At 72.0% G+C, this 57,366-nt stretch carries 47 protein-coding genes (2 of these 47 running past the window's edge); 24 read left to right on the top strand and 23 right to left on the bottom strand.

The window, feature by feature from the left end; genetic code table 11:
- Positions 1-729, top strand: the 3' end of a protein-coding gene (locus QC283_RS30015; protein WP_279564869.1) for a helix-turn-helix domain-containing protein. 801 nt of this gene lie to the left of the window's left edge; the window shows 729 of its 1,530 coding nt (coding positions 802-1,530); its start codon lies off the left edge, out of view; the stop codon is at positions 727-729.
- Between the two features lie 203 nt (positions 730-932).
- Here QC283_RS30015 and QC283_RS30010 read toward each other — a convergent pair whose 3' ends face one another.
- Positions 933-1,451, bottom strand: a complete 519-nt coding sequence (locus QC283_RS30010; RefSeq protein ID WP_279564868.1) for a transglycosylase SLT domain-containing protein — start codon at positions 1,449-1,451, stop codon at positions 933-935.
- A 1,195-nt stretch (positions 1,452-2,646) separates the two neighbouring features.
- Between QC283_RS30010 and QC283_RS30005 the strand changes: the two genes are divergently transcribed.
- Both QC283_RS30005 and QC283_RS30000 read left to right on the top strand, forming a co-directional pair.
- The gene (locus tag QC283_RS30005) at positions 2,647-3,474 is read left to right on the top strand and encodes an alpha/beta fold hydrolase (protein ID WP_279564867.1); all 828 of its coding nucleotides are present in this window, start codon (positions 2,647-2,649) and stop codon (positions 3,472-3,474) included.
- A 27-nt stretch (positions 3,475-3,501) separates the two neighbouring features.
- On the top strand, positions 3,502-3,687 hold the full coding sequence (locus QC283_RS30000) for a DUF6510 family protein (RefSeq protein ID WP_279564866.1): 186 nt from the start codon (positions 3,502-3,504) through the stop codon (positions 3,685-3,687).
- A gap of 143 nt (positions 3,688-3,830) precedes the next feature.
- On the opposite strand, the gene QC283_RS29995 is transcribed toward QC283_RS30000, so the two are convergent.
- Together QC283_RS29995 and QC283_RS29990 are read right to left on the bottom strand one after the other, a co-directional pair.
- The gene (locus QC283_RS29995; RefSeq protein ID WP_279564865.1) at positions 3,831-4,418 is read right to left on the bottom strand and encodes a gas vesicle protein; all 588 of its coding nucleotides are present in this window, start codon (positions 4,416-4,418) and stop codon (positions 3,831-3,833) included.
- Between the two features lie 43 nt (positions 4,419-4,461).
- A complete protein-coding gene (locus tag QC283_RS29990; protein ID WP_279564864.1) occupies positions 4,462-4,899 on the bottom strand; it encodes a gas vesicle protein in 438 nt (145 codons plus the stop codon).
- Between the two features lie 265 nt (positions 4,900-5,164).
- Here QC283_RS29990 and QC283_RS29985 point away from each other — a divergent pair, with 265 nt between their 5' ends.
- From QC283_RS29985 to QC283_RS29975, 3 genes are all read left to right on the top strand, one after another.
- Entirely contained in the window at positions 5,165-5,866 is a 702-nt protein-coding gene (locus tag QC283_RS29985; RefSeq protein ID WP_279564863.1) for a GNAT family N-acetyltransferase, read from the top strand.
- A 157-nt stretch (positions 5,867-6,023) separates the two neighbouring features.
- Complete coding sequence (locus QC283_RS29980; RefSeq protein ID WP_279564862.1) at positions 6,024-6,812, top strand: OBAP family protein; 789 nt, start codon at positions 6,024-6,026, stop codon at positions 6,810-6,812.
- Between the two features lie 185 nt (positions 6,813-6,997).
- Entirely contained in the window at positions 6,998-8,020 is a 1,023-nt protein-coding gene (locus QC283_RS29975; protein ID WP_279564861.1) for a LacI family DNA-binding transcriptional regulator, read from the top strand.
- Between the two features lie 125 nt (positions 8,021-8,145).
- On the opposite strand, the gene QC283_RS29970 is transcribed toward QC283_RS29975, so the two are convergent.
- Both QC283_RS29970 and pdxR read right to left on the bottom strand, forming a co-directional pair.
- On the bottom strand, positions 8,146-10,920 hold the full coding sequence (locus QC283_RS29970) for a glycosyl hydrolase (RefSeq protein ID WP_279564860.1): 2,775 nt from the start codon (positions 10,918-10,920) through the stop codon (positions 8,146-8,148).
- 276 nt (positions 10,921-11,196) lie between these two features.
- The gene (gene pdxR, locus QC283_RS29965; RefSeq protein ID WP_279564859.1) at positions 11,197-12,690 is read right to left on the bottom strand and encodes a MocR-like pyridoxine biosynthesis transcription factor PdxR; all 1,494 of its coding nucleotides are present in this window, start codon (positions 12,688-12,690) and stop codon (positions 11,197-11,199) included.
- A 40-nt stretch (positions 12,691-12,730) separates the two neighbouring features.
- Between pdxR and QC283_RS29960 the strand changes: the two genes are divergently transcribed.
- Positions 12,731-13,630: a methyltransferase domain-containing protein gene (locus tag QC283_RS29960; protein ID WP_279564858.1), complete on the top strand. Its 900-nt coding sequence runs from the start codon at positions 12,731-12,733 to the stop codon at positions 13,628-13,630.
- Positions 13,631-13,701: 71 nt separating this feature from the next.
- Here QC283_RS29960 and QC283_RS29955 read toward each other — a convergent pair whose 3' ends face one another.
- A complete protein-coding gene (locus QC283_RS29955) occupies positions 13,702-15,381 on the bottom strand; it encodes a long-chain-fatty-acid--CoA ligase (RefSeq protein ID WP_279564857.1) in 1,680 nt (559 codons plus the stop codon).
- Between the two features lie 137 nt (positions 15,382-15,518).
- Here QC283_RS29955 and hemA point away from each other — a divergent pair, with 137 nt between their 5' ends.
- Positions 15,519-16,715 (top strand): 5-aminolevulinate synthase, encoded by a 1,197-nt coding sequence (hemA, locus tag QC283_RS29950; protein ID WP_279564897.1) that lies wholly within the window; start codon positions 15,519-15,521, stop codon positions 16,713-16,715.
- Between the two features lie 80 nt (positions 16,716-16,795).
- Here hemA and QC283_RS29945 read toward each other — a convergent pair whose 3' ends face one another.
- Complete coding sequence (locus QC283_RS29945; protein WP_279564856.1) at positions 16,796-18,610, bottom strand: ABC transporter ATP-binding protein; 1,815 nt, start codon at positions 18,608-18,610, stop codon at positions 16,796-16,798.
- Between the two features lie 59 nt (positions 18,611-18,669).
- Positions 18,670-20,376: an ABC transporter ATP-binding protein gene (locus QC283_RS29940; protein WP_279564855.1), complete on the bottom strand. Its 1,707-nt coding sequence runs from the start codon at positions 20,374-20,376 to the stop codon at positions 18,670-18,672.
- 137 nt (positions 20,377-20,513) lie between these two features.
- Between QC283_RS29940 and QC283_RS29935 the strand changes: the two genes are divergently transcribed.
- The 7 genes from QC283_RS29935 to QC283_RS29905 all read left to right on the top strand — a co-directional run bounded on the left by QC283_RS29935 (position 20,514) and on the right by QC283_RS29905 (position 31,021).
- Complete coding sequence (locus QC283_RS29935) at positions 20,514-21,785, top strand: NAD-dependent epimerase/dehydratase family protein (RefSeq protein WP_443032713.1); 1,272 nt, start codon at positions 20,514-20,516, stop codon at positions 21,783-21,785.
- A gap of 5 nt (positions 21,786-21,790) precedes the next feature.
- Positions 21,791-23,764 carry an asparagine synthase (glutamine-hydrolyzing) gene (gene asnB, locus QC283_RS29930; protein WP_279564853.1) on the top strand — a complete coding sequence of 658 codons (1,974 nt, stop codon included), beginning with the start codon at positions 21,791-21,793 and terminating at the stop codon, positions 23,762-23,764.
- A 7-nt stretch (positions 23,765-23,771) separates the two neighbouring features.
- The gene (locus tag QC283_RS29925) at positions 23,772-24,980 is read left to right on the top strand and encodes a Moenomycin biosynthesis protein MoeGT1 (protein ID WP_279564852.1); all 1,209 of its coding nucleotides are present in this window, start codon (positions 23,772-23,774) and stop codon (positions 24,978-24,980) included.
- Positions 24,977-26,518, top strand: coding sequence for an asparagine synthase-related protein (locus tag QC283_RS29920; RefSeq protein WP_279564851.1), 1,542 nt, complete (start codon positions 24,977-24,979; stop codon positions 26,516-26,518). Before QC283_RS29925 ends, QC283_RS29920 begins: the two co-directional genes overlap by 4 nt.
- Before the next feature lie 123 nt (positions 26,519-26,641).
- On the top strand, positions 26,642-28,156 hold the full coding sequence (locus QC283_RS29915) for a B12-binding domain-containing radical SAM protein (RefSeq protein WP_279564850.1): 1,515 nt from the start codon (positions 26,642-26,644) through the stop codon (positions 28,154-28,156).
- Entirely contained in the window at positions 28,146-29,429 is a 1,284-nt protein-coding gene (locus QC283_RS29910) for a hypothetical protein (protein WP_279564849.1), read from the top strand. The genes QC283_RS29915 and QC283_RS29910 overlap by 11 nt, the downstream gene beginning before the upstream one ends.
- The gene (locus QC283_RS29905; protein ID WP_279564848.1) at positions 29,429-31,021 is read left to right on the top strand and encodes a carbamoyltransferase C-terminal domain-containing protein; all 1,593 of its coding nucleotides are present in this window, start codon (positions 29,429-29,431) and stop codon (positions 31,019-31,021) included. Before QC283_RS29910 ends, QC283_RS29905 begins: the two co-directional genes overlap by 1 nt.
- A gap of 55 nt (positions 31,022-31,076) precedes the next feature.
- Here QC283_RS29905 and QC283_RS29900 read toward each other — a convergent pair whose 3' ends face one another.
- The 4 genes from QC283_RS29900 to QC283_RS29885 form a co-directional block, all read right to left on the bottom strand.
- Positions 31,077-31,892 carry a Moenomycin biosynthesis protein MoeN5 gene (locus QC283_RS29900; RefSeq protein ID WP_279564847.1) on the bottom strand — a complete coding sequence of 272 codons (816 nt, stop codon included), beginning with the start codon at positions 31,890-31,892 and terminating at the stop codon, positions 31,077-31,079.
- Positions 31,889-32,734, bottom strand: a complete 846-nt coding sequence (locus QC283_RS29895) for a geranylgeranylglyceryl/heptaprenylglyceryl phosphate synthase (RefSeq protein ID WP_279564846.1) — start codon at positions 32,732-32,734, stop codon at positions 31,889-31,891. The genes QC283_RS29900 and QC283_RS29895 overlap by 4 nt, the downstream gene beginning before the upstream one ends.
- A gap of 549 nt (positions 32,735-33,283) precedes the next feature.
- A complete protein-coding gene (locus QC283_RS29890) occupies positions 33,284-33,964 on the bottom strand; it encodes a hypothetical protein (RefSeq protein ID WP_279564845.1) in 681 nt (226 codons plus the stop codon).
- On the bottom strand, positions 33,961-34,632 hold the full coding sequence (locus tag QC283_RS29885) for an ATP-binding cassette domain-containing protein (RefSeq protein ID WP_279564844.1): 672 nt from the start codon (positions 34,630-34,632) through the stop codon (positions 33,961-33,963). Before QC283_RS29885 ends, QC283_RS29890 begins: the two co-directional genes overlap by 4 nt.
- A 481-nt stretch (positions 34,633-35,113) precedes the next feature.
- On the opposite strand from QC283_RS29885, the gene QC283_RS29880 reads away from it, so the two are divergent.
- Genes QC283_RS29880 through QC283_RS29870 form a run of 3 tightly spaced genes read left to right on the top strand, consistent with a single transcriptional unit; the run spans position 35,114 to position 38,790 of the window.
- Complete coding sequence (locus QC283_RS29880; protein ID WP_279564843.1) at positions 35,114-36,322, top strand: glycosyltransferase family 2 protein; 1,209 nt, start codon at positions 35,114-35,116, stop codon at positions 36,320-36,322.
- Between the two features lie 40 nt (positions 36,323-36,362).
- Positions 36,363-37,178, top strand: coding sequence for a glycosyltransferase family 2 protein (locus QC283_RS29875; protein WP_279564842.1), 816 nt, complete (start codon positions 36,363-36,365; stop codon positions 37,176-37,178).
- A 10-nt stretch (positions 37,179-37,188) separates the two neighbouring features.
- Entirely contained in the window at positions 37,189-38,790 is a 1,602-nt protein-coding gene (locus QC283_RS29870) for a glycosyltransferase (RefSeq protein WP_279564841.1), read from the top strand.
- Between the two features lie 124 nt (positions 38,791-38,914).
- Here the strand turns inward: QC283_RS29870 and QC283_RS29865 are convergent, their stop codons facing one another.
- Together QC283_RS29865 and QC283_RS29860 are read right to left on the bottom strand one after the other, a co-directional pair.
- On the bottom strand, positions 38,915-40,036 hold the full coding sequence (locus QC283_RS29865; protein ID WP_279564840.1) for a polysaccharide biosynthesis protein: 1,122 nt from the start codon (positions 40,034-40,036) through the stop codon (positions 38,915-38,917).
- A 328-nt stretch (positions 40,037-40,364) separates the two neighbouring features.
- The gene (locus QC283_RS29860; protein WP_279564839.1) at positions 40,365-41,207 is read right to left on the bottom strand and encodes an SDR family oxidoreductase; all 843 of its coding nucleotides are present in this window, start codon (positions 41,205-41,207) and stop codon (positions 40,365-40,367) included.
- Between the two features lie 650 nt (positions 41,208-41,857).
- Here QC283_RS29860 and QC283_RS29855 point away from each other — a divergent pair.
- Positions 41,858-42,736, top strand: coding sequence for a hypothetical protein (locus tag QC283_RS29855; protein WP_279564838.1), 879 nt, complete (start codon positions 41,858-41,860; stop codon positions 42,734-42,736).
- 6 nt (positions 42,737-42,742) lie between these two features.
- Here the strand turns inward: QC283_RS29855 and QC283_RS29850 are convergent, their stop codons facing one another.
- Positions 42,743-43,186, bottom strand: a complete 444-nt coding sequence (locus QC283_RS29850; RefSeq protein WP_279564837.1) for a DUF6299 family protein — start codon at positions 43,184-43,186, stop codon at positions 42,743-42,745.
- A gap of 239 nt (positions 43,187-43,425) precedes the next feature.
- On the opposite strand from QC283_RS29850, the gene QC283_RS29845 reads away from it, so the two are divergent.
- Positions 43,426-43,650: a DUF5999 family protein gene (locus QC283_RS29845; RefSeq protein ID WP_279564836.1), complete on the top strand. Its 225-nt coding sequence runs from the start codon at positions 43,426-43,428 to the stop codon at positions 43,648-43,650.
- 53 nt (positions 43,651-43,703) lie between these two features.
- Here QC283_RS29845 and QC283_RS29840 read toward each other — a convergent pair whose 3' ends face one another.
- Genes QC283_RS29840 through QC283_RS29830 form a run of 3 tightly spaced genes read right to left on the bottom strand, consistent with a single transcriptional unit; the run spans position 43,704 to position 46,111 of the window.
- Positions 43,704-44,531, bottom strand: coding sequence for an alpha/beta fold hydrolase (locus QC283_RS29840; RefSeq protein WP_279564835.1), 828 nt, complete (start codon positions 44,529-44,531; stop codon positions 43,704-43,706).
- Positions 44,532-44,558: 27 nt separating this feature from the next.
- Positions 44,559-44,957, bottom strand: a complete 399-nt coding sequence (locus tag QC283_RS29835) for a RidA family protein (protein ID WP_279564834.1) — start codon at positions 44,955-44,957, stop codon at positions 44,559-44,561.
- Positions 44,954-46,111, bottom strand: coding sequence for an acyl-CoA dehydrogenase family protein (locus tag QC283_RS29830; RefSeq protein WP_279564833.1), 1,158 nt, complete (start codon positions 46,109-46,111; stop codon positions 44,954-44,956). Before QC283_RS29830 ends, QC283_RS29835 begins: the two co-directional genes overlap by 4 nt.
- A gap of 77 nt (positions 46,112-46,188) precedes the next feature.
- Here QC283_RS29830 and QC283_RS29825 point away from each other — a divergent pair, with 77 nt between their 5' ends.
- The 3 genes from QC283_RS29825 to QC283_RS29815 all read left to right on the top strand — a co-directional run bounded on the left by QC283_RS29825 (position 46,189) and on the right by QC283_RS29815 (position 49,874).
- Entirely contained in the window at positions 46,189-47,982 is a 1,794-nt protein-coding gene (locus tag QC283_RS29825; RefSeq protein WP_279564896.1) for an AMP-binding protein, read from the top strand.
- A 12-nt stretch (positions 47,983-47,994) separates the two neighbouring features.
- The gene (locus QC283_RS29820; protein WP_279564832.1) at positions 47,995-48,840 is read left to right on the top strand and encodes a PaaX family transcriptional regulator; all 846 of its coding nucleotides are present in this window, start codon (positions 47,995-47,997) and stop codon (positions 48,838-48,840) included.
- 83 nt (positions 48,841-48,923) lie between these two features.
- Positions 48,924-49,874, top strand: coding sequence for a sulfotransferase family protein (locus QC283_RS29815; RefSeq protein WP_279564831.1), 951 nt, complete (start codon positions 48,924-48,926; stop codon positions 49,872-49,874).
- Here QC283_RS29815 and QC283_RS29810 read toward each other — a convergent pair.
- Entirely contained in the window at positions 49,802-52,168 is a 2,367-nt protein-coding gene (locus QC283_RS29810) for a bifunctional salicylyl-CoA 5-hydroxylase/oxidoreductase (RefSeq protein WP_279564830.1), read from the bottom strand. The genes QC283_RS29815 and QC283_RS29810 overlap by 73 nt on opposite strands.
- Before the next feature lie 2 nt (positions 52,169-52,170).
- Positions 52,171-52,998: an enoyl-CoA hydratase family protein gene (locus QC283_RS29805; protein WP_279564829.1), complete on the bottom strand. Its 828-nt coding sequence runs from the start codon at positions 52,996-52,998 to the stop codon at positions 52,171-52,173.
- Positions 52,999-53,204: 206 nt separating this feature from the next.
- Here QC283_RS29805 and QC283_RS29800 point away from each other — a divergent pair, with 206 nt between their 5' ends.
- Positions 53,205-53,744, top strand: a complete 540-nt coding sequence (locus QC283_RS29800) for an ATP-binding protein (protein WP_443032710.1) — start codon at positions 53,205-53,207, stop codon at positions 53,742-53,744.
- On the opposite strand, the gene QC283_RS29795 is transcribed toward QC283_RS29800, so the two are convergent.
- The 3 genes from QC283_RS29795 to QC283_RS29785 form a co-directional block, all read right to left on the bottom strand.
- A complete protein-coding gene (locus QC283_RS29795) occupies positions 53,701-55,149 on the bottom strand; it encodes an amino acid permease (protein ID WP_279564827.1) in 1,449 nt (482 codons plus the stop codon). The genes QC283_RS29800 and QC283_RS29795 overlap by 44 nt on opposite strands.
- 110 nt (positions 55,150-55,259) lie before the next feature.
- Positions 55,260-56,267, bottom strand: coding sequence for an ornithine carbamoyltransferase (gene argF / locus QC283_RS29790; protein WP_279564826.1), 1,008 nt, complete (start codon positions 56,265-56,267; stop codon positions 55,260-55,262).
- A gap of 61 nt (positions 56,268-56,328) precedes the next feature.
- Positions 56,329-57,366 carry the 3' portion of an arginine deiminase gene (locus QC283_RS29785; protein WP_279564825.1) on the bottom strand. 186 nt of this gene lie beyond the right edge of the window, so 1,038 of the gene's 1,224 nt are visible here — the last part of the coding sequence; its start codon lies beyond the right edge, outside the window; it ends in the stop codon at positions 56,329-56,331.

The following is a 57,366-nucleotide window of genomic DNA, read 5'->3' as shown; positions in this document are numbered from 1 at the left end:
CAGGACCTCTGCTTCTTCCTGGAGGCCCTGGGCGTCCGCGTCGAAGGCATCGGCACCACCACCCTCACCGTGCACGGCATGCCGGTCATCGACGCCGACGTGGACTACTCCCCCTCCGAGGACCCGGTCGAGGCGATGAGCCTGCTGGCCGCCGCCGTGGTCACCGAGTCGGAGCTGACGGTCCGCCGGGTCCCCATCGAGTTCCTGGAGATCGAGCTGGCGGTCCTGGAGGAGATGGGCCTCGACCACGACCGCACCCCGGAGTACTTCGCGGACAACGGCCGCACCCGCCTGGTGGACCTCACCGTCCGGCCGTCGAAGCTCGAAGCGCCGATCGACAAGATCCACCCGATGCCCTTCCCGGGCCTGAACATCGACAACGTCCCCTTCTTCGCGGCCATCGCGGCCTCCGCCCAGGGCCAGACCCTCATCCACGACTGGGTCTACGACAACCGCGCCATCTACCTGACCGACCTCAACCGCCTCGGCGGCCGACTCCAGCTCCTGGACCCCCACCGCGTCCTGGTCGAGGGCCCCACCCGCTGGCGCGCCGCCGAGATGATGTGCCCGCCGGCCCTGCGCCCCGCCGTGGTGGTCCTGCTGGCGATGATGGCGGCGGAGGGCACGTCCGTGCTGCGCAACGTGTACGTCATCAACCGGGGGTACGAGGACCTGGCGGAGCGGCTGAACTCGATCGGGGCGCAGATCGAGATCTTCCGGGACATCTGACAGTTCCGAGAAGGGGTGGTGCCCATCCCCGTGCGGTTGCACCCGCAACCCCGCCCGGCCTGAGGCTCCCCGCACGGGATGCGACGCGAGCGGGGCCGGAGGACACGTGTCGTCCCTCCGGCCCCGCTGTACTGCCTGGGCCCCGCCGGCCTCCGCGCGGGACCGGTTGTCCCGGGGGCTCAGGCGGTCGGTGGGTCCGCCGGTCAGTAGGCGGAGTCGACGTTGTCCATGGAGCCGTACTTGTCGGCCGCGTAGTTGCAGGCGGCGACGATGTTGGCGACCGGGTCGGTGATGGAGTCCTTCGTGCCCTTGACGTGATAGGCGTCGAAGGTGGGCTGGATCGTCTGGAGCAGGCCCTTCGAGGGGATGCCGTTCTGGGCGTTGACGTCCCAGTCGTTCTGCGCGTTCGGGTTGCCGGACGACTCGCGCATGATGTTGCGGTGCACGCCCTCGTAGGTGCCCGGGATGTTCTTGGCGTGCATGACGTCCAGGGCGGTGCGGATCCAGCCGTCGAGGTCGTCGCCGTGCTTCTTCTCGCCGGCCTCGACCATGGCCTCGATCTTGTCGGTCTGGGCCTGCGTCTGCGCGGTGGAGGCCTTGGCCGGCTCGGCGGCGTGCGCCGGGCTGGGGACGAGGGTGAGGCTGACGGCGGCGGCGCCCGCGGCGGCGAGGGAGGCCACGGCGGACTTGCGGATGTGGGGGCGGCGCATGAGGGCGTGCATGGGTGTACCTCTCCATTCGGGAACGTGATGGGGAGGCCGACGGGGGGTCGGCGACGCGGTGTCCGCGTGGGACGCGTCTTCGCGTCATCAGGGCCGGTGTCTGGATCCCGGACGGGCTTTCCCGTCCCGGTCCGGCGCTCGGCTCCCCGGTACGCCGAACAGACTGCGGAACGTTCCGGCGCCGCGACAAGTGTGTGACCTACTACGCCGCTTCGCAGACCGGCCGCGTGAGTCGCCCGGACGGTCGGCGACCACGCAGGCGAGCGCCCGTCGGGCGTCTACTAACCCCGGCCCCGTGTGACGTGAGACCTGTGCGCGCCCTCACAGAGCCGGTCACCCGGCGGTCGCCTCTCGTCACCCTGCGGAGACAGGTGCCTCACTCGATGAAACGGCGCAGTCACCTTCCGGGGTCGTCAGGAAGGCCGGCATCCCGGTACCGGGCGAGGTGGTGCACGAGGACGCGCGTGACGAGGGAGTGTCAGTCGGTACGCGCAGATTCCGCGCCCGCCGCGGTCGGGGGACGCGCCCCAGCGGGACTGCGTGCCGAGGTCCGTGAGCAGGTCGTTCAGTACCGTTTCCGCCTCGGCCCGGACACCGCACTCGGTGAGAGCGACCGCCAGGGCCGGATCCCAGGGGACGGCGGCCGGGCCCTTCAGGGCGGACTCGGCTTGCCGTACCAGCTGACCGCAGGGTGTCGCGGGCGCGGGTGGCCGCGACCGTTGAGGACGCGGGCGGCGAGCTGGTCGATGTGCGTGATGTCGATGCGGGCCGGCAGGTCGGGTTCGAGCAGGGACGCCGCAGCCCGGTGGGCCGTTGCGTGGCTGGCACGGCACCTCCTCTACGGACCGGCAGGCGGCGTCCAGGGGGCCGGTCCGGCCGCTGCTCGCACTCGAGCGCGCCTGTCACGAGCCCCACGCGAGTTCCGCCGGGCACAGCCTGGTGGCGGGCTTCTGCCGTTCCGCCGTGCGGCCCCCGCCTGCCCGGGCCGTCGCGGCTTCAGGGCCACCGTTCCGGCCGACGGGGGTCCTCGTCCGCTGCGCGCCCCGGCGGCACGATCGTCCGGGCGAGGACGCCGAGCAGCCGCGAGGCCGGCGCCGGCGTCTCAGCCGGCCGGGTGATGCGCCGAATGGCGCCTGATGGAGGCCGGGGGGATGCTCGACCGGGGACCTTGTTCGCTGCGGTGAAAGGAGACGCCATGCCTATCTGCACGACGCGAGACGGTGTCGAGATCTTCTACAAGGACTGGGGGCGAGGCCGTCCGGTGGTGTTCATCCACGGCTGGCCGCTCAACGGTGACGCGTGGCAGGATCAGCTGAAGGCGGTCGCTGACGCCGGCTACCGCGGGATCGCGCACGACCGGCGCGGTCACGGTCGTTCGACGCCGGTGTACGACGGTTACGACTTCGACACCTTCGCCGACGACCTGAACGACCTGATCACACACCTGGACCTGCGGGACGTGACGCTCGTGGCGCACTCGATGGGCGGTGGCGAACTCGCCCGCTACATCGGCCGCCACGGCACCGGGCGAATCCGCTCCGCCGTCCTGCTGTCCGCCATCCCGCCGCTGATGCTGCAGGGCCCCGACAACCCGGAGGGCGTCCCGCAGTCCGTCTTCGACGACATCAAGGCCGGCATCCTCAAGGAACGCTCGCAGTTCTGGAAGGACACCGCGGTCGGCTTCTTCTCCGCCAACCGCGAGGGCAACAAGGTCACCCAGGGCAACAAGGACGCCTTCTGGTACATGGCGATGGCACAGACCATCGAAGGCGGTGTCGACTGCGTCGACGCCTTCGGCACGACGGACTTCCACGACGACCTCAAGAAATTCGACGTCCCCACACTCATCGTGCACGGCGACGACGACCAGGTGGTGCCGATCGACGCCACCGGCCGCAAGTCCGCCCAGCTCATCGCGGACGCCGAGCTGAAGGTCTACGAGGGCGGCTCACATGGCATCGCCATGGTTCCAGGAGACAAGGAACGCTTCCACAAGGACCTGCTGGAGTTCCTGGAGCGGTGACCCGCGTACACGCCATCCGTCACAGCCGTGGCGCTGGTGGCCGGCCTGTTCGAAGCCGGTGACGATGCCGGTCCCGTCCCCGGTCTCACCGGCCGCTGTCCCGGCTGCGCGGACATCGCCCTGCGCGCCGTCTCCCGGCCCGGCCACCTCTGGCTCCGACTCGGCACCGGCGGCGGAGCGTTCCGCTTCGCCCTGCCGCCCAGCGCGCCCTGACCGTCACTCGGTTTCCGGATGACGAACCCGCCGCCCGATATCCCGGTTGCCGAGCTGGTGCGGCGGGCGAAGACGCACTGACAAATCGAACACAACTGCCTCCGGCCTCGTCCCGCGCGAGATCGTCGTGGTCGTCAGGGGCATCACTCGTTCGCAGGGCCTCCCCCGGCGGACGGAACGCCGTGCGGGGCTCTCGACCGCACATGCGGTGCCTGTTGGCGCACCTTTTCGTGGAAGGTCTCCGGCTCGGTCGCCGACAGGACCGCGCTCCGCCCGTCGGCCAGTTCCACGCACACCCGGGTACGCTCCTCACCGCCGACGGACGTCTCCGTCCGCAAGTGCGTGGAGCGGCTGTCGGTGAGCTCCGCCGCCCACATCACTTCCCGCGGCTCGCGTCGCTGGACGAGCACCCGCCGGTCGGTGAGGAACAGGGTGCCCGGCCGCCACGCGTCGTACAGGGCCCCTCCGTCGTAGTGGCCGCCGAACATGCGGGCGACCAGGGTCTCGCCGGGGGCCAGCTCCGCCTTGGCGCTCGCGCTGCGCTCGGCCCAGGCCCGTGTGTCGGCGTCCCACTGCCGGAGCATCCCGTACTCGAGCATCGTCTCCATGCCCGCGATGGCAGCCCGGATGTTCACGCCGATCAGGGGGATGTCCGCCACCGCGATGATGAGGTCGAGGTGCAGGACGGCCCCCTTGTTGAGCACGACCTCAAGGAGATCGTCCAAGGTCACCCGGGGATCCCGGGTCGGCTTCATGGGAGCCGGTCCGGCCGTGTCAGGCATCGCGCCACCGCTCGGAGGCAGGCTCCGTATCAGCGGACCGGCGCTTCACCCCGTCCTCGGCGCCCGACCCGGCGTCCACAGCGGCCGGCATGGCCGTCGCCGACAGGGACTTGGCGCTGCGCCAGCCGCACCAAGGACACATCTCGTCGAGAAGCTGCTGCATCGCGACCCTCTTGCCGCAGTCGGGGCACGATTCGCGCTCCTCCATGGCCTCTCGCCATGCCGCGGTCTCCAGGTCCGTACCGGCTGGAAACTCGAGCCCGTAGCGGGCGGCGGTCTCGAAGGAGGCCAGCGCCGCCCGCAGCCTGATGCCCAGCAACTCGACGCCGGCGACGGACACCATGATGTCGGCGTTGAGCACCAGCCCCTTGTCCAGCAGGACCTCGACGACGTGGGCAAGACTCCCTTCGCCGCCCCGCTGTGGCTCCATCGCCCGGATAGGCCCCTCTGGGACCAGGTCGGCGAAACGAGGCCGGCAGGGGCCCCGGCCACGGCCGCCGCTGCGGATGGAAGACTGGGCGCAGGCTCGTACGACGCGACGGATTCGGGCTGTTCGGGCTGAAGGTCGCGGCACCCAGCTCTGAGCATCCGTGGCGGGGCTCGCGTGTGCGTCGAAGGTGCCGCACCCGGAGCCCTGGCGGAACCGCCTCCGGGCGGCCGGCCGTCGCGCCCACAGGGAAGGGAACACCACGAGGATGAACGACGCCGACCAGGTACTCGACGACCCTGTAGGTCAGTCGCTCGGCGGTCGACACGCGCACCTCGCGCGCCGGCTCGGCCTGGCCGCCACCTACCTCACAGACGTGGCGACCTTCTCCGCAGTGTCCACCGACCCGGACGCGAAGGACTGGGCCGACCTCGCTGAACTGCTCGGCCCCGGCGCCTTCGCCGACATGTTCAGTTGCCCGGCCCTCCCCCCGTCGGACTGGGAGCCGGTCTTCCGCCTCGAAGGCCGTCAGATGATCTGGCCCGGCGATGGCCTCCCCGACCGACCGGGCTCCGAGTCCGACGCCCGCGTGGTCGAACTGGACGCGGACAGCGTGCCCGAGATGCTCGACCTCGTCGCGCGGACCCAGCCGGGTCCCTTCTGGCCCCGCACCCGCGAACTCGGCACCTACCTGGGTGTCCGAGTGGACGGCACCCTGGTGGCGATGGCCGGAGAACGCCTGCGCCCTCCGGGATGGGCCGAGATCAGCGCCGTCTGCACCGCTCCCGACGCACGCGGGCAAGGCCACGCCGCCCGCCTCGTCGGCGCGCTCACCGCCCGCGTCCTGGCCCGGGGCGAACGCCCCTTCCTGCACGTGGCCGAGGCGAACACCGGCGCGCTCGCGCTGTACGAACGGCTCGGTTTCAAGACCCGCAGGCAGGTGACCTTCCAAGGCTTCCGCACCCCCTGACGGCCTCGGCGGCGCCCTGGTCCTGCCCGTGATCGCCTTCTGGGCTCTCCTCGTCCGCGCACGCCGAGGACCGGTCGCCGAGCAGCCGCATCGACAGCGCTTCGGAGCACCGGTGCGTGACCCGTTACGGCCACCCGGCACAGGGGACTCGCCACCCATGACACTCACACAGGGCACGCACCGCTCACGCGGCTCCGGCCGGGGACCGGCCGCGAGTATCGGCATCGGTGTCGCGGCAGGCATGACGGCCGCGGCCGGTCTCCTGTTCGGCCGCAAAGTGGCCACGATCAGCAAGGTCGGCAAGGGACATCCGCTCAAGCACCGGGCACTCGACCTGGCGGCCGGTGCCATGCAGTCGAAGTATCCACTCGACGCGATGAGCACCTACCTCAACGGCTTCCACATGTACGCCGACGACATGGGCCGGCAGGTGGAGGCGACGCACTTCTGCATCCACCTCCAGCACGACCTGCACCAGTGCGTGATCTTCGACCGCAACGCGCCCGACGCCCGTCTGGTCGGCATCGAGTACATCATCAGCGAGGAACGCTTCCGCGGCCTGCCCGAGGACGAGAAACGGCTGTGGCACAGCCACCACTACGAGGTCAAGTCCGGCATCCTCACCGCCCCCGGCATCCCGGACCTGGCCGAGCACGCCTACTTCGAGGACCTCGTGACCACGTACGGGAAGACGTTCCACACGTGGCAGTACGACCGCGACGACTTCCCGTACGGCATCCCTCAGCTCATGATGGGCTTCACCGCGGACGGGCAGGCGTCGGACGAGATGATCCAGGCCCGGGACGACGGCCTCGGCCTCTCCACCTCGGGCAAGCGCGAGAACCGGGCGGACATCCCCATGCCGGAGGTGGCACCGGGCGCCAACGCGTGGGAAAGCGGCCGGACGGTGCAGACCCGCATCGAGGAGACGGACTTCAAGCGCTGACCGCTCAGCGACACGTGGCGAACGCCTGGACGAGTCCGGTGCCTACGCGGCTCGTCTTGGAAGCGCTCTCAGCGCCGTCGCCCGCGTCTATTGTGGGGCACACGGATTCATGGCAGAACAGCAGAACAGTCGCCAGATCCGTCGCAGACGCACATGAGCAGACGCACATAAAAGGAGCGCCCACCGTGTCGGAGCAGACCGTGAGGGCTCGTCCCACGCTGGAAGCCGTCGCGGCGCGCGCCGGCGTCTCCCGTGCGACGGCCTCCCGGGTCGTCAACGGAGGCGCGGGGGTGCGGCCAGCGCTGGCCGACAAGGTGCGCCGGGCGGTCGAGGAGCTGGACTACGTTCCCAACCACGCGGCCCGCACCCTGGTCACCCGGCGTACCGGTGCGGTGGCGGTGATCATCGCGGAGCCCGAGTTCCGGGTGTTCGCCGATCCGTTCTTCAAGCAGCACGTACGGGGGATCAGCCGGGAGCTGACCGCGCACGACGCGCAGCTGGTGCTGCTGTGGGCAGAGGGCCCCGAGGACCACGAGCGGATCGCACGCTACCTGGGGGGCGGGCACGTCGACGGCGCGCTCGCCTTCTCCCTGCACGACGACCGGCTGCCGTCACTGATCGCCCGGACCGGGGTGCCGGCGGTGCTCGGGGGCCGTCCGGCGGGCAGCGAGCACCTGGGCATTCCGCTGGTGGACTGCGACAACCGCGGCGGTGCCCGGGACGCGGTGCGTCATCTGGTCGGCCTGGGCCGCGGGCACATCGCGCACATCTCCGGGCCGCGCGACCAGACCTCGGCGATGGACCGGATCCACGGTTACCGCGATGTCCTGGTCGACGCCGATCCGCTGCTGCTGTGCGAGGGCGACTTCACCGAGGAGGGCGGAGCCCGCGCGATGGGCGAGCTGCTGGACCGGTGTCCCGGGATCGACGCGGTCTTCGCAGCCAACGACACGATGGCCCTGGGCGCGCTGCGCACGCTGCGCGAGCGTGGGATGCGGGTGCCCGAGGACGTCGCGGTGGTCGGCTTCGACGACATGGCCTCCGTGGTCCGGGCCGCGGAGCCGGCGCTCACCACGGTCCGCCAGGACATCGAGGGCATGGGCCGGATCATGGTCAAGCTGCTGATGCGGCTGCTCGACGCGCCCGGCGAGGAGGTGCCCGCTTCCGTGATCACCCGGACGACGCTGGTGCGCCGGGCCTCGGCCTGACGGGCGTTCGGCACTGACGGGCCTCGGCGCTGACCTACGCTCGGTGCGAGCGGCGAGCGGCGAGCGGCGGGTGCGGGGCCGGGCCCCGCACCCGCCGCGTCGTCTGCCGGAGGCCGCCGTGTGCGTCAATCGTAGGGAATGACCACCACGGACGTGTCGCCGCCGGTGCGCAGCAGCGCGCTCCCGTTGCCGATCGCGCTCCAGACCTCCAGCCGCACCGTTCCCCCGCTGAGGTTGCCGAGGGTGCCGGTCGCGGCCTTCAGGCCGCGGGTCTGGTCGTACTCCTCCCAGCCGGTGACCGGGTCGGTGGCGAAGTACCGGTACGTCTCCGTCCGGTCGAAGGTGCCGTCGCCGGTGAGGTCGTAGCTGATACGCGCCTGCTGGCCGAGGCCGACGGCGGTGCGGGCGTCCACCGGGAGGCGGAACGTGGTGGACGCGCCGGCCTTGAGGGTGGCGTTGACGCCCTTGGCCTCGTAGACGAGGGGCTTGTTCGGGGTGCCGTCGTGGTTGCGGCCCTCGGCCGACGGGATGGTGTCGCTGACGGCCGTGCCGCCGGTGGCCGTGGTGAGGGCGCCGCCGGAGCGGAGCTGGAAGGTGTTGCCGGTGGGCGGCTCGGGGTCCGGGCCGCCGGTGTCGGTGCCGGTCCCGGTCGCGGTGGAACGCGCGGGCACGGTGAGCGTCTTGCCGTCGGAGAAGGTGACCGTACGGGCCGTGGAACCGTGGTTGTGGGCGGCGTAGGTGCGGGTGCCGTTCCTGGTGAAGACCGCGGACGTGGGCAGGTCGCCGGTGACCGAGGGGTCGGGGGCGCCGAGCGCGTCCAGGGTGGTGATCCAGTGGTAGGTGTGCGCCTTGGACTCGCCCTGCTCCGGGGTGTATCCGGCGTGGCCGGCGTCCCACTTCGCCTTCGCGCCGGCCGGGTCGGCCAGCGACTGGAACTCCCAGAGGATGTCGCGCCATTCGACGGCGGGTCCGCCGTTCTCGCGTTCCAGCTCCGCGAGGTTGCGCCGGATCGCGTCCTTGTTCCCGGCCAGGTGCGGGGAGCCGCCCGCGGTCACGGGCAGGACGTTGATGCCGTGGATCTCCTCCGGGTTGGCGGTCCACCAGGTGGAGTACGCCCCGCCGCTGCCCCACACCATGCCGACCGTGTCATGGGTGAAGGAGCCGGGGAAGACCTGCTGGTCGGCGTCGAACCAGTACTGGGCGATCGCCTCGCCCTCGGTGGCGAGCAGATAGCTGCCGAGGTCGCGCAGTTCGGTGTTGCCGGTGGCGGAGCCCCAGAGCACCAGCGCCGCGCTGAGGTTGGTGGACTCCGAGGAGGACTCCTGGTTGTTGCCGGCGGCGAAACCCTGGTGGCCGGAGGCCCAGCTGTGCCCGGCGTAGACGTCGAAGCCGCGCAGGAATGGGAAGGCGCTGTCGGTGCGGCTCGGGTTGGCGGTGTCGCGGATCAGCTCCTTGACCATGCCGCCCCAGGCGGAGTCCGCGGCCCAGGAGGCGTCGTACTGGGCGACGATCGCGGCGGCGTACACGTAGTAGCCGTAGTGGAAGTGGTGGTCGTTGAGTTCGGCGTCGCTGCCGTAGGAGGCGGGGTAGCCGGTGAGGGTCTTCCAGTCCCTGTCGTACGAGAACTCGCTCGCCCCGCCCGCGGTGAACCACTCCTGCAGGCGGCCCTTGAGCAGGCCGACGAGTTTGTCGCGGACCGCGGTCTCACCGATCTGGTCGGCGAGCGGCACCAGCTGGGCGAGCTTGCCCAGCGCCTTTCCGGTCCAGTAGGTGTCCGTGGCTCCGGAGAACGGGTCGGAGGAGTCGGCGACCTCGGACAGGTAGGTACGCAGCCGGGACGTGTCGACCGCGCTGGTCCTCGGCAGCGCGGGCAGGACCGGGGCGGCCTTCTGGCGGGTGGTGAAGGAGGCGCTCTCCCGGACCTTCATGGTGCCGCGGGGAGAGACGTAGGTGTACGGGGTGAGGGTGTCGGTGGTGTTCAGCCACTGGTGGCGGTAGAGGGCCTGGAGGGTGCCGCGTTCGGTGCCCTCCTTGGCCTCGGTGGTGAGCTTGTAGGTAGCGCCGACCGTGCCGCCGGAGGTGCTCCAGTCGACCTGGGATCCGGTGACGAAGCTGAACGCGTACGTGCGGAAGGTCGCGAGCGCGTCGGTGGAGGGCAGTACGGCGAGGGAGAAGTAGTCCTTGCCGCCGAGGCCGGCGGTGATCGTGGTGCCGGAGATGTTCCAGTCGCTGCCGGTCGGTGCGAAGAGGGCGTAGTGGTGGCCGCCGACCGTGATGCCGACGACGTTGCCCTGGTCGGAGAAGACGGTGGGCGTGGCCGCGGTGGTGATCTGGGCGTTGCCGCCGGAACCCTGCGCGTAGACGAAAGGCATGCCGTGGCCGATGGTGGTCCGCAGGGTGCGGGTGCCGTCGGACCAGTACGGGGTGACGGTCCAGTCGGACCAGGCGTCGGCCTTGGTGTCGGGCGAGTTGAGTCCGCTCAGGCCGAGGGTGAGGTCGCGCTTGTGCGCGTACTCGTACTGGCGGCCGTCGCCCACGACGGCGGGGCTGGTCGGGTAGCCGACCTCCAGACCGCCGGAGACGGCCTGGTACGTGAGCGGGTGGCCGTACATGGGCGTGGAGTACGGGTTGTCGCCGTAGCGCTGGAAGGCGAGGGAGGACCACCAGTCGTTGGTGGGCACGGGTCTGCCCTTGGCGGCCTGCGTGACCTTGGGGGTGACCGGCGCGCCGGTGTTGGTCGTGGGGCCGGTCGTGCCCGGAGGCCGGGTGTCGGAGTAACTCCCGGCTCCTACGGGGACGGTGGCGGCCGCCGCCGGACTCGCGGCCGGGCCGAGGCCCACTGCGGCCAGCGCGGCGGCCAGGATCACCGCGGCAGCCGGCCGTGATCGGGGAGTTGGCATGGGGGTGCACCTCGTGTCGTCGAGAGGGACGGGCTCGTCGGCAGCGGTCGCCACAGCCCGGGGGGGAAGGCACTGTGAGTCGCGGCGGAACCGTTGTGGGGAGAGTGGGAGAGTCCGTCTGAGAGCGCTCTCAGATGGCGGAAAAGTAAGACCTTTGAAATCGGTTGTCAATACATCGCGCAGGGCGAGGCATCCACAGGGGCAAACCGGGAATTTCGGTAGGCGCGCGAGTCCGGGTGGGTGGCGTTGCCTGCGTCGGACCGGGTATCGACCTGTTCAGGACGGGCGCCGTAGGGCGGCACCAAGGGTCGCCACACCTTCGCTGATGTCGGTGGGCGTGCTCGCCGCGTAGCCGAGGACCAGTCCGGGGCGGGACGGACGTTGACTGTGCCAGGAGAGTGGCTGCACCTTCACGCCCCGCGCGAGCGCGGCGGCGGCGAGGTCGGTGTCGGCGAACTCGGAGTCGAAGGTGATCGTCAGGTGCAGGCCCGCCGCGGCGCCGTGTACGACCGCGTCGGGAAGGTGGGTCCCGATCGCGTCGACCATGGCGTCCCGGCGACGGCGGTGGCGTGTGCGCAGGTGCCTCAACTGGCGTTCCATCTGGCCTGATTCCATGAACCGGGCCAGCACCTGCTGCGGCAGTGCCGCGTTGCCCAGGTCGGCGAACCGCTTGGCTGCGACGAGAGCGTCGCGGTACTTCGGCGGTGCGAGCACCCAGCCGATGCGCAGGGCGGGGGCGAGGAGTTTGGAAACGCTCCCGGCGTAGCAGACGTGGTCGGGCAGTACGGATCGCAGGGCGGGTACCGGAGGCCGGTCGTAGCGGTGTTCCGCGTCGTAGTCGTCCTCGATGATCAGTCCGTCGTTCTCCGTGGCCCAGCGCATCAGTTCACGACGCCGTGCCCCGCTGAGCACTGCTCCGGTCGGGAACTGGTGCGCGGGAGTCAGCAGGACGGCTGGGACTGCCGTGCGGGCCAGTACGTCGACGCGTACGCCCTGGGAGTCGACGGGGACGGCGGGCGTGTCCAGTCGTTGATTGCGCAGATGCTGGCGCGCCCCGAGTGATCCCGGGTCCTCCACGGCCACCGTGGAGATCCCGGCGTCGTGCAGTACGTGTCCGAGCAGGCTGAGTGCCTGGGCGGTGCCGGCGACGATGAGTATCTCGCCGGGGTCCACCCTGATCGCGCGGTTGCGGGCGAGCCAGTTGGCGATGGCGTGACGCAGTTCCGGTGTCCCGCGCGGGTCCGCGTATCCGAGGCCGGCCGCCGAGAGGGCCCCGAGCACGGAGCGTTCGGCACGCAGCCACGCTGCTCGGGGGAACGCGGCAAGGTCGGGCACACCGGGTGTCAGATCGATCCGGGCGGGTGCCGCTCGCATCCTGTCGAAGATGTCCGCACCGGGTGCGGCGGCGAACAGCGCACTCGGCGGCAGTGGGGAGTCGCCGGGCGCGGGTCGGGGTACTGCCGGTGGCGCGGCGGGAGCGGCGACGACGATCGTTCCGTTACGCCCGCGTCCCGCCGCGTGTCCGTCTTCTATCAGTCGCTGATAGGCCTCCGTGACGACTCCGCGCGACACCCGCAGCTCGCCGGCCAGGACCCGGGTGGCCGGAAGCCGGCTTCCCACCGGCAGGCGGTGGTCCGAGATCGCGAGCCGGAGCTGCTGGGCCAGCCAGTCCGATCGCCCGCCCGTCGGCGCATCGTCGATGTTCAGTTGCAGGAAGTCGGATCCGGAGACTATGGACTGGTCGGACGGGTGCGGATTGGACCTGTTCACCGAGCCATAGTGGCAGCAGAGTGAACGCATGGATACAGCGATGGCATCCCACGGGGCGACCGTGGCGGCCGGCTATGTGCACGGCTACTCGGAACGCGAGGCGGCTCGGCTCGGCGAGCAGGCGGACACCCTGGCGGCGTTGTTGCACGCGGGCACGGCCTATCCGGCCGGCAGCCGGGTGCTGGAGATCGGCTGCGGGGTCGGCGCCCAGACGGTCCACCTGGCCCAGGCGAGTCCGGGAGCGCGCATCACCGCCGTCGACCGTTCCCACGGTTCCCTGGCACAGGCCCGCGACCGTGTCGCGGCCCACGCGCCGGTCGCGGACGTGGAATGGTGTCACGCTGATCTGTTCGATCTTCCCTTTCCCGATGCGGAGTTCGACCATGTCTTCGTCTGCTTCGTCCTGGAGCACCTGCCGGATCCTCAGCGGGCGTTGACCGCGCTGCGGCGCGTGCTGGTGCCCGGGGGCACCATCACCGTGATCGAAGGGGATCACGGGTCGGCGTTCTTCCACCCGGCCAGCGCTTACGCACGCGCCGCGATCGACTGCCAGGTCCGACTGCAGTCCGCCGCCGGCGGAAACGCGCTGCTCGGCCGGCAGTTGCACCCCTTGCTCACCCGGGCCGGCTACGACGACGTCGTAGTGCGTCCTCGCACGGTGTATGCCGACCAGTCCCGGCCCGCACTGGTCGACGGCTTCACGCGCAACACGTTCATCGCCATGGTCGAATCGGTCCGGGACGACGCGCTGGCAGCCGGGCTCATGACCGCGGGCGACTGGGACCGGGGGGTGACAGACCTCCACCGCACCGCGCAGGACGGCGGGACGTTCCACTACACGTTCTGCAAGGCCGTCGCCGTGAACCCGTCCAGCGTCGCCGGCCTTGTCCGCGACCTCGATCACGACCACGGCCACGGCCACGGCCACGGCCACGACTGAACGGCGGCACGGACGTTCACGACCGGGACATCGAGCGGGTCGGGGGCCGGCCCGGTTCTGACCGGACCGCCTCACGGCGCCGTGCTCCGGCCTCCCGGCCCGGTGTCGTCGGTCGACTGGAGCAGCGTGGTCAGTTCCCTCTTGAGCACCTTGCCACCGGCTCCCAGGGGCAGGTGGTCGAGGAAGACCACCCGCCGCGGACGCCGGTACGCCGCGATGTGCCGTTTGCCCCAGGTCACCAAGGTGTCCGCCAGTGCCGCGTCCGGTGTCAGGCCGTCCCGCGGCACCACCACGGCGCACACCTCCTGGCCGTTGACCGGGTCCGGCACGCCCACCACCGCGACCCGGGCAACCGCGGGGTGCCGGAGCAGCGCGTCCTCGACCTCGCGGGGATAGACGTTGTAGCCGCCGCGGAGAATCACGTCCTTCTTGCGGTCGACGACGGTCAGGTACCCCTCGTCGTCCAGCAGTCCCAGGTCGCCGGTGCGGAACCAGCCGGCGACGAACGCGGCGGCCGTGGCGCGGGGGTCGTCGACGTATCCGGCCATCAGGTTGTGTCCGCGGACCACGATCTCGCCCACCTCGCCGGCGGGGAGCGGCTCGATGGCGTCCTCCACCGTGGGGCGGGCTATGCCGACCTCCACGCCCCAGACCGGCTTGCCGACCGTGCCGGGCTTCCGGGGCCAGTCTCGCTGGTTGTACGCGACGCAGGGAGACGTCTCGGTGAGGCCGTACCCCTCGTAGACCGGGCAGCCGAAGGTGGTCTCGAACGCGTCGAGCGTGCGCACCGGCAGGGCCGCGCCTCCGGAGTAGGCGCGGTCCAGCCTCGGTCGTACGGGACGGCGGGAGGCCGCCTCGACCAGGGCGAAGTACATCGTGGGCACCCCCATCAGGACCGTGCATCCCTCGGTCTCCATCAGGTCGAGCGCCGCCTCGGCGGTGAACCGCCGCATCAGCACCAGCCTCGCACCTGCCCGGAAGGACGTCCCCATGCCGCAGATCTGGCCGAAGGTGTGGGAGAGCGGGAGACAGCCGAGCAGTACGTCGCCGGAGCTCATCTCGAAGGGGGAGAGCATCGTGGTGCCGACGTTCATCACCAGGTTGAGGTGCGTGATCGCCGCTCCCTTGGGGCGGCCGGTGGTGCCGGAGGTGTAGAGGATCACCGCGACGTCGCCCGGTGCGCGGGGCACCGGCCCCGGCATCGGCTCGGCGGTGGCGGCGAGTTCGTCGAGCGCCGGACGCGGGCCCCGGTGGTCGCCCGCGCCGACGGTGAGGACGGGTGCGCCCGCCGCCTCGGCCGCCGCTTCCGCCTCCCCGAGCAGCTCGGCCGAGCAGACGAGGGCCCTGGCTCCCGAGTGCCGGAGGATGTGGTCGATGTCGTCGGTCTTCAGCAACACGTTCACCGGCACGACGGTCGCCCCGAGGGCGAGGATCGCGAAGTAGGCCATCGGGAAGTGCGGTGAGTTGGTCACCAGCAGGCAGACCCGGTCGCCGGGTCCGATCCCCCGCTCGCGCAGCACCGCGGCGTACCGGAGCGCCGAGCGCCAGAGCGAGCCGTAGGTGATCCGCTCGGCGCCCGCGACGAGCGCGGTGCGATCCGGCCACCGGCGCGCGGAGTCCGAGAGGATCGTGGCCGCCGACAGGGTCGCGCCGGGAGCCGCGGATGTTTCCGCGCGGCTGGTGAAAGGGCCGGTGACAGCGCCAGAGTTCGCCGCGAACGTCCCGGCCGGAGAATTTCCGTAAGCGCCCATCGTGACTCCGCTTCGCGTTCCGGTAAACGGCTGATATCGGCCGTACGGCAGCAGGGAACGTGTTCTGTGCAAGACCTGCGGTGGATCCTAGGATGAGCCCGACCCGTTGGGAAGCGGAAAAGGAGCGGACCTTGGACATGTCCCCGTACATGGACTTCTTCGTGCGCCTCGCCCACGAAACCGGTGACCAGAAGAGAGAGTTCCTCGAACTGGGCCGCAAGGCGGGCCGGTTCCCCGCGGCAAGCACCTCGGATGGCGAGATCTCCATCTGGTGCAGCAACGACTATCTCGGTATGGGACAACATCCGGATGTCCTTGACGCGATGAAGCGTGCCGTGGACGAATACGGTGGTGGCTCGGGAGGTTCACGGAACATCGGCGGGACGAATCACTGCCATGTGGCTCTGGAGCGGGAGTTGGCCGATCTGCACGGCAAGGAGGACGCCGTTCTCTTCGCCTCCGGCTATTCCGCCAATGAGGGGTCCCTGTCGGTGCTCGCGGGTGTCATCGACGACTGCCAGGCGTTCTCGGATTCGGCGAATCACGCGTCCATCATCGACGGATTACGGCACAGCGGTGCCCGCAAGTACATATTCCGACACAACGACGGGGAGCACCTGGAGGAGTTGCTGGCCGCGGCCGATCCGGACAGGCCGAGGCTGGTTGCCCTGGAGTCCGTGCACTCGATGCGGGGGGACATCGCGCCACTGGCCGAGGTCGCGGGCCTGGCCAAGCGGTACGGAGCCGTCACCTTCCTCGACGAGGTGCACGCGGTCGGCATGTACGGTCCGGGCGGTGCGGGCATCGCGGCCCGGGCCGGCCTGGACTCCGAGTTCACGGTGGTGATGGGCACCCTCGCCAAGGCCTTCGGTATGACGGGCGGCTATGTCGCGGGGCCGGCCGTGCTCATGGACGCGGTGCGCGCCCATGCCCGCTCCTTCATCTTCACCACGGCGCTGCCGCCCGCGGTCGCGGCCGGCGCGCTCGCCGCGGTACGGCATCTGCGCGGCTCGGACGTGGAGCGGAGGCGGCTGGCCGGGAACGCGCGGCTGATGCACGGGCTGCTCCGCGAACGGGGCATTCCCGTGCTGTCGGACGAGTCCCACATCGTCCCGGTCCTGGTCGGCGGGGAGCGGATGTGCCGGCGGATGTCGGCTCTGCTGCTGGAGCGGCACGGGGCGTATGTCCAGGCCATCAACGCGCCCAGCGTTCCGGTGGGTGAGGAGATCCTGCGGGTCGCGCCCTCGGCGGTGCACGAGCCCGACGAGATCCATCAGTTCGTGGACGCCCTGGACGGGATCTGGTCCGAGCTGGGGGCGGGCCGGGAGATCTGAGGCCCGGCGGTCCGAGGCACCGCGGGTCCGAGGCGGGTCCGAGGCCCGGCAGGTCCGAGGCCGGGGTCCCCGGTCGCCCCTCACGGGCCCGCGCCCGTCCAGATCCGGCCCATCTCGGCGGAGGTCGCCATGACCTCGTCGAAGGTGCCCGAGGCCTCCGTCCGCCCGTCCACGAGTACCACCACACGGTCCGCGGCGCGCAGCAGCGCCGGTCTGTGGGAGACCGCGAGCACGGTGTGTGTCCCGTCCAGCAGCCTCTCCCACAGCAGGTGTTCGGTCTCCGGGTCGAGGGCGCTGGAGACGTCGTCCAGCACGAGGAGTTCGGGATCGCCCGCCAGCATGCGGGCGATGGCGGCCCGCTGGACCTGTCCGCCCGAGAGGCGCAGGCCGCGCGGGCCGACCACGGTGTCCGGGCCGTCCTGCATCACCGCGAGGTCGGGCTCCAGCACGGCGAGGCGCACCGCCTCGTCGAAGACCGCGTCGTCCCGGCCCAGCAGGACGTTCTCCCGCACCGTTCCGCTGAACAGCCGCGGTACCTGGGGGGTGTAACCACAGCGCGGCGCGACCAGGAACGCCGCGGGGTCGGCGACCGGTTCGCCGTTCCACAGGACGGTGCCCCGGTCGTGCGGGAGCAGCCCGAGCACGGCCCGGACCAGGGTGCTCTTGCCGGAGCCGACCCGGCCGGTGACCACGGTGACGGTGTGCCGCTCCACCGTCAGGTCCACGTCCGCTATGCCGTGGCGTGTCCCGGGGTGGCGGGCCGTCAGGCCGCGGACGGTCAGTTCCCGCAGCGGCGGCGGGGCGGGCTCCGGGCCGCTGTGGGTCACCGCGGACCCCTTGCCGGTCGGTCCCGGGGCCAGGGGCGGGCCGGCCCGCTCCAGAGGCCGCCGCAGCCGGCCGCCGAGGAAGCGGGCGATCCGTCCGAGCGCCACCGAGACCCGCTGCAACCGCACGGACAGCATGCCGATCGAGCCCAGGGCCTCGGTCAGCATCTGCAGGTAGAAGGCGAACAGGGCGAGGTCACCGACGCTGAAGGCCCCCTCGTCCATCCGGCCCGCGACCAGCAGCAGCACCACGCCGACCCCGATCGGGGCCGCGTTGCCGATCACCGTGCGCTGGACGACGGCGTACAGCTCCTCCCGTACCGCGGCTTTGGCCCGGGCGCCGTTCAGTCTGGTGAGGTGCGCGGCGACCAGCGGTTCGGCGGCGGCGGCCCGCACCGCGCTCACGGCTCCCAGCATCTCCCGCAGGGCTCCCGCCACCTCGCCGGACGCGGCCCGGGTCGCCCGCCGATGCCGTAGGAACCGGCTGTGGGCCAGCGCGGTGACCAGCGTCAGCAGGACGAGGAGCGCGAGGAGGGCGCCGGTGACCACGGCGTCGATCCGCATCATCACCGTGACCGACGCGGCGACGAAGATCCAGTGGGCGAGGTTCGTCGGCGCCCAGGCGACGAAGAACCCCGTCTCGTCGACGTCCTCGCCCACCGTCCGCAGGGACTCGCCGGGAGTGGTGCGGGCCGTCACCTCCGGGCCGCGCAGCGCCGACCCCAGCAGGGCGTGCCGCAACCGGGCCGTGGTGCCGTACTGGACCCGCGGCTCCAGCCTGCTGATCATCACGCCGAACTGCAGGCACAGCCGGCCCGCCTCGATCCCGGCCACCAACGCGATGATCAGCCACACGCCCCCGTCCGCGCCCAGCGCGTCGAACAGCCGCTGGAACAGCAGCCCCACCGCGAGGGTGCCCAGCCGCAGGAGGATCCACATACCGGTGAGGGTCCAGTAGGCGCGGGCGGATCCGCGCAGCACGTCCGCGAGCCGTCCCAGGACTGAGCGCCGTTCCACGCCGTCGACCACCCGCCTCATGTCCTGACCCACCGGTCCCACACGGCGGTTCACCGGACCGCTCCGCCCCTCGCACCCGGTCCCCCGCCCGCCCCTGTCTCCGTCCCCGTCCCTCACCGGGCGGCCCCCGCCGTGCGGAGGAGTTCGTAGAAGTGCGACGAAGGGTCGGCGGCGAGGGTGGTCCGCTCGCCCTCCTCGGCGACCTTCCCGTCCTCCAGCACCAGGATCCGGTCGGCGTTCCGGAGCAGGTGCGGGCGGTGCTCGACCACGACCGCGGTCCTGCCGTCGAGCAGCCGCTCCAGCGCGGGCACCAGAAGCCGTTCGCTGTACGGATCCAGCCGGGCCGTCGGCTCGTCCATCAGGACCAGTCCAGGATCGCGCAGGAACACCCTGGCCAGCGCGAGCTGCTGTTCCTCGCCCGCGGACATGCCCCGGGCGCCGGCGCCGAGCAGGGTGTCCAGGCCGTCGGGCAGAGTGCGCAGCCAGGGGCCGAGTCCGGCGTCGTCCAGCGCGGCGCGCAGCCGGTCGTCCGCAACCGCGCGGTCGAAGAAGGTGAGGTTGTCCCGCAGCGCGGCATGGAAGACGTGTACCTCCTGCGTGACCAGCGCGACCCGGCTGCGCAGCGCCCGGGGGTCGAGCTCCGTCACGTCCAGGCCGCCGGCGGACACCGTGCCCGTCACGGGCCGGTGGAGCCCGAACAACAGCCGGACGACGGTGGACTTGCCGCTGCCGGTGCGTCCCACGACGCCGAGGCGTTCGCCGGGGCGCAGGGAGAAGGAGACGTCCCGCAGCACCGGTTCGCCTGGCTCGTAGGAGAAGGCGACCCGGTCGAAGCGGACTCCCGGCCGTCCGGCGGGCAGGGCCCCGGCGCCCGTGCGGGGCGGCTCCTCGTGGCCCAGGAGGTCCCTCAGCCGCTGCACGCTCGCGGCCGCGTCCTCCAGGTCGCGGAAACGGGTGGTGACCGCGAGCAGGGGGCGGCGCAGCAGCATCGCGTAGGACAGGGAGGCGAAGGCCGTCCCGGTGGAGAGCTGCCCGCGGGAGTGCAGCCAGGCGCTGACCGCCAGCGCCAGGACGACGCTGACGGCGGACAGCCCCTGCACGGTGGCGGGCCAGCGGACCGAGGCGCGGGCGGCCTCACGGGCCTTGTCGTACAAGTCCTCCTGGCGGTCGCCGAGTTCCCGCAGGATGTACCGCGAGGCCCCGTTGGCGCGGAGGTCCTCCGCCGCCGCGAGGCGCTCCTCGAGGAATCCCTGGAGGTCCGCCGCGACCCGTTGCCGTGCGGTGACGAAGGGCATGGCACGGCCCACCAGGGTCCGCAGCAGCAGCAGGGTGCCGGCCGCGAACGGGGCGAAGAGCAGGGCGAGCCGCCACTCCAGCCGGAAGAGGGCGACGAGGATGCCGACGACGAGCAGCGCCTGTGCCAGCAGTTCCAGGAGCAGCGCCGACATCACCGCGGCGAGCCGGGTGACGTCGCCGTCCATCCGCTCGACGAGTTCACCGGGCGGGTGTTCGCGGTAGAAGTCCGGTGGCCGGCTCAGGCAGTGCTCGACCAGGTGTGCGCGGAGTCGGTCGGTGCTGCGCCAGGCGACCCGTGAGGACAGCGCCTCGGTGCCCGTGGTGACCACGAGCACGCCCACCGCGGCGGCCAGGGCCCAGGCGGCGAGGTCCGTCAGGGTGCCGCGGGAGTCACCCGAGAGTGTCCCGTCGATGAACCCGCGCAGCAGGTAGGGCGCCACCAGCTGGAGGCCTATCCCGGTGGGGACCAGCAGAGCGAGCAGCGTCATGGCGGTCCGTTCGCCGCGCAGGTAGCGGACAAGCATGGAAAGGTGCCGTAACGGACTGCCTGCCAACGTGTCCCTCCCCCATTCGCCCGGCGGCGAACGGCCAGCATAAAGTCCGTCCGCCTTCTTGTGAATGACGCGGTTTTGCCGATTGCGGACACCGCTTCGGACAGAGGGTGAAGCATGCTATTGCTCGTGATTGCCGCGTACTGTTAGACTCCCCACGTCTCTTGGTCCGGACATGCGTTTCTCGACGCCAAAGGCCTGGTCAGCCGCACTCTTCACCGCCGCGCAGTGCCACGGGGCGTCCGGCGGCCGCGCGAGTCGGCCCGGCCGATCCAGAGGCAGACGCGCGCGTACGTGCACTGAATGCACCGCCCAAGCACCGCCTTGACCAGCCACATGTGAGCGAACAAGGGGGATTCGTGTCGAGCGACATACGCGAAACGGACTCAACGGACGACAACGTTCTGGTGACCGGTGCGGCCGGTTTCATCGGATCGCATCTCGTGACGGAATTGAGGAGTTCCCGCAGAAACGTTGTGGCGTTGGACCGCAGGCCAATTCCGGACGACCTGCGGAGCCAGTCGGCGGCCCTTCCCGGATCGCTCCGGACGATACGCGGCGACCTGAACACCTTGAATCTGGCGGACTGCCTGAAAAACACCTCGGTGGTGTTCCACCTGGCGGCATTACCCGGGGTCCGCCCGTCGTGGACCCAATTCCCCGAGTATCTCCAGTGCAACGTACTGGCGACCCAGCGCCTGCTGGAGGCCTGCGTCCAGGCCGGCGTGGAACGCGTGGTGGTCGCCTCGTCCTCCAGCGTGTACGGCGGCGCCGACGGCATGATGAGCGAGGACGACCTGCCCCGTCCGCTCTCCCCCTACGGGGTCACCAAACTCGCGGCGGAGCGACTGGCCCTGGCCTTCGCCGCGCGCGGCGACGCCAAGCTCTCGGTCGGCGCCCTGAGGTTCTTCACCGTCTACGGTCCCGGTCAGCGCCCGGACATGTTCATCTCCCGCCTGATCCGGTCGACGCTGCGGAACGAACCCGTCGAGATCTACGGCGACGGGACCCAGATCCGCGACTTCACCCATGTGTCCGACGTGGTGCGAGCGCTGGTGCTGGCCGCATCGGTCCGGGACCGGGGCAGCGCGGTCCTGAACATCGGCACGGGAGGCGCCGTCTCGGTCAACGAAGTGGTGTCCCTGACGGCCGAGTTGACCGGTTCGCGCCCAAGCACCTCCTACGGTCCGGCCCGCATCGGCGATGTCCGCTCGACCACCGCGGACGTACGGCGGGCGGCCGGCGTCCTGGGCTTCACGGCCCGGACCGGACTGCGGGAGGGCCTCGCCACCCAGATCGAGTCGACCCGGCGGTCGCTGGACCGCGACCCGCAGGACACCGTCCCGGCCGGTGGTCCCACGGCGTCCACGCCGCGGCTGTAGCCGGCATGTGCGGATTCGTCGGATTCACCGACGCCGGCGTCGGGCGGGAGGACACGCGGGCCACGGCCGAGCACATGCTCGCCGCCGTGGCGCACCGCGGCCCCGACGGCTCGGACCGGCTCCACCACCGGGGGCTCACCCTCGCGCACTGCGCCCTGACCTTCACCGACCCGGAACACGGCACGCAGCCGTTCGTCTCCGCGTCGGGAGCCACCGCCCTGGTGTTCAACGGCGAGATCTACAACCACGCCGAACTGCGTGCCGAGCTCCGGGCCGCCGGTGTCGCGCCGCGCACCGGCAGCGACACCGAAGTCCTGGTGGAGCTGTACGAGTTGTGGGGCACGCGGATGCTCGACCGGCTGCGGGGCATGTTCGCCTTCGCGCTGCACGACGCCCGCACCGGCACCACCGTGCTGGCCCGCGACCCGATGGGCAAGAAGCCCCTCTACTACACCCGCGTGCCGGACGGCATCGCCTTCGCGTCCGAACTCACCGCCCTGCTGCGGCACCCCGCCGCGCCGCGCGCCCCGGACGTGCGGGCGCTCGCCGACTACCTGGTGTTCCAGGCGTTCTGCGCCCCCGCCTCGGCCGTGTCGGGGGTGCGCAAGGTGCGCCCGGGAAGCTTCGTCGTCCACCAGCGCGGGCACGTGCGCGAAACCGAGTTCTGGCGGCCCCGCCTGACCCCCGGCACCGGCCTCCGCCTGGCCCCCGGCACCGGACCGCGCCGGGGCCCCGGACGGCGGGAGGCGGCGCGGCGGTTCGAGGAGCTGTTCCGTGCCGCGGTCGCCCGCCGGGTCACCAGCACCGACCGCCGCCTCGGCGTCCTGCTCAGCGGCGGCCTGGACTCCAGCGCGGTCGCCGCGGTGGCGCAGCAGCTGCGGCCGGGGCAGCCGGTGCCCACCTTCAGCGCGGCGTTCGAGGACCCGGACTTCGACGAGAGCGACCACGCCCTGGCGGTGGCACGCCATCTCGGCACCGAGCACCACGTGGTGCGGATCGGCGGCCCCGACCTGGCGGGTGTCGTGGAGTCCGAACTGGCCCACGCCGACGAGCCGCTGGCCGACCCCTCCCTGCTGCCCACGCGCCTGGTCTGCCGGGCGGCCCGCGAGCACGTGCGGGGCGCCCTCACCGGGGACGGCGCGGACGAACTGCTGCTGGGCTACCGGTACTTCCAGGCCGAGCGCGCGATCGAGTTGCTGCTGCGCGTCCTGCCGGCCCCCCGGCTGGAGGCTCTCGTGCGGCTGCTGGCGCGCCGGCTGCCGGCCCGTTCCGGCAACCTGCCCATGGCGGCGTCCCTCGGCCTGCTGGCCAAGGGGCTGCGCGCCTCGCCGGAGCACCGCTTCTACCTGTCGACGGCACCCTTCGCCCCGGGTGAACTGCCGGGGGTGCTCACGGCCGAGGCCGGGGCCGAGTTGACCGGGCACGACCCGTTCGCCGAAGTGTCGCGGCTGCTGCGGGACCAGCACGGCCTCTCCGGGGTCCAGCTCAGTCAGCTCGCCGTGACGACCCACTTCCTGCGGGACGTGATCCTCACCAAGACGGACCGGGGCGGCATGCGCAGCGCCCTCGAACTGCGGTCCCCCTTCCTCGACCTGGACCTGGTCGAGTACGGCAACTCCCTGCCCACCGCCCTGAAACTGCACCGGTTCACCGGCAAGTACCTGCTGCGGCGGATCGCCGCCGACTGGCTTCCCCCCGCCGTCGTCCGGCGGACCAAGCTGGGCTTCCGCGCGCCCATGGCGGCTCTGCTCCGCGGCGAGCTGCGGCCCCTTCTCCTGGACACCCTCTCCACGGCGTCGCTGCGCCGCGGCGGCCTGTTCGACACCGGTGCGGTACGCCTGCTGATCGACGACCACCTCGGCGGCCGGCGGGACACCTCCCGCAAGCTGTGGGCCCTCCTGGTCTACCAGCTGTGGTCCGAGAACCTGACGGCCCGGCCCCGCGCCTCCGAGTCCCCCGCGTACCCGGCCCTCTCCTAGGAGAACCATGGCTGCTCCCACCCGACCGCTCGTTCACGTGCTCTCCCCGCGGACCTGGGGCGAGTTCGGCAACTACCTCGCCGCGACGCGCTTCTCCCGTGCCCTTCGGAGCGTGGTCGACGCGGAGGTCACCCTGCTGGAGGTGGAGCCGATCCTCCCGTGGATCGGTGAGGCCGGGGCGGAGATCCGGACCATCTCGCTGGAGAGCCCCGACGCGGTCGTCCGCAACCAGCGGTACATGGCGCTCATGGACCGCCTCCAGGCGCGCTTCCCGGAAGGGTTCGAGGCCGGTCCGACTCCCGCCCAGCAGGCGGACCTGGAGCCCCTCACCCGGCATCTGCGCGAGACCGCTCCGGACGTGGTGGTGGGCACGAAGGGGTTCGTGGCGAGGCTGTGCGTGGCCGCCGTCCGGCTCGCCGGGACGTCCACCCGGGTGGTCAGCCACGTGACCAACCCCGGGCTGCTGCACCTGCCGCTGCACCGCAGCCGGTACCCGGACCTGACGCTCGTCGGCTTCCCCCGGGCGAAGGAGCACCTGCTGGCCACGGTCGGCGGAGACCCGGAGCGCGTACGGGTGGTGGGTCCGCTCGTCGCGCAGCACGACCTGCGGGACTTCATGACCAGCGAGTCGGCGGCCTCCGACGCGGGTCCCTGGGGCGACCGACCGGGCCCGGACCGGCCCCGGGTGATCATCTTCTCCAACCGCGGCGGGGAGACGTACCCCGAACTGGTGCGGCGGCTCGCCGACCGGCACCCCGGCATCGACCTCGTCTTCGTCGGTTACGGCGATCCGGAGCTCGCCCGTCGCACGGCGGCGGCCGGACTGCCCCACTGGCGGTTCCACAGTGTGCTCAGCCAGACCGAGTACTTCGACTACATCCGGCGTGCCTCCCGGTCCAGGTACGGGCTCCTCATCTCGAAGGCCGGGCCCAACACCACTCTGGAGGCCGCCTACTTCGGCATACCGGTCCTGATGCTGGAGTCGGGGCTGCCCATGGAGCGGTGGGTGCCGGGACTCATCGACGAGGAGGGACTGGGCCGCGCCTGCGCCACGCCCGAGGAGCTCTTCGACACGGCGGACGACTGGCTGTCCCGTCCGTCGGTGATCGAGGGCCACAAGAAGGCCGCCGTCTCCTTCGCCGACTCCGTGCTGGACCAGGACGCGGTGACGGACCGGATCGGAGCCGCCGTCCGGTCCCTGCTGGAGGTCCGGTGACCGTCCGGCGCCCTGCCGTGCCCGCCCCGCGCCTTCTCCTGGTCGCGGGAGCCGGCGGGGTGCGCGCGGAGGGCGACAAGGAGGTGCGCCTCGGACACCCCCTCACCGGTGACCACCTGGACCCGGGCCCGCCGGCCGAGGGCGTCTTCGCCGGGTGGCGCTGGGACGGCGAACACCTGGTGGCCCGCAACGACCGCTACGGCATCCACCCCCTCTTCCACCGGGCCGACGGCGCCTCGCTCGCGCTCTCCCCCGACCCGTCGGCGCTGCTGCCCGCGGACGGGCCCGCCGAACTGGACCACGACGCGCTCGCGGTCTTCCTCCGGCTGGGTTTCTTCCTCGCCGAGGACACCGCCTTCGCCGGGGTCCGCGCGCTGCCGCCGGCGGCCACGCTCACCTGGGACACCGGCGGGATCCGGCTGGAGTCCGGCGAGCCGCCGCGGCCCGGGCCGGCCGCCATGACCGAGCAGCAGGCGGTCGACGGCTTCGTCGACCTGTTCCGCGCCTCGGTGGCCCGCCGGCTGCCCGGTGAGCCGTACGACCTCCCGCTCAGCGGCGGCCGGGACTCACGCCACATCCTGCTCGAACTGTGCCGCCAGGGGGCACCGCCACGGCGGTGCGTCAGCGGCTCGAAGTTCCCTCCCGACCCGGGGGCCGACGCACGTGTCGCGGCCGTTCTCGCGGACCGGCTCGGCCTGCCGCACACGGTGGTGCCGCGACCGCGCGCGCAGTTCCGCGCGGAGCTGCGCGCGCTGCCGGCGCAGGGCATGACGACCCTGGACGGCGCGTGGACGCAGCCGCTCCTGGCCCATCTGCGCCGCCACGGCCGCGTCTCCTACGACGGTCTGGGCGGCGGGGAACTGGCCCAGAACCCGAGCGTCGCCTTCATCCGGGCCCATCCCTACGACCCCGCCGACCTGCCCGGCCTGGCGGACCGGCTGCTGGACGCGGGACGGACCGGCCCGCACCTGGAGCATCTGCTGGGTCCGCGCACGAGCGTCCTGTGGAGCAGGCAGGTGGCCCGGCGGCGGCTGGTCACCGAGCTGGCCCGGCACGCGGGCAGCGCCTGCCCGCTCAGCTCCTTCTTCTTCTGGAACCGGACCCGGCGCTCCATCTCCGCGGCTCCGTTCGCCCTGGGCGACGAACGGCTCCTGACGCACACCCCCTATCTCGACCACGCCCTCTTCGACCACCTCGCCTCGGTGCCGCGCCGTTTCCTGATCGACGGGACGTTGCACGACCGGGCACTGCACCAGGCCTTCCCCGAGTACACGGACCTGGGATTCGCCTCGTCGGTGCCGCAGCGGCACGGGGCCGTGCTGGTCGCGCACCGGCTGGCGTACCTCCTGCGTTTCCTCGCGCACTCGGTGACCGTGGAACGGGAGTGGTGGCGCAGCCCCGACCGCGTCCTGCAACGGCTGCTGGCCGCCGGCCGCGGTCCCGGGGCACCGCAGCGCGTCAGCCGGCTCCAGCCCCTGGCGCTCTACCTGCTGCAACTGGAGGGCCTCGCGACCCGGCGGACCGGCCACCGCCCCTAGCGGCCGGACCCCCGCGGACCCGCTCGCCGTCCCCCACGAACACGAACCCGGCACTCCCGCAGACCCGTTACTCCCGCACACCGCACCAGACATCAGCCGCAGGGCCCAGAAGGAGCGCACCGTATGCGGAAGACATTGCCCGTGATCAGCACAGGTCCCGCCGCGGGGGCGGCTTCGGGCGGCTGCTCGACCACGGCCGCGACCCCGGCCCGTTCGGGAATACCGCTCTGGCGCAAGCGCAGGCTGCGGATCGCCCTCGTACGCCATCACGACCTGTGCCTGAACACCCGTCAGATAGCTCGGGTCCAGAAGCGGGCCGGTGTGCTGCCGCACCTCGGGCTGGGCTACATCCACACCGCGCTGAAGTCGGCCGGGTTCCACGACGTCATCCAGGTCGACACCCCCGCCCTGGGGCTCGACAGCGAGGGGCTGCGCAAGCTGCTCGCGGACTTCGAGCCGGACCTGGTCGGGGTGAGCACCACGACGCCCGGTCTGCCCGGCGCCATCGAGGCGTGCGAGGCGGCCAGCAGCACCGGGGCGAAGGTGATCCTGGGCGGGCCGCACACGGAGGTGTACGCGCACGAGAACCTGGTCCACGAGTCCATCGACTACATCGGCGTCGGCGAAGGCATCACGATCATGCCGGAACTGGCGGAGGCGATGGAAAGGGGCGAGGACCCCGAGGGCATCCGCGGGCTGGTGACCCGTAAGCACGACGGTGGTGCCGCGCCGATGGTGAACCTGGAGGAGGTCGGCTGGCCCGAGCGCTCCGGGCTCCCGATGGACCGCTACTACTCGATCATGGCTCCGCGGCCGTTCGCGACGATGATCTCCAGCCGTGGCTGCCCGTTCAAGTGCAGCTTCTGTTTCAAGCAGGCCGTGGACAAGAAGTCCATGTACCGCAGTCCCGAGGACGTCGTCGGAGAGATGACGGAGCTCAAGGAACGGTGGGGGGTGAAGGAGATCATGTTCTACGACGACGTGTTCACCCTGCACCGCGGCCGGGTGCGGGAGATCTGCGCGCTCATCAACGAGAAGGGCCTCAAGGTCCGCTGGGAGGCACCCACCCGCGTCGACCTGGTGCCCGAGCCGCTGCTGGAGGCGATGGCCGGAGCCGGGTGCGTGCGTCTGCGCTTCGGCATCGAGCACGGCGACTCCGAGATTCTCGAGCGGATGCGCAAGGAGAGCGACATCCAGAAGATCGAGAAGGCCGTCACCTCCGCCCACAAGGCCGGTATCAAGGGCTTCGGGTACTTCATCGTCGGCTGGCTCGACGAGACCCGGGAGCAGTTCGGCAGGACCGTCGACCTCGCCTGCCGGCTCCCGCTGGACTACGCCAGTTTCTACACCGCGACGCCGCTGCCCGGCACCCCCCTGCACACGGAGTCCGTGGCCGCCGGCCAGATTCCGTCCGACTACTGGGACCGCTTCGTGCGGGGCGAGTTCGACGCGCGGATCGGGTACCTGGTGCCGGACGCGCAGGAGCGTGCCCAGCGGGCGTACCGGTCCTTCTTCATGCGCCGCTCCATGATCAGGCCGCTGGTGTCGCACATGGCGGCGACCGGCCAGTGGCGCAACACCCTGGACGGCCTGCGCAGCCTGCACCGGTCCACGTCCAACACCGACCGTGACTTCTGAGCCCGCGGCCCCGGCCGTCCCGGGTGCGCCGGCCCGTCCGGGGCCACCGGTCCGCCTCAACCGGCCGCTCGCGCCGCGCAGGCGCCGGCCGGCCGGCGAAGGGTTCCTGACGCACCACCTGCGCGGCACCATGGCCCGCGGTTTCCGGCCCCCGGAGTCCTGGGAGGTCCCGGTCCGGCACGTACTGCCGGGTCTGCCGGCGGACGGGACCGTGCGAGCCGAGGACGCCGCGGCGGTGCTGCGCACACCCGCCGGGCAGCCGGGCATCGCGTTCGTCGTGCCGACCTACGTCGCCCGGACGGCCCTGGAGCGGCAGCGCGAGTGGTTCGACGCGCTGCTGGACCAGGCGGTCACGGCGGCGCGGGACCACCCACGAGTGCCCCTGGTGCTGTTCGTCGGCATGCAGTGGTCGTCGGCCGAGGAGGAGAAGGAGTCGCTGCGGCGTCTGCGGGTGCTGCTGGACGACGCCCGCACCCGGCTGCCCGGTCTGCGGGTCTGCGGTCTCTCGCTGCCCGGGCCGGGCAAGCCCCGCACCCTCAACGGGGCGATCGCGGTCGCCGAACACCTCGGCTGTGCGGGCGTCGGGTGGGCCGACGACGACGTGGTCCTGGAGGAGGGCTGTCTGTCCCGGCTGGTCCGGGACTTCCTGCTCGCGGGGTGCCGCGGCGCGGTGGGCGCGACCAAGATCGCGCACACTCACGGGTACGCCACCTCCCGGCTGCTGTCCCGGGCCAAGGCGATCGCCGCACCGGCGACGAACTACCCGCACGGCTGCTGCGTCCTGGTGGCGACGGACGTGGTGGCCGACGGGCTGCCGGGGCGCTACGTCTCCGACGACGGTTACGTGTGCTTCCGTCTCCTCGACCCGGCGCTGCCCGAACCACTGGCCCACCTGCGGCTGGTTCCGGACGCCCGGTGCCACTACTACGTGGCGGGACCGGCCGGGGAGACCCGCCGCAGGATCCGCAGGCTGCTGCTCAACCACCTCGTCGATGTCGCCGACTGGCCGCTGCCGGTGGTCCGTCACTACTTCCGTCACGTCCTGTTCGGCGGCATGTGGCCGCTGACCGGCTTCGACTCCTCCCGCGGTGCCCGCCACGGCCTGAAGAAGGCGCTCATCAAGTGGCTCTACTTCGCGTGGTTCGCGGGCATCGGGACCGAACTGTACGTGCGCGGGCTGTGCGGCAGGCCACTGCGCGGCATCGAGTGGGCTCCGTACTCGGAGATCCGCAGGCTCACTCCGTCGTCCTCACCCACGCGTCAGGAGAGCTGATGAAGGTACTCTCGCTCCACTCCGCCGGCCACGACACCGGCGTCGCCTACTTCGAGGACGGGCGGCTGGTCTTCGCCGTCGAGACCGAACGGCTCACCCGGGTCAAGCACGACCACCGCTCCGACGTCGCCCTGCGGCACGTGCTGGCGCAGGAGTGCGTGGACACCGACGGCATCGACCTGGTGGCCGTGAGCACGCCGGTCCGCAGCGGGCTGCTGCGCATCCCCGACCTGGACCGGGCCCTGGAGCGGACGGCGGCGGGCGCCCCGCACCACCGGACCGTCTGCGAGATGCTGGGGCGCCGGGTGGAGTGCGTCGTGGTCACCCACGAGGTCTCCCACGCGGCACTGGCCGCCCACTACGCGGGCTGGGAGGAAGGCACCGTCGTCCTCGTCAACGAAGGGCGCGGCCAGCTCACCCGCAGTTCTCTGTTCCGGGTGGCGGGCGGGGCCCTGGAGTGGGTCGAGAAGGACCCGCTGCCCTGGTACGGCAACGGCTTCGGATGGACGGCGATCGGGTATCTCCTCGGCTTCGGCCCGAGCCCCAGCGTGGCCGGCAAGGTGATGGCACTGGGCGGCTACGGGCAGCCGGACGCCCGCATACGCGAGCAGTTGCTGGCGGTCGACCAGGACGTGATGAACGACCGGGAACTCGCCGAGCGGGTGCGCGCGGACCTGGCCGCCCGGCCCGAGTTCGACTCCGGGTTCGAGACGGCGTCGCAGGTGGTGGCGACGTTCCAGGAGATGTTCACCGGGGCCGTCCGGGAGGTGCTCGACCGGCATGTGACGCGCACGGAGGCCGGGGTGGGTCCGATCGCCCTCGGCGGCGGCTGCGCCCTGAACATCGTGGCCAACTCGGCGCTGCGGGCGGAGTACGGGCGGGACATCGCCATCCCGCCCGCCTGCGGGGACGCGGGTCATCTCACGGGCGCCGGGCTCTACGCGCTCTCGCAGGTGGCGGGGGTGACGCCGGAGCCGTTCGGCGTCTACCACAACGGCGCAGGCGAGAACCGCGCCCACGTCCTGGACGCGGTGCGGGGCGCGGGGCTGCGAGCCGTCGACTACGACCGGTCCGAGGTCGCCGGGGTGCTGGCCGCGGGCGGGGTGGTGGCGATGACGCGGGGAGCGGCGGAACTGGGGCCGCGCGCGCTGGGACACCGGTCACTGCTGGGCAGTCCCGCGGTGCCGGGCATGCGCGAGCGCATGAGCGAGAAGCTGAAGCAGCGCGAGTGGTACCGGCCGCTGGGCGCCGTGATGCGCGACGAGCGCTTCGCCGAGCTGTATCCGGGCCGGCCGCCGTCGCCGTACATGCTCTTCGAGTACCGGCTTCCGGACGGGGTCGCGCCCGAGGCCCGGCACGTCAACGGCACCTGCCGGATCCAGACTCTGGGCCCCGAGGAGGACCGGCTGCACGGTCTGCTCGACGCGTTCGAGGGGCTGACCGGCGAGCCCGCGTTGATCAACACCTCGCTCAACGGCCCGGGCCGGCCCATCGCGCACACCGCCCGGGACGTGCTCGACGACTTCGCGCACACCGACGTCGACCTCTTCGTGTTCGACGACCTGATGGTGCGGGGCGGCGCGGCACGGTAGCCCGCCGGGGCCCGACGGCCGGCCGAAGACGCTCCGGCCGGCCGTCGGTCTCTGCCTACAGGTGCCGGGGAACGAGCCGGGTCAGCACGTCGTCCGTGTAGAGGTGGACGACCGGCACCAGGCCGGGCGCCGCCGTGACCGCGGTAAGGGCCCGCCCGCGCAGCTCCTCGAGCTGGTCCACGACGTCCTGGCCGGGCACGGCCCCGGTCCGCATCAGGTGGGCGAGGTTGCCGTCCCGCTCGCCGTTGCGGTCGTAGTCGGTCAGGTCGTCGGCCGTGGTGATGATCAGGGCGAAGGCTTCCGCGAACTGCCGTACCGCATCGCCTGGTTGACCGTCGCTGCCGCAGGCCGCCGCGAGCGCCCCGTAGCGGCCCAGAAAGGCGGCGCCGTAGGTGCTCGCGTGGGCGCGCCACTCCTGGAGGTTCGTCGCCCGGCTGCGTTTGGTGCCTATCTGGCCACCGCAGAGGTAGACGGCGTCCCGCTCCAGGATGTCCGTCACCGCCTTGGGTTCCCGGGCGAGGCAGGCCAGTTCGTGCAGGGCCCGCAGATGGAGCCTGAGGCAGACACAGGCGAGTTCGACCCGGTCGAGGCCGGTGTCGTCGTCCATCAGGTCGTCGAGGAGCTTCATGGAGACGATGTCGAGGGCCAGCGCCCGGGAGACCGCGGCCCGCCGGTCCGGATCGGTCGTCCACTCGGTGAGGAAGTGCGGCACCCGCAGGTACAGGCGGAGGGCGGCGGTGTGGGCCACCAGGTCCGGCGATCCACCGGTCCCGGCGACGCAACGCGTGACGTGGTCGCGGTTGGCGGCCTCGGCGGCGAGCATGGACTCCGTGTAGTGCGCGGGCAGGGCCGTGACCGGCGCGGCCGTCACCGCCCGCTCCCCGGGCCGGCCGGGGCGACGGAGTGTTCCCCGCCGATCTCGGCGAGGGTGGCCCGCCAGTCGGGATGCTCCAGCGCTCCGGCGAATCCCACCCGGTCCGCCCCGCTGTCGAGGTACTCGGTGACCTGCCGGCCGGTACGTACGTTGCCGCTCACGAAGAGGACCTGGTCGGGTCCGAGCCCCTTGCGGAAGTGCCGTACGACCTCCGGCGGCACGTGGTCGTTGCGCGAGTACAGGTACACCATGTGGAAACCGAAGGTGCGCGTGACGTGGAGGTGCCGGTCGATCTCCTCGGTGGTCGTGGTGCTCACCGGCATGGTGCCGAGCAGGTCCCCGGTGCGTGGGTCCTCGCCGAAGGTGAGGGCGACGGTGAGGATCAGCTCGGGCCACTCCTGGCGGGGTATTCGGCCGGGGCAGGCGGCCAGGGTTTCGAGGAAGCTCTTCCAGACGAAGTAGTCGTCGCCCGAGCCCAGCAGCGCGGGCAGCAGTACCGCGTCCGCGCCGCGGACCACCGGGAATCCGCTTCCCGGACGGGGCGGGAAGTGCAGGACGACCGGTAACGGCGTGACCGCCTTCACCGCCGCCACGTACGGTTCCATGTGCGACTCGAACGACTCGTAGTCCGTGCTGGCCAGAATGATGGCGGCGAAGCCCAGCCGGGTGAGTTCCGCCGCCTTCTCGACCGCTTCCGTCACCGGGACCTTGAACGGGTCGATGATGTGCACGGGGCCCGGCCGGTGGTCGCGCAGCCGGGCGAGTACGCGCCCCGGTCGCCAGAGCGGTGGTGCGGCGTGGAGTTCGGTGTGGTGGTCCAGCTGCGGTAAGGCGTTCACCAGCGTCTTCCCCCTTGTCGTCCGGGCGGTTCGCGCGACGGGGTGCCGGCCGCGGCGCGCTTTCGGGTGAGGTGTCGCGCTTCGGGTGGAGGTGCGGGGCGCCCTGGTCCTCGACGTGACCCGCTGACCGGTCGCGAGTGGTCGGCACGGTGTCGCCGACGCCGGAGCGGGCGCCGTGCGCCGACGCCACTTCGCGCGTTTTCCGTTATGCCCGTGCGGGGAACCGCGTGACCGTTCCGGCATCCGCCGCGGCCGAGGAAGTGGGGACGTGCTCCGGAATCCTTCGGTGAGCCCGTCCGGTGGATTCACCGGCGGACGGACCAAGGGCGTCGTTCACGTGCTCCCCTTCCATTGGAGAGACGAACAGCGGGCCCGCCGGGACGCGTTGAGGCAATGGAACGCGGCAGGGCGGTTGCCGATACTACACGCGTTCGTTTCCGCGGGGTAGGGAGACTTTGTGCGGCGGTTATGAATGTCCGCCGCACCGAAGAGGGCACGCCCCGGCGGTTTTGTACCGCGCGGGGCGTTTCCAGTGGTCCGGGGCGCAATTCACGCGAATTGCAGATGGCGCCGGCGGCGCAATCGGCCCGCCATCACCCATCCGCTCGCCACGACCAGCAGCAGCGCCACTCCGGCGGCGTGGGCCACCCCCGAGCCGAACGAACCGGCGTCCGCTCCGTCGACGGCGTAGGTGATGATCTCCCGGGTCGACCAGAAGGGCAGCACCTTGGCCGAATCCTTGGCGGGATCCATCACCATCTGGGCGCCGATGACGGAGATCAGCAGCAGGGCGCCCTCCATGTCCCGTGGCACGACCGCCCCGAGCAGCAGCCCCAGTGGCACGGCGACCAGCGTGGTCAGGGCCAGTTCCACCAGGACGGCCTGCGGGTGTCGCACGTCCTGCCCGACCAGGATCACCACGGCGTAGAGGGCCGCGACGCCCATGCCCGCGGCGAGGAGGGCCAGCATGCGCCCGAGGAAGAGCTGGAGCGGCCGGAATCCGGAGAGGGTCAGGAGCGGTTCGATCTCCCGGCCGCCGACGGTGGAGAAGAGGGCCGCGGCGCTGACCGCGAAGCCCACACCGAGGCTGGCGAAGCGGACGGCCTGCCCGGTCTGGTCGTAGCGCCCGAGGTAGAAGACGAGCGGGACCAGCAGGAGCAGGCCCAGCACGCCCCGCCGGCGCAGCAGTTCGCGGAAGGTCATGTCCGCCATCCGCAGGGTGGCTGTCATCGGATGCCCCTGTCCTTGCCGGGGGTGAGGTCCAGTACCTGGTCCACCTGGTCGAGTTGGTTGAGCATGTGGGTCACCACCACGACGGCCTTGCCGGCCTCGCGCCAGGCCCAGACGCTCCGCCAGAAGTCCACGTAGGAACCGTGGTCGAACCCCTGGTAGGGCTCGTCGAGCAGCAGCAGGTCCGGGCCGCCGAGTGCCGACAGGACGACGTTCAGTTTCTGGCGGGTCCCTCCCGACAGGTCCTTGGCCAGGACACCTTTCGCGGGGGCCCAGTCGAGCTCTCCCGCGAGTTTCCGGCCACGGTGGTCGGACTCCTTGCGGCTCAGGCCCCGGCCGGTGCCGAAGAGGGTGAAGTGCTCCCCGGGAGTCAGGAAGCCCATGACGCCCGCGTTCTGCGGGCAGTAACCGAGGCTGCCGGAGACCGTGACCTGCCCCTTGTCGGGGGAGAGCAGACCGGCGCAGATCTTGAGCAGGGTGGACTTGCCCGCCCCGTTGCTGCCGACGATCGCGGCGACCTCGCCCGCGTGCACGACGAGATCGACACCGGTCAGGACGCGGCGGCGTTTGTAGCGCTTCACGATGCCGCGTGCCTGCAGAAGAATCTTGCGGTCGGCGGGCTCGTACATGCCGTGGAACCCCTCTCGGGCACCGACGGAATAGCCCATGACTGCCCCCTTTCTGCCGACCGCGACAAACGACACGCATTGTCGGCCTCAATGGTCAGGATTCGTGACCCGGCCGGGTTCGCAGCCCGGCCGTCGCTCGCGGACTCAGCCTGCCACACACGGCGCGCGCCACGGTTGAGACCGCGATTCCCCGGGAGTCCGGGCCCCGCGAGCCGGTTTCGCGGATCCTACGGGGCGGCCGGGCGGAGGACGGGAGACCGGCCCCCGCATTTCGGCCATCCACCGCCCATGCCCGGAACCGCTCTTGCAGGGCCGCCCGGGGGCTGGTTAGCGTACTGACCCAGCACATTCATCGCTCACTTGTGCGTTGCCCGCACCAGCGTTTCGTTCGCCTCTTCCGGAGTTCGCCTCTTCCTGGGTTCGCCTCTTCCTGGGTTCGCCGCCGGAGGCGGGAGCGGGTGGGCCGCACCCCGTTCAGAGCAAGAGGGAATTCCGCTCGGTGACGACGAAGGGGACGTGGATGCGCGGGGGGACCGTGGACGGTCGTGTCTGGTGGCAACGGGCCGTGGCCCGCGGTTTCGCGCCGCCGCCGGCGCGGCCCACCCCGTTCGTCCTGGTGGCGCGCGAGGGCCCGGAGGCCGATGTCCGCGGCGAGGCGCGCGAGGACGGCGTGATGGGCGTGCGGCCGGGCGGGCCGGTGTTCCCGCTGCCCTCCGGTGGACTCGGGGTACTGCTGCCCACCTATGTGGGGCGGTGCGACGCCGGGGCGCACGAGCAGACGTTCCGTCATGTACTGGACTCCCTGGCCGAGGTACGCGAGGCCCATCCGACCCTGCCGCTGTCCGTCTGGGTGGGCATGCAGTACGCCCCCGGGCAGGACGAGGAGGCGCTGCGCAGGCTGCGCCGGCTGTACGAGCTGGTGCCGGAGGACCTGGCCCTCACCCTGGTCTGCCTGGCCCTGCCCGGGCCGGGGAAGCTGCGCACGGTGAGCACGGTGCTGCGGCTCTCCGAGGACCTCGGCTACAGCGGCTGGCTCTGGACCGACGACGACATCGAGATCGCTCCCGGCTGCCTCGCCCTCCTGGTCTCCCGGTTCCTCGAACGGGGCGAGCGGGGCGCGGTCGGGGCCCGTTCGGTGGCGCTGGCCAGGGAGACGGCCACCTCGCAGGCCATGGACCGGGTCTCGGGGGTCACCGCTCCACCGAAGGCCTGCCCGGCCGCGGCCTGCCTGGTGGTCGCGACGGACGTGCTGGGCACCGGCATCCCGGTCAGGCGCCTGACCGACGACGGGTACGTGGTGTTCGAGCTGCTCGACGCCGGGGCCGACGATCCGTTGCACGACCTGGAAGTGCTGCCCGAGGCCCGGATCAGCTTCTACCGCGTCAGCCGCACCCACGACACCTTCCAACGCCTGCGCCGCTCCCTGTACAGCCATGTGACCTGCGTCGCCGACTATCCCTGGCCCACCGCGCGGGTCTACCTCACCCGCGTCCTCTTCCACGGCCTGTGGCCGCTCGCCGCGTGGGACGGCAGCCGCGGACCCGTGCACGGAACGCAGCGCTGGCTGGTCAAGGGCCTGCACTTCGCCTGGTTCTGCGGCGTGGCCGGCTCGCTGGCCGTCCGCGGCGCGACGGGACGGCCCCGGCGTCATGTGGCGTGGGGCGACGAGGGTGACTTCCGCAGCCCCACCGTCGAGGAACCCGCCGCGGGAGCGGTTGCCGGGCACTGACACGCGAGGTCGCCCGAGTGGCGGCCCGGAAGGAGAGCCGATGGCGACAGCAGGGCCGGCCGAGGCGGCGGTGACCGTCATCCTGCCCCACTACGACTGCGCGGCGTATCTGGGCGCGGCCGTCGGATCGGTGCTCGCCCAGGACCGTGCCGACCTCCGTCTGACCGTGGTGGACGACTGCTCGCCCGACGAGAAGTGGCTCCCCGAACTCCACCCGTACGCCGGCGACCCCCGGCTGACGGTGCTGCGCACCTCCCGGAACGTCGGCCACCTGCGGATCAAGAACAAGGTCCTGGAATCGGTGGACACACCGTACGTGGCCTTCCAGGACACCGACGACGTCAGCCTGCCCGGTCGGCTCCGCCATCAACTGGCCCTCCTGGAGAAGGACCGTGCCGACCTGGTCGGCTGCGCCTACTCCTACATCGACGGGGCGGGCCGTACGACGGGCCGGCGGCGCATGCCCCGCAACGGCAACCTGTGGATGCGGCTGGGGCGGACGACCGTGCTCCTGCACCCGTCCTCGGTGGTACGGCGTTCGGTGCTCGAGACCCTCGGTGGCTTCGACGGCACCGCGCGACTGGGCGCCGACACCGACTTCCATCTGCGGGCGGCCCGTCTGTACCGGCTGCGCAGCGTGCGCAAGGTGCTCTACCGGTACCGGATCTGGCCCAAGTCGCTCACTCAGGCGCCGGACACCGGCTTCGGGTCCGCGGAGCGCCGGGCCTACACCGAGGCGATGACCGCCCAGGAGGAGCGGCGGCGCCGGGCGCGCACCCGTGAGGAGCTGCTGCCGCTGCTGGTCGCCCCGCCCAACGACATCGACTTCGACCTGACCCGGATCGACCTCGGTTAGCGGGCGGCGCATGGACGACGTGGACGCCACCCCGGCGGGGAACACGGACGACGCGCTGCCCCCGGTCGCGGTGGTGGTGGCGGATCCGGGCGGCGACGTGGAGCGTACGGTGCGTTCCCTCCTGGCGCAGACGATGCGACCCGTCTCCGTCACCGTGGTGACGGTGGACACCGCCACGACCGGCTCCGGCCCGGCAGGCCGGGACGGCTCCCGGCCCTGCGGTGCGGCCGGGGCCACGGATGACGTGGGGGCGGCGCCACCCGTGCGGGTCGTCCGGTGCGCCCGCGAGGACCTCGGGCCGGCGTGTGTCGACGCGGCCAGGAACGCGCGTGCCCCGTACGTCCTCGTACTGCGCGGCGGCGACGAGGCGCTCCCGCACTGCCTGTGGCACCTGTCGCGAGCGGTCCGCGACGGCGGCGGGGACCCCGCCGCACCGGTCGGCCTGGTGCAGTGCGGAACGCTCCGGCTGCGCGACGACGGCCTCGTGGACGGGTTCACCCTGCCCGTCCCTGCCGGGGGGCCGCCCCCTTCTCCCGCGGATCTCCTCGACGGCGCCTACGCGGTGCGGCGCGACCTGCTGGACACGGACGGCGGTACGGCGGCCTGGGTCACCGTGTCCATGCTGCTGGTCCGCCGCCGGGCCGGCGCCGCCGGGGACCCGGCCGTGGCCCGCGCCCCCGGAACGCGCGCCGCCCGGGGCACCCGCCTGGTCCGGTACGGATACCGGCCGCCCGTTCCGGCACCGCGCGACGGACGCACTCCCCGGCTGATCTCCGTGGTCGTCCCGGTGCGCGACGGCGCCCGCACGCTCGCCGCCCAGTTGACCGCCCTGTCCCGGCAGACCGGCTCCGTCCCGTACGAGGTCCTGGTCGTCGACAACGGCTCGACGGACACCACCCGGGAGGTCGCCGAACGGGCGCGCGCCGAGCTGACGGACCTGCGGATCGTGGACGCGTCCGACCGCCCCGGGGAGAGCCGCGCCCGCAACCGGGGCATCGCGGCCTCACGCGGTGACTTCGTCGTGTTCTGCGACGCGGACGACGTCGCCGGACCCGGCTGGCTGGCCGCGATGGCGGAGGCCGCCAAGGAGGCCGATCTGGTGGGAGGCGGTCTGGACACGTCCGTGCTCAGTCCCGACCACGCCGACGAGCAGCCCCTGCCGATGGACGCGCAGAGCGACTTCCTGCCGTTCGCGCGGGGAGCCAACTGCGGTGCCTGGGCGGACGTCCTGAATACGGTGGGCGGCTGGGACGAGCGCTATCGGGGCGGCGGGGAGGACATGGATCTCTCCTGGCGCGCCCAGCTCTGTGGCTACCTCGTCCGCTACGCGGGCGACGCCACCATGCACTACCGGCTGCGGGGCGAACTGACCGCGCTGGCCCGGCAGAAGTGGAACTACGGCCGTTCCGGAGCCCAGTTGTACGCCGCGTACCGGCGTGCCGGGTTCGAACGCCGTGACAGCCGCGTGGTCGTCCTGAACTGGTGCTGGCTCGTCCTGCACGTTCCGGACCTGGTGCGGTCACCGGTGCTGCGACGGCGCTACGTCCGCTACGGGGCGCGTCTGGCGGGATTCGCGGCGGGAAGCGCGCGGCGGGGTGTCCGGTATTTCTGAAGGGTGGGACGTCCGGTCCCGTGACGGGCGGGATGTCCGGTACCTGTGAGGGGTGGGATGTCCGGTGTCCGTGACGGGCGGGGCGCCGGTGCGCCGGGCGGCCCGGCGCACCGTCCGCGCGGGCTCAGACCAGCCGGTGGCCGGGGTCCCGCACCGCCGGGTCGCCGGCCATGGCCAGGCAGGTGGCGCGCAGGGCGGCGACGACGGCGTCGTCCTCCCCCCAGGCGTCGAGGTCGGGTCCGTCCCCGGACTTCAGGGCCGGCACCGGCACTTCCATGATTTTCGGATGCACGTACCGGACCGGGGATTCGGACGGGGCCACCAAGGACTCGGTGAGTTTCTCCCCCGCTCTCAGCCCGACGTAGTGCACGGGAAGCTCCGCGCCCGCGTGCGCGATGACCCGTCGGGCTATGTCGAGAATCCGGACCTGTTCCCCCATGTCCAGCACCAGGGCGTGGCCGACGCTGCCCAGTGCGGCCGACTGGATGACCAGTTCCACGGCCTCCTGGACGGTCATCAGGTAGCGCGTCACCTCGGGATGGGTGACCGTCACCGGTTTTCCGGCCGCGACCTGTCGGGCGAAGACGTCGAGAAAGGAACCCTGGCAACCGAGCACGTTGCCGAACCGGACGCTGACATACGGCCGGCCCGCCTGGATGGCGGCTGCCGCGGTGAGTCCCTCGGCTATGCGTTTCGAGTAACCGAGCACCCCGACCGGATCGACGGCCTTGTCGGTCGAGATGTTCACCAGGAACGCCACGTCCGCGGCCAGTGCCGCCTCCAGAACCGCCTGGGTGCCCAGGACGTTCGTCTTGACGGCCTCTCCGGGGAACTTTTCCAGGATGGGCACCCATTTGAGGGCCGCCGCGTGGAATACGACGTCCGGCCGGCACCGGTGGAAAAGCCGTGTGAGCCCTCTGGAGTCCCGGATGTCCGCGAGGAGGATGGCGGGGCACACCGACGAGGAGCCTCCCGCGATGCTGTCCGCCGCCAGGTGGAGGGCCGTCTCGTTGCGGTCGAGCATCAGGAGGCTCTCGGGCCCCCACCGGCTGAGCTGCCGGCACAGCTCCGACCCGATGTAGCCGCCGGCTCCGGTGACCAGGATCCGCCGGCCGCGCAGGAATCCGGCGCTGTTCTCCAGGCCGGTACTTATCCGCCGCCGGCCGAGAATCCTTTCGAGGTCCAGGGCGGGATGGTCGCCGGTTGGCAGGTGCGCGCCGTACTCTGCGGAATTATCGTCAAACATGCAGTCACACTTCCTTTTTGACAAGAGCCATGACTGATGTGCCGACTGACACGACGAGCTGGACCGACGTATCGTCTTGATACTTTCTTCGCCGACACCCTTGCGCTTCGTCCCCGGCACGGGCTCCGCCCGGGAAGGCCGTTCCGGCGGCCGGTTCGCCACCTGCCGCGCCGGCCCCGTCGGCGTCGGACAGGTGTACGCGGATGTCCGAGGGCGGCCGGGAGAATCCCTTTGCCGAGAGGATATCGAGAGGAGGTGCGGCGCGGGTGAATTTCCGCAACCGCCGTCGGACACCCGGCCACGACGCCGGGTGGTAAGCCGGGCCGGCTCACAGGCCGCCGACGCCGGCGTCGGGACGGAGGAATTCGCGCGCACCCCGCAAACGGGTCCGGATCCGGGCCCGGGTGGCGTCGGTGACCAGACGGATGTCGAGGCCCCCCGGCGGGGCCACGTCGCTCCGCAGACCGGCCGGCAGCCGGGCGGGGTCCAGTCCGTCCCTCCGCGCGATGAGGACGCCCAGTTCGTGTCGGTTCATCGCGTCCGGTCCCGCCACATGGAACACACCGGATCCGTCCGACTCCGTGATCTCCAGGAGCGCGGCGGCCAGGTCGTCGACATGGACGGGGCACCGGGTGTCGTCCGTGAACAGCACGCCGGTGCGCGTACCGGCCGCCAGGGCGTGCACCGCCTTCTCGTGGGCGGACCGGCGGTGTCCCACGATGAGCGAGGTACGCACCACGGCGGCCTCGGGCGTCGCCACCCTCACGACCGTCTCCGCCGCGGCCTTGGCGGCTCCGTACGGGGAGACGGGGTCGGGGAGAGCCGCCTCCGGGTAGTGGACGTCGGCTCCGGAGAAGACCGCGTCGGAGGAGACGTGGACCAGCCGGCAGCCGGCCCGCGCCGCCTCCAGGGCGAGCCGGCCCGCGCCGTCGGCCGTGACCGCCCAGTCGGCGTGTCCGCCGGCGGCGTTGATCACCGCGGCCGGCCGGGCCCGGTCCAGTACCTCCCTCACCCGCCCCGCCTCACGCAGGTCCGCACGGTGCCAGGCGACCGACGACAGGTCCCCCGGGCGGGTCCGGTAGGTGGCGGCCACGTCCCACCCGGCGGCCACGGCCCGGCGGAGCACTTGGTGTCCGAGGAACCCGCTTCCGCCTACGACAAGCACTCTCACGCATCGCCCCCTGACGTCCGGACTTCCCCGATCGCTCCCAGGAGTACGGGGAGACGGCCCGCGCGGCCGTGTCGAGCCGTGATCCCTGGCCACCGATGCTACTGAAGGCCGCGGGAGACGGGGAGAGCGCCGACCGGCCCGGCCCCGCGTGGAGGCGAAGTGCCCGGCGCGGCACGACGGGTGGGCGGACGGGCGGGGAGCGCGGCCGGGGACCCGACGCGCGTTCCAGCCCGTTCTTCGTACATCACACTTCGCTTTTCGTACTTCCTACAACCCGGCTGTCGAACCGATGTGAATTCGGGATTGGGTAAGTATCGGAGAAACCATTCACTCGACTGCCGCGCATCCGACGGAGTAGGCGGACGTTACTTCGGATATGAGCGAGGAAAACGGGGAACTGGTGACGCTTGGCCCATATGTCTACAGGCCCGGCAGGAACCGCTGTCCGTCACCGAGCGACGGAACTTTGACGAGAGGCGGGCTCCCCGTTCCACTCCGGGTGACCGAGCCTGTGCTGCAGCGTTTCCTGGACGTCATGAGCGAGCTGGAGACCGGCCTCGCCGAACGATGGGGCCGGTCCCAAGGGTCCCTGACGTACACCCGGGCGGAGTGACCCGCGCGTCGTGTACGAGGAACAGACTCACCAGCCCATGCCCTACGGCGAAGGCCCGTTCCGCTCGCACGGCGGCGGCCGGCACCGGGCGCCCGAGGACGCCTTCCAGCAGAGCTTCCCACAGACCTCCCAGGAAACCCTGGTCCCGCCGGAACCCGGTTGGGACCCTGCCGAAGAGCTCGCGTTCCTGCTCCAGGACGCGGTGGAACAGCAGACCGCCGCCCCTCGCGGAATGACGACGGAAACGTCGGTGACCGCCCCCGCGCCGGGCACGCCGCTGAGCAATCTGCAGGAAATCACGGCGGAACTGCCACCGTTGAGAGAATCCCCCGCCAGTCACCGCAGAGTCCGCAAGCCGAAGGTGAGCCGGCTGCGTGCCGCGAGCCTGTTCGTCGCCGCCCTCGCCGCGGTCATCGCGGCCTCCGTGAGCCTGTTCGGCGGCATGGTGGCCTACGAGCCGCTGCGCCTGGCTGCCGCGACCCGCACCCGCGGCAGCGTCGTGTCGTGGTGGCCGCTGCTGGTCTACGGGCCCTGGCTGGTGGCGTCGCTGGCCGTCCTGCGGTCCGCGCTGCACCAGCGCCGCGCGGTCCACTCCTGGGCCGTGGTCCTGCTGTTCTCCGGCATCGCGATGATGCTGTGCGTCGCCCAGGCGCCCAGGACACTCAGCGACGCCGCGGCCGCGGCCCTGCCGGGGCTGGCCTCGCTGATCTGCTTCCAGCAGATCGTCCGCCAGATCACGCTCACCCGTCCGCCCCGGCGGGCGGTGCCGCGCCACCGGCAACGCGCCACGTCCGCGCCGTGCGACGAGGTGAGGGGCGCGCCCGCCCCGGACCCGGTGTCCCTGCCGCAGCAGCGGCGGTACCCACAGCGCCCGCGCCCACCACGGCCGGGGTCCGGGCCCAGGAAACGGGCCTGAGCGGGCTCAGCCCTGGACCAGCGTCACGTCCTGGACCCGACGTGCCTGGATGCTCGGGAGCGGCAGAAGGCCCATGGGCCGCAGTTCCACCAGGGTGGCCTCCACTCGGGCGGCGCCGGGCTTCAGCTCCTTCGTGGAGGGCGTGTCCGTGTTGACCCAGCGGTGCTCCAGGCCGTCGCACACCGCGAGGGTGCCGCCGACGCCGTACCGGACGGACGGGTCGCTCTGGCTCACGGAGGAGGCGACGAAGACGGGACCGCTGCCGGCGGTGCACCGGTAGGTACCGGAGAGGGTCACGCCGCCGTCCGCGGTGAGGCGGCCGGTCCGGTCGACCGTCACCGACTGCGCGACGTGGCGGGCGTCGTGGGGGGCCGCCGTCGCGGCGGGGGCGGCCGACAGGAGCAGGGCGGCGCCGGCGGCCGTGGCGAGGACTGCGGATCGTACGGGCATGAGGGACCTCCCGGTCGGTCGGAATGGGGGTTCCACTGGTACCGGGCGGACGGGCCGGCGCAGGTGACCGTCACCCCTTCGGTGGCGAGTCCGCGTCGGCCGTCGTGGGACGGTCGCCGGGGTGTCCGGGTGTTGTCACGCTTCCCGTCGAGGGCTTGGCGACGACTTCCCTCCGGGCGCACGGTCTCTTCATGTGACGGTCCCGACGACGGGACGGTCTCCCGATGTGGAGGTGCGCCATGTGTACCCACCGGCCTTCCTGCCCCGCACCCGGCTCTTTCGCGGCTGGCTCCCCCGCACCCGGCCCCCGCACCTCGCGGGGCGTCACCGCGCATCTCGTCGCGGCCCACCCCGAGCAGGGGTGGAACCTGCTGTGCGACGGCACGATCGTCTTCGACGACGCCGGTGAGCTGCGGCCCGACGGACGTGTCGTCGCGCCGCACCGGGTGCCGGCGGGCACCTGACGACGGCTGCCCGAACCCTTGCCGGCGGCCCACTCGTCTTTGCCCGGCAGCGCTCATCCCTTCTCGGCGATGAACTCCCGCAGCAGTGAGGCGAGCAGCTCCGGCTGGTCCTCGGCGATCAGCGTCCGGGCGTCCTCCACCTCCACCAGCCTTCCCTGCGGCAGTAGTTCGGCCAGGCGTCGGCCGTGGGCGCGGGGCATCATCAGGTCCTCGGTCGCCCAGACGACGAGCGCGGGCCGGTCGAATCCGCGCAACCCCTCGGCTGCTTCCAGTAGTTCGTTGCGACGGACGTGTGTGTTGTAGTGCCGGAAGTCGCGCCGGATCGCCGGGTCGGTGCGCAACGGGCGCAGCCAGCCGTCGACGATCGCGTCCGGCACGGGCCGCTTGGTGAGCGCGCCGATGCCGACCGGCAGCCGGCGCAGAAGTTTCAGTCCCAGGGCGCGGACCAGCAGAGACACACCGCCGGGTGCCCGGCAGGCGACCCCGATCAGCTTTCCGGGCAGTCCCGGCGGGTAGTTGTCGAACGCCTCGCACGCGACGAGCGCCAGCCGTCCGAGGCGCTCCGGGTGCCGGGCCGCCACTGTCTGCGCCCGCCCGCAGTCGTTCTCGACCAGGGTGACGTCCGTCAGGTCCAGGCGGTCGAGAAACTCCGCGATCAGTTCGTTGACGAGATCCGGGGTGGGCGGCCGGTTCATCGGCCGGCGATGGGCGCCGTAGGGCAGGGTCGGCGCGATCACCCGGTGGTCGGTGCGCAGGTCGGCGACGACCTCGCGCCAGACGGTGGCGTCGTGCACGAGGCCGTGGAGGAGGACGACGACGGGACCGTCGCCACCGGTGTCTTCGTACTCGATGGTTCCCGCGCTCAGTTCGATGTCCGGCATACCGGAATGCTAGGGGCCGCGGCGCCGCTACGGCAGTACGGCGAACCCGTCCAGTTCCACCAACGCCCGCTCGTCCCACAGGCGTACGACCTCCACGACCGCCATCGCCGGGTAGTCGCGGCCGGCCAGTTCGCGCCAGGTGCGGCCGAGGTCGGCGGCGTGGGTGCGGTAGGCGGCGACATCCGTGGCGTAGACGGTGACGCGGGCGAGGTCGGCGGGGGTGCCGCCGGCGGCGCGCAGGGCGGTCAGGAGGTTGCTGAGCGCCAGCTCGAACTGGGCGGGGAGGGTGTCGCCGGTGATCTTGCCGTCGGTGTCGAGGGCGGTCTGGCCGGCCAGGAACACGACGCGGGTGCCGGTGGTGACGACGGCGTGGGAGAAGCCGGTGGGCGGGGAGAGTTCGGGTGGGTTCACCCGTTCGGCGGTCATGTGCCGGCCGCCTTGGTCGTCTCGGCCCGCGTTCGGTACAGCTCCTTGGCGATGATGCCGCGCTGCACCTCGCTCGCGCCCTCGTAGACGCGGGGGGCGCGCACCTCGCGGTAGAGGTGTTCGAGGAGGTGGCCTCGGCGCAGGGCGCGGGCGCCGTGCAGTTGGACGGCCTTGTCGACGACGTACTGGGCGGTCTCGGTGGCGAGGAGTTTCGCCATCGCGGCGCGCCGTGGGACGTCCGGGGCGCCCTCGTCGTACGCCGTCGCCGCCGCGTACACCATCAGGCGGGCCGCCTCGGTGCGCAGGGCCATCTCGGCGACCTGGTGGGCGACGGTCTGGAGGTCGCGCAGCTTGCCGCCGAAGGCGTCGCGGGCGGTGGTGTGCGTGAGGGTGGCGTCCAGGGCGGCCTGCGCCATGCCGACGGCGAAGGCGCCGACGCTGGGGCGGAACAGGTTGAGGGTGTCCATGGCCACCCGGAAGCCTCGGTCCGGCTCGCCGAGCACGTCGTCCGCCGTGACGGGCACGGCGTCGAAGTCGAGGCCGCCGATGGGGTGCGGGGAGAGCATGTCGAGGGGGGTGCCGGTGAGGCCGGGGCGGTCGGCGGGGACGAGGAAGGCGGTGACGCCGCGGGCGCCGGCGCCGGGGGTGGTACGGGCGAAGACGGTGTAGAAGTCGGCCTCGGGGGCGTTGGAGATCCAGCACTTCTCGCCGGTGAGCCGCCAGCCGGACCGCCCGTCGGACCGCGTCTGCGGGTGGGCGGCCAGCATCAGCGCCGCCGCGTCCGAACCGGCGTCGGGCTCGCTGAGGGCGAAGGCGGCCACCGCGCTGCCGTCGCTCACGCGGGGCAGCCAGCGGGCGCGCTGGGCGTCGGTGCCGTGGGCGTGCACCGGGTGGGCGCCGAGGCCCTGGAGGGCGAGGGCGGTCTCCGCCTCGGTGCAGGCGTGGGCGAGGGACTCGCGCATCAGGCACAGCTCCAGCGCGCCCGAGGTGAACAGGCGGGGCAGCAGGCCGAGGGTGCCGAGTTCGGCGAGGAGGGCGCGGTCGACGCGGCCCGGCTCGCCCTTCTCCACGAGCGGGCGCAGCCGTTCGGCGGCCAGGGCGCGCAGTTCCGCGCACCAGGCGAGTTGTGCCGGTTCGAGCGAGAATGCGGTCATCGCCGGTCCCTTCCCCTGCTCCCCTGCCCGGCTCCCCTGCACGCCGGGCCACGCTCGAGGCTATCGCGCACCGTTGACTGTCGTCACCAACACGATACGCTCATGGCGCGAGCCCACCACGACAAAGGGGGCGAACCGCCATGGCAGATCCGCACCGCGCGGAACCACACCGCGCGGACCCGCACCGCTCCGCCCACGTCGACACCTTCGCGCGCGAGCACCTGCCGCCCCCCGACCAGTGGCCCGAGCTCCGCTTCGACCTCCCGGAACTGCGCTACCCCGCCCGGCTGAACTGCGCCGCGGAGCTGCTCACCGGCCCGCCCGACGACCGCCCGGTCTTCCGCACCGCGTCCGGGGACAGCTGGACCTACGGACAGCTGCGGGCCCGCGTCGACCGGCTGGCCCATCTCCTCACCGGTGACCTCGGCGTCGTACCGGGCAACCGGGTGCTGCTGCGCGGCCCCACCACCCCGTGGCTGGCCGCCTGTTGGCTGGCGGTGCTGAAGGCGGGCGCGGTGGCGGTGACCGTGCTGGCCCAGCAGCGCCCGCACGAGCTGCGCGCCATCTGCGAGATCGCCCGCGTGCGGCACGCCCTGTGCGACGTCCGGGCCGTCGACGACCTCGCCAAGGCGGAGATCCCCGGACTGCGGATCACGACGTACGGCGGGGACGCGCCCGACGACCTGCTGATCCGCACGGAGGCCGGCGCTCAGGCCCGTACCGCGGCCGGCGCGGAAGCCCCTACGGAGGCCGGCACGGAGGCCCGTACCGCGGCCGGCACCCCGTACCCGGCGGTGGACACGGCGGCCGACGACGTGGCGCTGATCGCCTTCACCTCGGGTACCACCGGGCGCCCCAAGGGCTGTATGCACTTCCACCGGGACGTGCTGGCGATCGCCGACACCTTCTCCCGGCACGTCCTCAAGCCGCGCGCGGACGACGTCTTCGCGGGCAGCCCCCCGCTCGGCTTCACCTTCGGGCTCGGCGGGCTGGTGATCTTCCCGATGCGGGCCGGGGCGAGCGCGCTGCTGCTGGAACAGGCGGGCCCCAGGCAGCTGCTGCCCGCCGTCGCCGAGCACCGGGTGTCGGTGCTGTTCACCGCGCCGACGGCGTACCGCGCGATGCTCGACGAGCTGGACGCGTACGACGTGACATGTCTGCGGCGCTGCGTCTCGGCCGGCGAGAACCTGCCCGCGGCCACCTGGCGGGCCTGGCACGAGCGCACCGGCCTGCGCGTCATCAACGGCATCGGCGCCACCGAGCTGCTGCACATCTTCGTCTCCGCGGCGGACGGCGACATCCGGCCGGGCACGACGGGCGTACCGGTGCCGGGATGGCACGCGCGTGTGCAGGACGCGTCCGGCGCGCCCGTGCCCGACGGTGAGCCCGGGCTGCTGGCGGTGCGGGGGCCGGTGGGCTGCCGGTATCTCGCCGATCCGCGGCAGCGGGAGTACGTGCGCGGCGGCTGGAACGTCACCGGCGACACCTACGTCCGCGAACCCGACGGCTACTTCCGCTATGTGGCCCGCGCCGACGACATGATCATCTCCGCCGGTTACAACATCGCGGGGCCGGAGGTGGAGGACGCCCTGCTGCGGCATCCGGACGTGGTGGAGGTGGCGGTGGTGGGCCGGCCCGACGCGAACCGCGGGCAGGTCGTGGTGGCCCACGTCGTGCTCAAGGAGGGTGCCGAGCGGGACTCGGACGCGCTGCGCGCGTTCCTCAGGGCCGAGCTGGCGCCGTACAAATGCCCGCGCGAGTTCGTCTTCCCGGACGCGCTGCCGCGCACGGCGACCGGCAAGCTCCAGCGCTACCGGCTCCTGGCCGCGCCCGGCCGTGAGCGCGATCCCCGGGGCGGCCGGGCGGAATGACGACAACCTAAGATGATCAACGTGTCCGACCAGCACGCGCAGCACGCCCCGAGATCCCTGATCGTCACGCTCTACGGCGCGTACGGCCGCTTCGCGCCGGGGCCGGTCCCCGTCGCCGAACTGATCCGGCTGCTGGCCGCGGTCGGGGTGGACGCCCCCTCCGTGCGCTCCTCGGTGTCCCGGCTGAAGCGGCGCGGGCTGCTGCTGCCCGCCCGCACCGCCCAGGGCACGGCCGGCTACGAACTCTCCGCCGAGGCCCGCCGGCTGCTGGACGACGGGGACCGGCGCATCTACGCCGCGGCGCCCTACGAGGACGAGGGCTGGGTGCTCGCCGTGTTCTCCGTGCCGGAGTCGGAGCGGCAGAAGCGGCACGTGCTGCGGTCGCGCCTGGCCGGCCTCGGCTTCGGCACCGCCGCCCCCGGCGTGTGGATCGCCCCGGCCCGTCTGTACGAGGAGACCCGGCACGCGCTGGGCCGGCTGGGTCTGGACTCCTACGTGGACTTCTTCCGCGGTGAGCACCTGGGCTTCACGCCGACCGCCGAGGCGGCGGCACGCTGGTGGGACCTGGCCGCGGTGGCCAAGGAGCACGAGGCGTTCCTCGACCGCCACGCGCGTGTGCTGCACGCCTGGGAGCGCCGTACGGACACCCCGCCCGAGGAGGCCTACCGCGACTACCTCCTCGCCCTGGACTCCTGGCGCCACCTGCCCTACGCCGACCCCGGGCTGCCCGCCCGGCTGCTGCCCGAGGACTGGCCCGGTACGCGCTCGGCGGCCGTCTTCCGGGCCCTGCACGAGCGGCTGCGCGACGCGGGCGCGGCCTACGCGACGCCCGGAGCACCCCCACCCCCTGGCGAGTGACTCGCGTCACACTTCTGCACGATGAGGGAACCCTCAGCCTCCTCAGACCCTCTTCTCAGGTTTCTCACCTACCGTGCGGACGCATGAGTCTCGCGCGTAGCTTGAACCGGGCCCTCACCGTCACCACCGGCCTCCAGGTACGGAGAGCCCCCCGGGCGGCGAAGGGGAAGACCTCCGCCGCGCCGGACGCCGCGGAGCGGCCCGCGGCCGCCTACCGATGTCCGCCGGCCGAGGAGCTGGCGACCGAGCGGCTGCTGCGGCGGCCCGTCTTCATCATCTCGTCCATCCGCTCCGGCTCCACCCTGCTGCGCATGATGGCGGGCGCCCATCCGCGGCTGCACACCGCGCACGAGTTGCACCTCGGACGGGTGAACGTCAGCTGCGACAACTGGCACTCCGAGCACGCCATGAGCGCCCTCGGCCTGGCCCGCGGCGACCTGGAGCACCTGCTCTGGGACCGCGTCATGCACCGTGAACTGGTCAAGGCCGGCAAGGACTTCATCGTCGAGAAGACCCCGGCCAACGCGTACATGTACCGTCGCCTGAAGGACTGCTGGCCCGACGCGCGCTTCGTCTTCCTGCTGCGGCATCCGGAGTCGGTCGCCCGCTCCTGGCACGAGAGCGATCCGGTCAAGCGGCCGTACGACAAGGCCGTCACCGACGTGCTGCGCTACATGACGGCCGTCGAGGAGGCCCGCACGGCCGACGCCGACGGCTTCACCGTGCGCTACGAGGACATCACCGCCGATCCCGGGCGGGAGATGCGCCGCCTGTGCGCGTTCCTCGGCGTCGACTACGCGCCGGCCATGCTGAACTACGGCAGGAAGAGCGGCGATGAGCTGGTCAGGGGGCTCGGCGACTGGCGCGAGAACATCCGTACCGGCACCGTGCAGCCGGGCCGCGCGCTGCCGAAGGAGGACGAGATCCCGGAGCGGCTGCGCGCGATATGCGCGGCGTGGGGCTACACGTCGCAATCCACAGCGGACTTCTCGACGGCCCCCGGGCCGGCCTCCAGGCCCGACTCCCCGTCCTGACGGCGGCCGTGCAGCGTGAGCCTGGGCTTGACGGCGTCGGTGCGTCCGGTCACCGGACGGCGGCTGCCCGCCCGGTACGGCACCGCCCACACGGCACCCGGCCCCTCGTAGCCCTGCTCGGCCGCCGCGTGCAGCGTCCAGTGCGGGTCGTAGAGGTGGGGGCGGGCGAGGGCGCACAGGTCGGCGCGTCCGGCCAGGACGAGCGAGTTGACGTCGTCCCACGAGGAGATCGCGCCGACGGCGATCACCGGGACGCCCGCCTCGTGCCGGATGCGGTCCGCGTACGGCGTCTGGTACGACCGCCCGAACTCCGGCCGCTCGTCGGCCACGACCTGCCCCGTGGACACGTCGATGGCGTCGACGCCGTGCGCCGCGAAGGCGCGGGCGATCGCCACGGCCTCCTCGGCGCTCGTGCCGCCCTCGGCCCAGTCGGTCGCGGAGACACGTACGGTCATGGGCCGCTGTGAGGGCCAGACGGCGCGTACGGCGTCGAAGACCTCCAGCGGGAAGCGGAGCCGTCCCTCCAGTGAGCCGCCGTAGGCGTCGGTGCGGTGGTTGGTGAGCGGGGAGAGGAAGCCGGAGAGCAGGTAGCCGTGGGCGCAGTGCAGTTCGAGCAGGTCGAACCCGGCTCGGGCGGCCCGCGCGGCGGCGGCCGTGAACTGCTCCCGGATCTCCGTCAACCCCTCCCGGGACAGCTCACGCGGCGTCTGGCTGCCCGGTTTGTACGGCAGCGGGGAGGCGGCGGCCAGGGGCCAGTTGCCCTCGGGGAGCGGTTCGTCCATGCCCTCCCACATCAGCCGGGTCGAGCCCTTGCGCCCGCTGTGCCCGAGCTGCACGCCGATCGCGGTGCCGGGCGCCCGGGTGTGCGCGAAGTCCGTGATCCGCCGCCAGGTCTCGCTCTGCAGGTCGGTGTACAGGCCCGCGCAGCCGGGGGTGATGCGGCCCTCCTCGCTGACGCAGACCATCTCGGTCATCACCAGCGCGGCGCCGCCGAGAGCCCGGGCTCCCAGGTGGACCAGGTGGAAGTCGCCGGGGATGCCGTCGGTGGCCGAGTACATGTCCATCGGGGAGACGACGACACGGTTGCGCAGGGTCAGGCCGCGCAGCCGGAACGGGGTGAACATCGGAGGCGTGCCGGCCGGGCAGCCGAACTCGCGCTCGACGGACCCGGTGAAACCGGCGTCGCGCAGCCGCAGGTTCCCGTGGGTGACGCGGCGGCTTCGGGTGAGCAGGTTGAAGGCGAACTGGCGGGGCGGCTGGTCGAGGTACCGGGACAGGTCCTCGAACCACTCCAGGCTGGCCCGGGCCGCCCGCTGGGTGGAGGCGACGACGGGGCGCCGCTCCTCCTCGTAGGCGGTGAGCGCCTTGTCCAGGGTGGGTCGCTCCTCCAGGCAGGCGGCGAGCGCGAGGGCGTCCTCGACGGCGAGCTTGGTGCCGGAGCCGATGGAGAAGTGGGCGGTGTGGGCGGCGTCGCCGAGGAGGACGACGTTGCCGTGCGACCAGCGTTCGTTGACCACCGTGCGGAAGGCGCTCCACGCCGGCTTGTCGGACTTCGACGCGTTGGACCTCAGCGGCCGGCCGCCGAGCGCGTCGGCGAAGACCTCGGCGCAGCGGGCGGCGGACTCGGCTTCGTCCAGTTCGTCGAGGCCGGCCGCCCGCCAGACCTCCTCGCGCATCTCCACGATGACGGTCGAGGCGTCGGCCGCGAACGGATAGCCGTGCAGCTGCATCACGCCGTGCTCGGTCTCGGCGATCTCGAAGCGGAAGGCGTCGAGGGCGAAGTCGGCGGCCAGCCAGATGTAGCGGCAGCGGTGATCGGTGAGGGTGGGCCGGAACGCGTCGCGGTAGGCCTCGCGGGTGGTGCTGTGCACGCCGTCGGCGGCGACGACGAGGTCGTACGTCTGAGCCAGCAGCGCCGGGTCCGGGGCCTCGGTGCGGAAGCGCAGCTCGACGCCGAGGGCGTGGCAGCGCTCGTGCAGGATCTCCAGGAGGCGGTGGCGGCCGAGCGCGGCGAAGCCGTGCCCTCCGGAGACCTGGCGGGTTCCTCGGTGGACGATGTGGATGTCGTCCCAGCGGACGAAGTCGGATCGGAGGGCTTCGTGGACGACCGGATCGGCGTGCTCGATGCCGCCGAGGGTCTCGTCGGACAGGACGACGCCGAAGCCGAAGGTGTCGTCGGGGGCGTTGCGTTCCCAGACGGTGACCTGGCGGCCGGGGTCGAGGCGTTTGAGGAGGGCGGCGGTGTAGAGGCCGCCGGGGCCGCCGCCGACGATCGCCGCGCTCAGGGGGCGCATCCCTACCGTCCGTTCCACTTCGGGGGGCGCTTCTCCGTGAACGAGGCGTGGAACTCGGCGTAGTCCTCGCCGTTCATCAGCAGGGCCTGGGTGGAGGCGTCCAGTTCCACCGATGCCGCCAGCGGCATGTCCAGTTCGGCGGTGAGGAGGGCTTTGGTCTGGGCGTGGGCGAGGGCCGGGCCGTCGGCGAGGCGGCGGGCGAGGGACCGGGCGGCCTCGTCGGCGCGGCCCTCCTCGGTCAGCTCGCTGATCAGGCCGATCCGCTCGGCCTCGGGCGCCCGCACCGGTTCGCCGAGCATCAGCAGCCGGGTGGCGTGACCGAGACCGACGACGCGGGGCAGCAGGTAGGCGGCGCCCATGTCGCCGCCGGAGAGGCCTACGCGGGTGAAGAGGAAGGCGAAGCGGGCGGACGGGTCGGCCACGCGGAAGTCGGCGGCCAGGGCGAGGACCGCGCCCGCGCCGGCCGCGACGCCGTGCACAGCGGCGATCACCGGGAACGGGCACTCCCGTACGGCCCGCACCACCTGGCCCGTCATCCGGTTGAAGTCCAGCAGCTGGGCGGTGTCCATGGACAGGGTCGCGCCGATGATCTCGTCGACGTCGCCGCCGGAGCAGAAGCCGCGTCCCTCACCGGCCAGCACCAGGGCGCGTACGGACCGCTCCCGGGACAGCTCGGCGAGCAGGTCGCGCAGGTCGGCGTAGGCCGCGAAGGTCAGCGCGTTGAGCTTGTCGGGGCGGTCGAGGGTGACGGTGGCGACACCGTCGGTGAGATCGACGCGCAGGTGCCGCCACTCGGGCGTGCGCGCGGCGGAGCCGGTGAAGGGACTCATGACGGGCGGCCTCCTAGGGCGGGCGCGGCCTCACTGAGCGTTGTCTCGCGGTCGTTCGAAGCTATCACCTACTTGTGACTGTCGTCACCAAGGCGCGATAGAGACTGGCCGCGCCGCACAGGCGGGGCGCCCGGCGCCGGAGGTCGAAGGTCCCGCGTGATGCCCGTCGAACGGCTCTGCCGGGCGGCGCCGTACCATTCATAAGGTTGAAAGCAGGACAGGACGACAGCCTGCTCCGGAACGGACTCGCCGTGCACGACCGCTCTCCAGCCCACCCGCCGCCCAGCCCGCACCCCTCACGGAGGCACTTCGTGCCGCCTCAGCCTTCGGCCTCCTGGCGCATCGCGCTGCCGCACTCCGCCGCGGCCGTGCCGGTGGCCCGTGCCCTGGTCCGTACGGCGCTGGCCGAGCTGGAGCACACGGCCGACGGCGACACGGCTGAGCTGCTCACGGCTGAGCTGGTCGCCAACGCCGTCGAGCACACCCCCGGCGGGTCGCCGATAGAGCTGGTGGTGGAGCTGATGCCGACCGGCTGCCAGGTCGAGGTGCACGACCCGGACCCGGAGCCGCCCGGCGACCTCACCCGCCCCGGTGTCGAGCCGCCCGACCCCTGGCAGGAGCACGGGCGCGGTCTGCTGCTGATCCGCGCCCTGAGCTCGTCCTGCGGTCACCGGCCCACCGGCTCCGGCAAGGCGGTCTGGTTCAGGCTTCCCGCGGTGCCCGCTCAGCGTCGTCCTTCGACGTGACCTCGGCACCGGCCCGGGCGAGGCGGGAGTGCCGGCGCCCGTAGGCCGTGTACACCAGCAGGCCCACCGCGAGGAACACCGCGAACTGGAGCCAGGTCGCCGCGCCCGTCTCGTAGATCAGGTACAGGCAGAAGCCCACCCCGAGCAGCGGCGTCACCGGGTACAGCGGCACCCGGAAGGTGCGGGCGAGGCCCGGCTCGCGGCGGCGCAGCGCGATCACGGCGACGTTGACGGCGGCCATGGTCGCCAGGGTGCCGATGGTGCACAGGTTGACCACCGCGTCCAGCGGGGCGAAGGCGGCGGGCAGTGCGAAGACCGCGCCGACGATCAGCGTGCCGGCGACGGGGGTCGCGGTACGCGGCGAGACCTTCTCGAAGACCCGCGGGATCAGTCCGTCGCGGGACATCGACATGAGGATGCGGGTCTGGCCGTACATCACGGCGAGCACCACCGAGGCGATGGCCACGACCGCGCCGAAGGCGACGACACCGCCGCCGATGGTGGAGCCGGTGACCTCGTTGACGACGTACGACAGGGCGGCGGGCCGGTCACCGACCGCGTCACCGCCGATGGCACCGATCGCGGCGACGGCGACCGCACAGTAGAGCAGGGTGACCAGGCCGATGCAGACCAGGATCGCGATGGGGATGTCCCGGCGGGGGTTCTTGGCCTCCTCACCGGCCGTGGTGATCGCGTCGAAGCCGATGTACGAGAAGAAGGCGGCCGTGGTGCCGGCGCCGATGCCGCCGAGGCCGGCCGGGGAGAACGGGGTGAGGTTGCCGTCCTCGAAGGCGTAGAAGCCGATGGCGCAGAAGGCGACGAGGACCACCAGCTTGAGGACGGCCATCGCGGCCGTGGCCCGGGCGCTCTCCCGCACGCCGCGCACCAGCAGTACGCAGGCCAGGGCGATGACGATCACGGCGGGGAGGTTGATCACGCCGCCGTCGCCGGGGCCCGCGGAGAGCGCGTGCGGGAGCTGGAGGCTAAGGACGCTGTCCAGCAGTTCGTTGACGTACTGGCTCCAGCCGACCGCGACCGCGGAGACGGACACGCCGTACTCCAGGAGCAGGCACCAGCCGACCAGGAAGGCGGTCCGTTCGCCGAGTCCGGCGTAGGCGAAGGAGTACGAGGAGCCGGAGACCGGGATCGCGCCGCCCAGCTCGGCGAAGGCGAACGCGGTGAACACGCAGGTGATCGCGGCCAGCACGAAGGAGACGACGACGGCCGGACCGGCCTCGGCGACCGAGTCGGACAGGCCGACGAAGATGCCGGTGCCGACGATCGCGCCGACGCCGAAGCAGACGAGCTGGAAGAGCCCCATGGTGCGCTTCAGGCCGTGGCCTTCGCGGTCGGCGCCGGATTCGGCGACGAGGAGGTGGGGGGATTTGACGCGGGAAGCGGGCATTGCGGGTGGTGCTCGTTTCTGGTGGTGCGGGGGGCGCGACGGTGGTCGCGGCCGGTGGCGCCGGAAGGGGTGGCTCCGGGGCCGCCGGTCAGAATAACGGTCGGCGTCGGTCAGGCCAGCGTGGCGACCAGGACCGCCTTGATGGTGTGCAGGCGGTTCTCCGCCTCGTCGAAGACGACCGAGTGCGCGGACTCGAAGACCTCGTCCGTGACCTCCAGGGAGTCGAGGCCGTGAGCCTCGAAGATCTCCTGGCCGACCTTGGTGCCCAGGTCGTGGAAGGCCGGCAGGCAGTGCAGGAACTTGACGTCCGGGTTGCCGGTGGCGCGCAGGACGTCCATGGTCACGGCGTACGGCGCGAGCGCCTTGATCCGCTCGTCCCAGACCTCCTTGGGCTCGCCCATGGAGACCCAGACGTCGGTGACGACGAAGTCGGCGCCGCGCACCCCCTCGTCCAGGGTCTCGGTGAGCGTGACGCGCGCCCCGCTCGACTCGGCGAGCTCCTTCGCCCGGTCGACGACCTCCTGGGCGGGCCAGTAGGACTTCGGGGCGACGATGCGTACGTCCATGCCGAGCAGGGCGCCGGTGACCAGGTAGGAGTTGCCCATGTTGAAGCGGGCGTCGCCGAGGTAGGCGAAGGTGATCTCCTGCAGGGGCCGGTCGCTGTGCTCGGTCATGGTCAGGACGTCGGCGAGCATCTGGGTGGGGTGCCAGTCGTCGGTCAGACCGTTGTAGACGGGCACCCCGGCGAAGGCGGCCAACTCCTCGACCTTCTGCTGGCTGTCGCCCCGGTACTCGATCCCGTCGAACATGCGCCCCAGCACGCGCCCGGTGTCCTTCACGGACTCCTTGTGGCCGATCTGCGAGCCGGCGGGGTCGAGGTACGTCGTCGAGGCGCCCTGGTCGGCGGCGGCGACCTCGAACGCGCACCGGGTGCGCGTCGACGTCTTCTCGAAGATCAGCGCGATGTTCTTCCCCCGCAGATACCGCGTCTCGGCCCCGGCCTTCTTGGCGGCCTTCAGCTCCGCGGCCAGCTCGACCAGGCCGCGGAACTCCTGAGCGGTGAAGTCGAGCTCCTTGAGGAAGTGGCGGCCGGAGAGGGCGATCGGGACTGTCGCCATGGGGGCGCTCCAGAGGTACGGGGACGGGTCTTTATGGAATTGTATACGAGACTTTGAATCTTTATACGGCCTGCCGTTCCACCGGGCAGCTCATGCACCGCGGCCCGCCCCTGCCCCGGCCCAGCTCGCTGCCCGGGATCTCGATCACCTCGATGCCCTGCTTGCGCAGGTGGGTGTTGGTGGTGGAGTTGCGTTCGTAGGCGACGACGACGCCCGGCTCGACGGCCAGGACGTTGCAGCCGTCGTCCCACTGCTCGCGTTCGGCGGCGTGCACGTCCTGGGTCGCGGTGAGCACCCGGATCTCGTTCAGTCCCAGGGCGGCGGCCATCGCGCGGTGCATGTGCTCCGGCGGATGGTCGGTGACCTTCAGCTCCTTTTCGCCCACGCCCGGCTCGATGGTGTAGGAGCGCAGCATGCCCAGCCCGGCGTACTGGGTGAAGGTGTCACCGTCGACCATCGTCATCACGGTGTCGAGGTGCATGAAGGCCCGCCGCTTGGGCATGTCGAGGGCCACGATGGTGCGCGCGGAGCCCGCCGCGAACAGCTTGTACGCGAGCATCTCGACGGCCTGGGGCGTGGTCCGTTCGCTCATGCCGATGAGCACGGCGCCGTTGCCGATGACGAGGACGTCGCCGCCCTCGATGGTGGAGGGGTAGTCGGCCTGCCCCTCGGACCAGAGGTGGAACGTCTCGTCGCGGAACAGCGGGTGGTGCCGGTAGATCGCCTCGAAGTGGACCGTCTCGCGCTGCCGGGCGGGCCAGCGCATGGCGTTGATGGAGACGCCGTCGTAGATCCAGGCCGAGGTGTCCCGGGTGAAGAGGTGGTTGGGCAGCGGTCCGAGCACGAAGTCGTCCAGCTCCATGGCGTGGAAGCGCACGGAGGTCGGCTCCGGGTGGGCGTCCAGGAACTCCCGTTTGGTCATGCCGCCGACCAGGACCTCGGCGAGCTCGCGGGCGGGCAGGGTGTCGAAGGCGGCCCGGAGATGGTCCGTGGCCAGCACTCCGTACTCCTTCTCGTCGAAGACGCGGTCCAGGACGAGCCGGCGGGCCGCCGGAAGGTCCAGGGTCTCGGTGAGCAGGTCACCGAAGAGGTGCACGGC

The sequence above is a fragment of the Streptomyces sp. DH41 genome, assembly GCF_029813785.1.
In the GTDB taxonomy this organism is placed as follows: domain Bacteria; phylum Actinomycetota; class Actinomycetes; order Streptomycetales; family Streptomycetaceae; genus Streptomyces.
The sequence above is the reverse complement of the archived record's forward strand: the minus strand, read 5'-3'. Positions and strand labels throughout refer to the sequence as shown.

Bases quoted from the DNA above. Each gene is read 5' to 3' on its own strand.
- QC283_RS30010 (WP_279564868.1), bottom strand. From the start codon at position 1,451: ATGCACGCCCTCATGCGCCGCCCCCACATCCGCAAGTCCGCCGTGGCC.
- QC283_RS30005 (WP_279564867.1), top strand. From the start codon at position 2,647: ATGCCTATCTGCACGACGCGAGACGGTGTCGAGATCTTCTACAAGGAC.
- QC283_RS29990 (WP_279564864.1), bottom strand. From the start codon at position 4,899: ATGGAGCCACAGCGGGGCGGCGAAGGGAGTCTTGCCCACGTCGTCGAG.
- QC283_RS29985 (WP_279564863.1), top strand. From the start codon at position 5,165: ATGAACGACGCCGACCAGGTACTCGACGACCCTGTAGGTCAGTCGCTC.
- QC283_RS29980 (WP_279564862.1), top strand. From the start codon at position 6,024: ATGACACTCACACAGGGCACGCACCGCTCACGCGGCTCCGGCCGGGGA.
- QC283_RS29970 (WP_279564860.1), bottom strand. From the start codon at position 10,920: ATGCCAACTCCCCGATCACGGCCGGCTGCCGCGGTGATCCTGGCCGCC.
- QC283_RS29960 (WP_279564858.1), top strand. From the start codon at position 12,731: ATGGCATCCCACGGGGCGACCGTGGCGGCCGGCTATGTGCACGGCTAC.
- QC283_RS29955 (WP_279564857.1), bottom strand. From the start codon at position 15,381: ATGGGCGCTTACGGAAATTCTCCGGCCGGGACGTTCGCGGCGAACTCT.
- hemA (WP_279564897.1), top strand. From the start codon at position 15,519: ATGTCCCCGTACATGGACTTCTTCGTGCGCCTCGCCCACGAAACCGGT.
- QC283_RS29940 (WP_279564855.1), bottom strand. From the start codon at position 20,376: ATGCTTGTCCGCTACCTGCGCGGCGAACGGACCGCCATGACGCTGCTC.
- asnB (WP_279564853.1), top strand. From the start codon at position 21,791: ATGTGCGGATTCGTCGGATTCACCGACGCCGGCGTCGGGCGGGAGGAC.
- QC283_RS29925 (WP_279564852.1), top strand. From the start codon at position 23,772: ATGGCTGCTCCCACCCGACCGCTCGTTCACGTGCTCTCCCCGCGGACC.
- QC283_RS29915 (WP_279564850.1), top strand. From the start codon at position 26,642: ATGCGGAAGACATTGCCCGTGATCAGCACAGGTCCCGCCGCGGGGGCG.
- QC283_RS29905 (WP_279564848.1), top strand. From the start codon at position 29,429: ATGAAGGTACTCTCGCTCCACTCCGCCGGCCACGACACCGGCGTCGCC.
- QC283_RS29890 (WP_279564845.1), bottom strand. From the start codon at position 33,964: ATGACAGCCACCCTGCGGATGGCGGACATGACCTTCCGCGAACTGCTG.
- QC283_RS29885 (WP_279564844.1), bottom strand. From the start codon at position 34,632: ATGGGCTATTCCGTCGGTGCCCGAGAGGGGTTCCACGGCATGTACGAG.
- QC283_RS29880 (WP_279564843.1), top strand. From the start codon at position 35,114: ATGCGCGGGGGGACCGTGGACGGTCGTGTCTGGTGGCAACGGGCCGTG.
- QC283_RS29875 (WP_279564842.1), top strand. From the start codon at position 36,363: ATGGCGACAGCAGGGCCGGCCGAGGCGGCGGTGACCGTCATCCTGCCC.
- QC283_RS29870 (WP_279564841.1), top strand. From the start codon at position 37,189: ATGGACGACGTGGACGCCACCCCGGCGGGGAACACGGACGACGCGCTG.
- QC283_RS29865 (WP_279564840.1), bottom strand. From the start codon at position 40,036: ATGTTTGACGATAATTCCGCAGAGTACGGCGCGCACCTGCCAACCGGC.
- QC283_RS29855 (WP_279564838.1), top strand. From the start codon at position 41,858: ATGCCCTACGGCGAAGGCCCGTTCCGCTCGCACGGCGGCGGCCGGCAC.
- QC283_RS29850 (WP_279564837.1), bottom strand. From the start codon at position 43,186: ATGCCCGTACGATCCGCAGTCCTCGCCACGGCCGCCGGCGCCGCCCTG.
- QC283_RS29845 (WP_279564836.1), top strand. From the start codon at position 43,426: ATGTGTACCCACCGGCCTTCCTGCCCCGCACCCGGCTCTTTCGCGGCT.
- QC283_RS29840 (WP_279564835.1), bottom strand. From the start codon at position 44,531: ATGCCGGACATCGAACTGAGCGCGGGAACCATCGAGTACGAAGACACC.
- QC283_RS29835 (WP_279564834.1), bottom strand. From the start codon at position 44,957: ATGACCGCCGAACGGGTGAACCCACCCGAACTCTCCCCGCCCACCGGC.
- QC283_RS29830 (WP_279564833.1), bottom strand. From the start codon at position 46,111: ATGACCGCATTCTCGCTCGAACCGGCACAACTCGCCTGGTGCGCGGAA.
- QC283_RS29820 (WP_279564832.1), top strand. From the start codon at position 47,995: ATGATCAACGTGTCCGACCAGCACGCGCAGCACGCCCCGAGATCCCTG.
- QC283_RS29815 (WP_279564831.1), top strand. From the start codon at position 48,924: ATGAGTCTCGCGCGTAGCTTGAACCGGGCCCTCACCGTCACCACCGGC.
- QC283_RS29810 (WP_279564830.1), bottom strand. From the start codon at position 52,168: ATGCGCCCCCTGAGCGCGGCGATCGTCGGCGGCGGCCCCGGCGGCCTC.
- QC283_RS29805 (WP_279564829.1), bottom strand. From the start codon at position 52,998: ATGAGTCCCTTCACCGGCTCCGCCGCGCGCACGCCCGAGTGGCGGCAC.
- QC283_RS29795 (WP_279564827.1), bottom strand. From the start codon at position 55,149: ATGCCCGCTTCCCGCGTCAAATCCCCCCACCTCCTCGTCGCCGAATCC.
- argF (WP_279564826.1), bottom strand. From the start codon at position 56,267: ATGGCGACAGTCCCGATCGCCCTCTCCGGCCGCCACTTCCTCAAGGAG.